General features: G+C 38.5%; 27 protein-coding genes and 1 pseudogene (1 of these 28 only partly in view). 4 read left to right on the top strand and 24 right to left on the bottom strand.

The window, feature by feature from the left end; all coding sequences use genetic code 11:
* Positions 1 to 29 precede the first annotated feature (29 nt).
* The 3 genes from ACTBZY_RS21235 to ACTBZY_RS21225 all read right to left on the bottom strand — a co-directional run bounded on the left by ACTBZY_RS21235 (position 30) and on the right by ACTBZY_RS21225 (position 3,687).
* Complete coding sequence (locus ACTBZY_RS21235) at positions 30 to 746, bottom strand: DUF2071 domain-containing protein (RefSeq protein ID WP_463048396.1); 717 nt, start codon at positions 744 to 746, stop codon at positions 30 to 32.
* Between the two features lie 295 nt (positions 747 to 1,041).
* Positions 1,042 to 1,788 carry a DUF6250 domain-containing protein gene (locus ACTBZY_RS21230; protein ID WP_463048394.1) on the bottom strand — a complete coding sequence of 249 codons (747 nt, stop codon included), beginning with the start codon at positions 1,786 to 1,788 and terminating at the stop codon, positions 1,042 to 1,044.
* Positions 1,789 to 2,151: 363 nt separating this feature from the next.
* Complete coding sequence (locus ACTBZY_RS21225) at positions 2,152 to 3,687, bottom strand: sialate O-acetylesterase (protein ID WP_463048393.1); 1,536 nt, start codon at positions 3,685 to 3,687, stop codon at positions 2,152 to 2,154.
* A gap of 66 nt (positions 3,688 to 3,753) precedes the next feature.
* On the opposite strand from ACTBZY_RS21225, the gene ACTBZY_RS21220 reads away from it, so the two are divergent.
* On the top strand, positions 3,754 to 3,885 hold the full coding sequence (locus tag ACTBZY_RS21220; RefSeq protein ID WP_463048398.1) for a hypothetical protein: 132 nt from the start codon (positions 3,754 to 3,756) through the stop codon (positions 3,883 to 3,885).
* 7 nt (positions 3,886 to 3,892) lie between these two features.
* On the opposite strand, the gene ACTBZY_RS21215 is transcribed toward ACTBZY_RS21220, so the two are convergent.
* The 20 genes and pseudogenes from ACTBZY_RS21215 to ACTBZY_RS21120 all read right to left on the bottom strand — a co-directional run bounded on the left by ACTBZY_RS21215 (position 3,893) and on the right by ACTBZY_RS21120 (position 40,108).
* Positions 3,893 to 5,362, bottom strand: coding sequence for a sulfatase-like hydrolase/transferase (locus ACTBZY_RS21215; RefSeq protein WP_463048392.1), 1,470 nt, complete (start codon positions 5,360 to 5,362; stop codon positions 3,893 to 3,895).
* A gap of 42 nt (positions 5,363 to 5,404) precedes the next feature.
* A complete protein-coding gene (locus ACTBZY_RS21210; RefSeq protein WP_463048391.1) occupies positions 5,405 to 7,630 on the bottom strand; it encodes a DUF7133 domain-containing protein in 2,226 nt (741 codons plus the stop codon).
* 9 nt (positions 7,631 to 7,639) lie between these two features.
* Positions 7,640 to 9,487: an arylsulfatase gene (locus ACTBZY_RS21205; protein WP_463048390.1), complete on the bottom strand. Its 1,848-nt coding sequence runs from the start codon at positions 9,485 to 9,487 to the stop codon at positions 7,640 to 7,642.
* A gap of 29 nt (positions 9,488 to 9,516) precedes the next feature.
* Positions 9,517 to 11,649: a right-handed parallel beta-helix repeat-containing protein gene (locus ACTBZY_RS21200; RefSeq protein ID WP_463048389.1), complete on the bottom strand. Its 2,133-nt coding sequence runs from the start codon at positions 11,647 to 11,649 to the stop codon at positions 9,517 to 9,519.
* 11 nt (positions 11,650 to 11,660) lie between these two features.
* Entirely contained in the window at positions 11,661 to 12,350 is a 690-nt protein-coding gene (locus ACTBZY_RS21195; RefSeq protein ID WP_463048388.1) for an SGNH/GDSL hydrolase family protein, read from the bottom strand.
* 8 nt (positions 12,351 to 12,358) lie between these two features.
* Positions 12,359 to 14,041 carry an FAD-dependent oxidoreductase gene (locus tag ACTBZY_RS21190; protein ID WP_463048387.1) on the bottom strand — a complete coding sequence of 561 codons (1,683 nt, stop codon included), beginning with the start codon at positions 14,039 to 14,041 and terminating at the stop codon, positions 12,359 to 12,361.
* 15 nt (positions 14,042 to 14,056) lie between these two features.
* On the bottom strand, positions 14,057 to 16,351 hold the full coding sequence (locus ACTBZY_RS21185) for a heparinase II/III family protein (RefSeq protein ID WP_463048386.1): 2,295 nt from the start codon (positions 16,349 to 16,351) through the stop codon (positions 14,057 to 14,059).
* 198 nt (positions 16,352 to 16,549) lie between these two features.
* Complete coding sequence (locus tag ACTBZY_RS21180) at positions 16,550 to 18,196, bottom strand: glycoside hydrolase family 172 protein (protein ID WP_463048385.1); 1,647 nt, start codon at positions 18,194 to 18,196, stop codon at positions 16,550 to 16,552.
* Between the two features lie 387 nt (positions 18,197 to 18,583).
* On the bottom strand, positions 18,584 to 21,085 hold the full coding sequence (locus ACTBZY_RS21175) for a glycoside hydrolase family 95 protein (RefSeq protein WP_463048384.1): 2,502 nt from the start codon (positions 21,083 to 21,085) through the stop codon (positions 18,584 to 18,586).
* 2 nt (positions 21,086 to 21,087) lie between these two features.
* Entirely contained in the window at positions 21,088 to 23,838 is a 2,751-nt protein-coding gene (locus ACTBZY_RS21170) for a chitobiase/beta-hexosaminidase C-terminal domain-containing protein (RefSeq protein WP_463048383.1), read from the bottom strand.
* Positions 23,839 to 23,906: 68 nt separating this feature from the next.
* Positions 23,907 to 24,146: pseudogene (locus tag ACTBZY_RS21165) on the bottom strand (3-keto-alpha-glucoside-1,2-lyase-like domain-containing protein); the annotation flags it as partial.
* Positions 24,147 to 24,178: 32 nt separating this feature from the next.
* Complete coding sequence (locus ACTBZY_RS21160; protein ID WP_463048382.1) at positions 24,179 to 24,727, bottom strand: 3-keto-disaccharide hydrolase; 549 nt, start codon at positions 24,725 to 24,727, stop codon at positions 24,179 to 24,181.
* Between the two features lie 272 nt (positions 24,728 to 24,999).
* Complete coding sequence (locus tag ACTBZY_RS21155) at positions 25,000 to 26,355, bottom strand: alpha-L-fucosidase (protein WP_463048381.1); 1,356 nt, start codon at positions 26,353 to 26,355, stop codon at positions 25,000 to 25,002.
* Positions 26,356 to 26,359: 4 nt separating this feature from the next.
* On the bottom strand, positions 26,360 to 28,723 hold the full coding sequence (locus ACTBZY_RS21150) for a right-handed parallel beta-helix repeat-containing protein (protein WP_463048380.1): 2,364 nt from the start codon (positions 28,721 to 28,723) through the stop codon (positions 26,360 to 26,362).
* 4 nt (positions 28,724 to 28,727) lie between these two features.
* Complete coding sequence (locus ACTBZY_RS21145; RefSeq protein ID WP_463048379.1) at positions 28,728 to 29,579, bottom strand: alpha/beta hydrolase; 852 nt, start codon at positions 29,577 to 29,579, stop codon at positions 28,728 to 28,730.
* Position 29,580: 1 nt separating this feature from the next.
* Positions 29,581 to 32,364: a heparinase II/III domain-containing protein gene (locus ACTBZY_RS21140; RefSeq protein ID WP_463048378.1), complete on the bottom strand. Its 2,784-nt coding sequence runs from the start codon at positions 32,362 to 32,364 to the stop codon at positions 29,581 to 29,583.
* 31 nt (positions 32,365 to 32,395) lie between these two features.
* A complete protein-coding gene (locus tag ACTBZY_RS21135) occupies positions 32,396 to 34,393 on the bottom strand; it encodes a glycoside hydrolase family 97 protein (protein ID WP_463048377.1) in 1,998 nt (665 codons plus the stop codon).
* 3 nt (positions 34,394 to 34,396) lie between these two features.
* A complete protein-coding gene (locus ACTBZY_RS21130; RefSeq protein ID WP_463048376.1) occupies positions 34,397 to 37,204 on the bottom strand; it encodes a heparinase II/III domain-containing protein in 2,808 nt (935 codons plus the stop codon).
* 3 nt (positions 37,205 to 37,207) lie between these two features.
* The gene (locus ACTBZY_RS21125; RefSeq protein WP_463048375.1) at positions 37,208 to 38,683 is read right to left on the bottom strand and encodes a sulfatase-like hydrolase/transferase; all 1,476 of its coding nucleotides are present in this window, start codon (positions 38,681 to 38,683) and stop codon (positions 37,208 to 37,210) included.
* 99 nt (positions 38,684 to 38,782) lie between these two features.
* Positions 38,783 to 40,108 (bottom strand): sugar porter family MFS transporter, encoded by a 1,326-nt coding sequence (locus ACTBZY_RS21120; protein WP_463048374.1) that lies wholly within the window; start codon positions 40,106 to 40,108, stop codon positions 38,783 to 38,785.
* Positions 40,109 to 40,595: 487 nt separating this feature from the next.
* Between ACTBZY_RS21120 and ACTBZY_RS21115 the strand changes: the two genes are divergently transcribed.
* From ACTBZY_RS21115 to ACTBZY_RS21105, 3 genes are read left to right on the top strand one after another with little or no spacing between them, the layout of a single operon-like run.
* Positions 40,596 to 42,485 (top strand): glycoside hydrolase family 97 protein, encoded by a 1,890-nt coding sequence (locus tag ACTBZY_RS21115; RefSeq protein WP_463048373.1) that lies wholly within the window; start codon positions 40,596 to 40,598, stop codon positions 42,483 to 42,485.
* A 16-nt stretch (positions 42,486 to 42,501) separates the two neighbouring features.
* The gene (locus ACTBZY_RS21110) at positions 42,502 to 43,512 is read left to right on the top strand and encodes a family 43 glycosylhydrolase (RefSeq protein WP_463048372.1); all 1,011 of its coding nucleotides are present in this window, start codon (positions 42,502 to 42,504) and stop codon (positions 43,510 to 43,512) included.
* Positions 43,513 to 43,517: 5 nt separating this feature from the next.
* Positions 43,518 to 44,909, top strand: coding sequence for a sulfatase (locus ACTBZY_RS21105; RefSeq protein WP_463048371.1), 1,392 nt, complete (start codon positions 43,518 to 43,520; stop codon positions 44,907 to 44,909).
* A 22-nt stretch (positions 44,910 to 44,931) separates the two neighbouring features.
* Here the strand turns inward: ACTBZY_RS21105 and ACTBZY_RS21100 are convergent, their stop codons facing one another.
* Positions 44,932 to 47,159, bottom strand: partial view of a hybrid sensor histidine kinase/response regulator transcription factor gene (locus ACTBZY_RS21100; RefSeq protein ID WP_463048370.1) — the 3' portion only. It continues 1,966 nt past the right edge of the window; only the last 2,228 of its 4,194 coding nucleotides appear in the window; its start codon lies beyond the right edge, outside the window; the stop codon is at positions 44,932 to 44,934.

Below are 47,159 nucleotides of genomic sequence, written 5' to 3'. Positions count from 1 at the left end.
ATGTTCTATTGATGGGTCGGGCTACTCGACTAGGGGATTTTTATTCTTTTTAATCCAATCCATTCATGGATAATGTTCTTCATTAATATGGCATTATCAAATTTTACCGAACCACGAGGAAATATAGTTTCGTCTTCAAAGAAACTTGATTGAACTGATTCTACTTCTAAAAGTGACACTTTCCAATTTTCAGCTTTTAGTTCAAGACCGTCAAAATTATTTTTGTCAGGAGAATAACCAACTGAACCTTGTTCGAAAAAATCAGAAACACAATCTAAATTATCAAACACGCTATCATTATTCCAATTTCCTGATTCTTTTGCTTTAATTGACAATGAAGTGTTATCATCACTTACAAAGCTCACTTCATAAGTTCCATGATTTTCATTTACCGAGAATTTAGCTAAATGATGAACTCCTGGGAAAATTGTTCCGCCTGCAAATGAATTAAGTTTTGAAGAAGTGTCTCTTCTTGGAATGTAAACACCTTCTTTAAGTTCCCCATTTTCTTGCCATTCAACTGCAATTCGATGTGCTCCATTTTCAGAAGAAATTCCGATTTGTTTAGGTAGTCCTTTCGGTCGTATTTCTTTAAGTCTTATTAAACAAATACCTGCAATTCCTTTTCCCTTTACCAGCTTTGGTTTGAAAGGTTTCGGTAAATAATTTTCCAAAATCTCTTGGTCAATTTGATAGTTGATAAGAATTCTACGGTCTATTATTCCTTTTATTTTAGGTATTTTCATTTGTTCTAATTGGCACTAACAAGGTTCTATGTACATCCCTTTTTGGTCGGAATTGCACAATTGCATATACTCGCCTGTTACTGTTAATAAAAGTAGTAAAAATACCTAGCCCAAATGTTTTTGATTCTTGTAAATTGATGTGTTGCTACGTGGGTATAGACTTCGACAATGAATAATCAAGCACAGCTAAGGCGTCTATTGCAAGAAAAAAAGGCCACAATGCTAGTGATCAGTAAAACGCCCTCTTTAATGCGGCTAAATAATAGTAGGTGTTAAGTTTACAGATAAACACTTATTATTCTGTTTCAATCTTATAGACCTTGAAATTGTCAACCGTCATGTGATTTTTTACAGTTCTAAATCCGAAATACCCTGACGTATAAGGCTTGTCGTCGGTGAAGTCCACAAACAGGACATCGTCTTTATAGTATTGGACTGTGTTGTTCTTAGCTATAATCTTTATGTGGTAGGTTTTGTTTGGTTCTAGCATGTATTTGGCATCTTTCAAATCATGTTCAGGTAGGAGAGGCCTTTCGCCATTTCCTATGTACCTTCTAAACCTTGTGGTGCCGTTGTCGTTTCCTCCTACACCCATGTAGTATAATTTCAGCGAGTCATAATTTGAGAACTTGCCACCACGCTTTTCTGAGGCTGCAAACAGGTTTTCTGGATTCTCTGGGTCTTGTGCCATCCAAAAACAATTGAGGTCTGAAACACGGTCGTTTGCACCTCCGTTCTGAATGATGAAAACGTCGTATTCAATGCTAATAGCCCCTTCTAGCTTTTTGTTAAGCCATACTGTACAGCCAGACACATCATCTATTTCTAGTTTACTTTTATTAACCACGGTATTGCCTTTGGGCATTTGCTCTACTTTCCAATTGTCTAATTCTTTGTCAAAATCATCTTCAAAAATCAATTTACTGGTATACGTTTTATCTTTGATTTTGATTTTTTTTGTATTGACATTACACGAAGTTAGCAGGGAAGTGAATGAAAAAATGCATATAGAGAGCGTAAAAATCAGATGTCTATTTTTCATGATTTGTGATTAATTGGTTTGTTATTAATGGAATTTACTGGCGTCTGATTAAATTCTTAACTTAGTGAAAAGTGGCCTTTAATTGTCTCAATAGCCACTTTTTCTGAATTTTAAAAAAATGTCCCCAACCTTTTCTCGGCTCACTTTCCAGTGGGGAGTTCATTTTTTTTCGAAAAAAAACGAACCAAAAAAAACGGCACGGCAGCGGCCGACCGCCTGTAAACACACACATCCCAAATTCTAATAACCAATTACTAATAAAATAACCTTCTGATTTCAGAATTTAGTCTGTGCTCAAACAGTACAGGGCGATATAAGGAATTCATGCTGTTATTTTTTTTCTCGGATGCTAGTAGTTGAAGTTTATGGTTCGGTAGAAAAAACAGCTGCGGGCAAGCCTTCTTTGTTATAAAGGTTTGCTCCTTCGGGGTTGCCAGACCATGCGTATCTAACATTTATTGGCCTTAGGACATTGGCATTCCATACTTCAATTTTGTTGAAAGCATTTATTTTTGCCTCAGCTGATTTCCAAACACCATCTACACCTGCAATCTCGAACCATTTTAAAGACTCGTTTACGGGGATGGCTTCGTCCATCAAATTTTTGTTGCCAATCATTAATCCAGAACCCACCTCCATAAATTCTATCTCAATTTTGTTACCATCAATGGTCTTAGTTTTATACAAAGGATCACTTACAGCACCTACTTCGATATTATAATCTTGTTGGAGAGCCCAAAGAGCTAGTCGCTTTCCAGCATCCATTTTATTGTGTGGGTGTATGTCGCGTGCTTCGCCAATATCATACAGTACAGCCATGCCTGTGTTTGGAAGCTTTAAAGTTCTACGTAATTTGTCATTGACGGTAGCCCAGCCTTTGTCGGCGGTGTCATTTCCGCGTTTACAAGCCGCCAGCTGTGCCCAGTAAAATGGGAAGTCGCCCTGATTCCAATCTGCTCGCCAACTATTTATCATGGTGGTAAACATGGTTTCATATTCGTTTGGCATATTTACCGCATTACTTTCGCCTTGGTACCAAATAGCTCCTTTTATGGCATAGGGTATAACGGCATTTAGCATGCCATTATACAGTGTGGCTGGCACTTGCATATCTTTAAGCGGATGAACTTTAGCTTTTTTATTATCTGTTGGTGTCTCCCAATTTGCTATACTTTCTTCTGTTTCTTTTCTACTGGCCAAGAAATATTCTCTTAGGTTTTGGTCAGCCAAAAAGGCTTCTTCCGAAATCCAAGGTTGGATTCTTGTTCCTCCCCATGAGCATTCCACCAATCCAATGGGCACGTTGAGCTGTTGTCTTAATTCTTTTGCAAAGAAGTAGCCTGTGGCAGATATTTTTTTGACGTCTTCACCTTTGGCACTTACCCATTTACCACTAAAATCGGTTTGTTTTTCATATACGGAAGTGTTTTGAAGAACTTCAATGTGCCGAAGTTGGTTGTCGTTTGCTTGTGCAACTTCATTTCTTACGTATTCAACTAAGGGTTGGTGTTTTGGGTCCTTAGCATTGTTTAAAAACTTTTCAAGGGCAAAATCCATGTTAGATTGTCCAGTGCAAAGCCAAACTTCTCCAGACAAAACATCATCAATTAATAGCCTATTCTTTCCCGAAACGGTAATCTGGTAGGGGCCACCTGCTTTGGGTGTTTTTAAAGTCAATTTCCATGCTCCGTTTTTGTCGGCTACGGTACTTGATTTCTTTCCCCAGCTACCTTTTACGGTAACCTTTTCACCTGCATCTGCCCAACCCCAAATTGGAATTTTGGTTTCTCGCTGAATCACCATGTGGTCTGCGAAAAGAGCGTTCAACTTAACATCCGCAAAAACAAATTGGGGATAAAGGAATAAGACTAGAAGGACTAATTGTAAGTGTTTTTTCATGAATTTAAGGTTGAACCCGCTTTATACATTAAAAAATCTCTCGATAGCTATCGGGACCGTAACTAAATTGCTTCAAATCAGTTTGTAAGCTCATTTAAACTCAATCACCAGAGCGGTGCTATGCTAATCTCGTTTATATGTCTGATTTATTACACTTTAGCTACTCATTACAATTCTCCAATGCATAAACCGGTTTGAATTTATATTATTTAGTTTGGTTCCAGAGTCTGTATGGGTCGTCATGTTGCTCCATTTGTTCCAGTAGCAAAGCCTCCATTTCTGCTAGTTTTACAGCGTATTTTGGGTTCTCCGCTAAGTCAGTTTCCATTTCACCTGATTTATGGTGTTCTGGTAAATACTCATTTGGATTTTTGGCAAGGTTGAACAGCTGTGTTTCTCTTACAGCTCCATCCATTACATCATATTTTATGAGTTTCCAGTCTCCTTTTTTGACGGTACGCATACCAGGTTTGGTACCTCCAGCATAAACGCCATACATCACATCTCTAATCACTGATTTTTCACCTTTCAGTACGGGTAAAAAGCTTTTTCCTTCTACTGTTTCTGGAATTTCTATGCCAGCCAGTTCACATAAAGTTGGGAGTAAGTCTAACTGATAAATATTGCCTTCGGCACGTTTATTAGCCGCTAAGCCAGGTCCTTTAATGATAAAAGGAACACGCCAAGTGTGCTCATAGAGGTTTTGTTTTCCTTGTAGGCCATGTCGTCCTATGGCCATACCATGGTCAGAAGTATAAATGATGTAGGTATTATCTAATTCGCCCAGTTCTTCTAGTTTTTTGAGTACTTTACCTAACTGAATGTCAATATTTTCAGAGCAAGCATATTCTCTACCGAGTTCATTTCTAATGGTATTTTCATCTCTGTTTTTCCATACACCACTTACACGCTCTTCATCTCTTAATTCTGGATGTCCATGAAAGAAAGGGTGGGCTTCTAGATAATTGTCTTGTAAAACTGGTTGCTTAGGATTGGCTAATGGAAGGCTGTTTTCGTCTTTATGATTTACTGCTCCATATTTTTCTAATAATTCGGGTGTGCCATCTCTAGTATCGTGAGGGTGCGAGAATCCTAAGTAAACAAAAAACGGGTCTTCCTCTTTTGTGGCTTTTCTATCATCCAAATATGCTAATACTTGTTTGGAGTGCCATGCACTACCACTTTCTTCCGTTCCGCCTCTTTTGGTAGCATCGTGTACTACGGTAAACTGTTTGTTGGCACCTGGGTATGAGTTTCCGCTTTTACAGGTTCTCATGGTTTTGTAGCCAGCTCTATTAAAAACGGCTCCTATGGTTTGCTCATCTAAAAAGTGAGGCCCTGTTTGTTTTTGAAACTCAGCACTGGGAGGTAAATGCCATAGTGTTCTACCAGACATCGTCATATGTCTAGAAGGTGTACATACAGCCCCGTTCATAGAACCCATGTGCCTTGCAGACTCTATCACAATACCTTCTTTAGCTAACTGGCTAATATTGGGCGTTTCTAAAATTGAGTTTGGGTCATAGGTTTGTAAATCAAACGGCGATTGGTCATCAGCCAATACAAAAAGGAAATTTGGTCGCTTTTGCTCTTTTGACCCTTTATTTTTGTTTATGCTTGTAAAACAAAAAAATAGGGATCCAAAAATTAAAAGTACTATGGCGGAGTTTTTCATTTTGTAAACTTTTCTTTAATAGGTTATTATGGTACTTGTGGGCTATTTTAACAATTCTTCTAAGGTCCAGTAGTCTTCTCTATCGCCAGTTTCTGCTCTTGCTTCTCTTACTATATTTCTATGAACGCCGTCTTCATTGTTCATGGCTCTTACATAAGTCAATACATCCGCAATCCAATCGTCACTATTGCTTTTTAAAGGCATCATAATACCGTATTCTTTTCCTCCTATCGGGCCAATGAGTCCATTTAAGACTATTTTACTTAGTATTTTTTTATCCCCAATCACGCGTTCACTTCCAATAAGTGATGGAGCTATAAGGGAGCCGTCTTCTGTGGCAATACCTATTAGGGTTGGTCCATGGCAGGTAATACATAGCTGCTTATAAGAGTCGTAACCTCTTAAAATACTTTGCTTTTCACCCAGACTCCTATCGGCAATTTGCTCTTTTAATTTTGCCAAAGCGGAATCATCTTTTTTAAGGCTTTCTGTTACAGCGTGTGATACTATTTCGTTTTCATAATACATATCTGCTATTTTATTCAGCAAGTCAGTAGCTTTTTGGTCTTTACTATACCTCAAACTTAAGGCAAGTTGATTGACCACTTCAATATTCGAATCTTTCAATAAGCTGCTTAGGCTAGAAATGATATTTACATCTCCATTTCTTAAGAAGTTCTCACTTAATCTGATGGCGGTAATGCGTACCCTTGGGTCTGAATCTTTTAATTTTTTGGTAATTAGTTCTTTGTCAATCACGCCCATGCCCTCTAGTGTCCACAGTGCGAGCACTCTTTCTATTCCAAAGTCTTTGTCACGGTTAAACAATTTATCCAAAAACGACATATTGCTGTCAGCTATATGCTTCAATTCCTCCACAGCAGACTTGTCGTCCATTAATATCAATAGCTTTTGAGCAGTGTTACGATACCAACCATTTGGGTGGCCCAAATATGGAATTAATTCAGATGCTGATTTACTTAAAAGCTTAGGTTGAGCATCTGGGGTAATGTCTTCATGCACAATCCTGTAAATCCTTCCTCTTCCAATGTTCTTATCCAGTTCTTTTCTAATAATCACAGGTCTTAGCGAACTTCCTTCTCTCGTCCAATTGCTCTCTTGGATAATTCCTCTGTACATATCTACGATGTACAAAGCACCGTCAGGGCCCGTTTTAGCCTGCACAGGTCTGAAGTTAAGGTCAGTAGATGCCATGAATTCAGTTTTATCATAGGCGTTATAAAGTACTTTTTTACCATTTTCGGTTTTTACTTTTGCCCTTCTTATTAGTCGACCCACAGGTTCAGGAATAAACAAATCGCCGTAGGTAGAAGGAGGGAGTTTATGCCCAAGAAAAATCTCTTGACCTGCTACGCCTGTGAAATGGTTTAGCGTGTTGTCTTCTCTAAGCCTTTTTGGGCCACCCTGTACATCTGGAGTGCCCACAATAGGCCAAGGCTCTATAAAACCTTTTGACAATCTACCTTCAGGGTCATAATTGCCGTAGGCAGGAGGTTGTTGAAATCCATAAGCTGGGTTTTCGCTACCTGCTGAAGAGTAATAATTAATCCCCATTTCGTCTTGTGTAAGTCCCCACTGGCCACTCGGCATGTTTTCAAGGGTGTCTACTTGTATGCCTCCGGCCTGAAATTTAAAACGCATGGGATTATAGGTGGTATAAACCCAGTTGTCCAAGTTCCAAACTAATCCGCTTTGCTGATGTTCTAAATTTCCTCCTCTACGGTTTGGGTTATAATAAACACGTTCTTTTTTGTCGGCTACGCCGTCATTATCAGTGTCTTTATAACTCCATAAATCGTAAGAATAAGTTTCGTTTACAATCAGCTCATCTTTGAGCGGCAAGATCATTCTCGGCAGCATCAGGCTGTCTATGAACACGGTGCTTTTATCCATTTTGCCATCACCATCCGTATCTATTAGCAGCTTTATTTTACTGATGGCATTATCGGTACCTGAGCCATCCACATCTTGCATGTAGGTGTTCATTTCTGCCACATACATTCTTCCGTCGCCATCCCAAGCTATGGCCACAGGTTCATTTACCATGGGTTCGCTAGCTACCAACTCTACTTTGTATCCCGCGGGCAAATGGAAAGTTTTCATGCTTTCTTCAGGAGAAAGAAAAGTGGATGGTGCTTCCTGAATTATTTCAGGTTTCTGGTATATTTTGTCAGCATATAAATGCTTTATACAACCACTTAGGGCTAAAATTCCTAGGAGGAATACGTAATTTTTTTTCAGTTTCATTTAATGCTCTTATAATTTTTCGATTATCACAAAATAGGCTCCTAATTCTTCCTTATCCGCTAAGGTAAACCAGGTCTTAAGCTGTGTTTCACCTTTTTCTAATTCGACTTCAAATTCGACATATTCAGAATTGGAATCAACTTCTTTAGACAAAGCGAGCTCTTGTATCGCTATTCTGGCTGCTGTAATGTTTAAAGCTTTTCCTTTCTTACTTGCACTTACGCTAGTTCCCTCCTTGGCAGGGCGTATTGGAGCCTCTGCATTAAGAGCCAATTTAGTTTCCACTGGCCAGCGGCGTAGCTTCACAGAATATTTCCCTTTTTCTGCTACCTTAAGTAGCCAATAGCCATTGTCTTTGTATCCTGTTCTAATGTGCCTTTGATGCCAAGGGCTAGCTACTTGGTCTGTATGCCAATCGTGTGAATAGAGCTTAACAGGGTTTTCGGCCTCATGGCCAATATAAATGTAAGGTTGGTCTTTATAACTTGGTGATATTTCAGCCCACCAATCATCATAAGCCTTTTTTAGCTCATCCATTTTTTCAGGGTGTTGCTCCGCAATATTAGATCGCTGCTCTGGGTCTGAACTTAAGTCATATAATTCTTCTCCATTAATTAATCGCCAATTTGACTGCATTAAAGCAGTTCTCCTCCAAGGTTCTGGAATTTCAATTCGCTGGGAATTAGTAATAACTATTCTGTCTTCAAAACCTTCTTTATTGCCTGCCATTAAAGGTGTTAAACTTTTTCCGTCAAATTTTAACTCAGGACTAGCGTCTAAGTTACACAGGTCAATCAAAGTAGGAAGGATATCATAGTGAGCGGTTAACTCGTCAATGTCTTTTCCGGTAGAAATACCGCCATCTTTCCAGTGAATAAATAGCGGAACACGGTGTCCGCCTTCATACATACTAGCCTTCACACCACGCATTCCTGCGTTGTTTCCTTTGCCTATAAAACCGTCTAACCGATCTTCTCCTTTGGCCATTTTGGCTCCGGCAGCAGTACCATTATCGGTAGTGAAAATGATGATGGTATTATCCATAAGTTCAATGGCTTTTAGATATTCAACCAACTTACCAATGTTCTCATCGACGTTTGCTAGTAGGCCATAAAATGCCGCATTGGGGATGTTCTCATTGTCTTTATATGGGTCAGAGTATTTGTCATCTACAAAATATGGCGAGTGAGCAGCATTGGTAGATAAATAACAAAAGAAAGGTTTGTCTTTATTTTCGCCGATATACTTCTTCGCATTTTCAAACCAAATGTCTGTGCAAAAACCATCGAACTTTTCAAGCTTTCCGTTATGCATATAGGTGTCGTCAAAATAGTCATTATCCCAATAATCCATGGTTTGCTCTATACCGCCGCCGCCATGTACCAATACCTCATCAAAACCTTTGTCTTCTGGCCTGAAAGGGTAATTGTCTCCTAAATGCCATTTGCCGAAAATACCTGTGCTGTATCCATTCTCTTTAAAAATTTGTGCCATGGTGGTCTCTCTTTCTAAAATCAGAGAACGGCCATTTACGGTGTGCCAAACCCCAGCTCTATTAGAATGATGCCCCGTCATTATTGCGGCACGCGTAGGAGCACAGGTAGGCGAAACGTGGTACTGCGTAAACCTCGCACTGTTGTCATGGAGGTAATCCATATTGGGTGTTTTGATATACTCATTTCCTAAACTGGCAATGTCGCCATAACCTTGGTCGTCTACCATGATGAGGATAACGTTGGGCTTTTTATCATTCGCTCCTTGCGATGTGCAGGAAATGAATAAGAATATGGACAAAAGCAAAGAAATGTATTTTGTTAGATTTAAGACCTTGTGTTCCTTTTTTAGATTTATTCTCATGTGTTTGTTTAAAGTTTTTTTTTAGAAATCTACTCACGTGGTCCGGCCTGATTCAATGGGAAGGGCTTAAAGCCTATTTGTAAAGCAGGACTATCTTTAGGTAAATTAAAATTACCATTTATTGGGTCTATAAAGCCTGGGTCAGCGATGATTGAATTCTTGTCATTGCCAAGCGTCTGCCAATCAGCCCAACTCATGACGGATTCCTTTGGTTCGTAAATTCTGCTTGGGAAACGGTTTTGCCCACCTAGCACCTTACCTGTTGTAGACCAAACCAAATTACTGTCGGCAATAAAACCACCTTTTTGTTCCACATTGTACTCATAACCGCCAGCGTAGATTGGCGTACCATCACTAAGTAAAATGTTGTTTTTCAATATAAAAGCAGTGTGCGGTTGCATCTTTGCCATCATCACAACGCTGGCATCTGCAAAAGCAAAAATATTATTTCTAATTAGATTATTTTTTCCATAATGCTGATTAAAGGCGGCGTGGCGACAACGATAAACAAGATTATTTTCTATCAATATATTGGTGCTACCCTCGTCACAATAAATGGCCCAGCCTCCATATTTTCCAGCCCAAATATCATGGAATTCATTATTCCGAATGACAGTTCCTGTTTGATTTCCTAAGCTATAAATACCTGCTAAATCACTAAGAACAGAACCGTCGCCATTTTTTAGCTTACCTATATGATGGATATGATTATACTCAAAAGTATTGTTTGTTGCTAATGCAGGGCCATATCCCCAAGTCCAGCCGGTGGAAATAGCAGAGTAATAAAAATTATAGATTTCGTTGTGATGTATTTGGTTGTTTGGGCTCTGGCCAATCCAAATGCCTACCGCACAATGAAAATATTTTCCACCATCATAAATTCTACAATCCGCTATTTCAATATTACTGGTGGCATCTGATGGCCTTTCTAATACTGGAGGAAACTCGCCTCCAATACCTTCAGGTTCTACCTTACCTTTAGGTCGGATTTTAGGGCCAATAAGAATACCGCCAGCACCCAAATCGTGAATGTCACATCGTAAGATGCGATTGTCTGTACATCCTAATGACATTTCGAGACCGTAGTTACCAATTGCCGTAATTTCACATGCCTCAAAAAGGCAATCTTTAGCACCTGTAAGAAAAAGTGCCCCTTCCATTTGAATGTCTGCTTGGCCATAACCAGATTCTTCATTATCTCTAGGCAAAATCCATGTAGTGTGGCTAAATGTTATTCCTTTAAAATGAATGTTTTTAACAAGTTCATTATGAGCGGCATCTCCCTCTAAACAAAGTACATTTACCAAAGATGGTATTGTTGCTACCACATCGGTCTCTCCTTCTAGTGGAAAATAATACAGTTTTTTAGCTTGCCTATCTAGATACCACTCACCAGGTTTATCTAACATCATACGACCACCCTCTAGATAGTAATCATCATCAGCTTCAATAGCTCTACCACTTTTTTTTGTGGAGACAATCTTTTTGTTTTGGCTGTCAATACTGTCTATAGGCATATGATACTCCAACCATTTATTAAACACCACAGCTACGCCGTCATCTGCATCTTTCAGATAATGTTCATCCGCTTGACGATATGCAAAATCATAAGCACTATTTCGTCTTACTTCTTTGGTGTCTTCGCCTTGTGACATTGGCACTTTTAAATAACCACTGTTAGGTGTTCTTGCTTGAATTGCACGATGACTGTTTACCCATAACTGTTCAAAGGGAACATAACCTTCAAGGTTTGACAAGTCTGAAACTAACACCTTATAATCGTTTAGTTTGGTTTCTGTCCATTGACTAACTTTCAAGCCACCACTAATTATTGGCTTTTCGTTTTTGTAAGCACTGTACGTAATTGGGAATTCCTCCGTTCCAGAATCTTCAGCTGCCAACACAAAGGGCTTTGAAAGCTGATAAGTTCCACCTTGCAGATATACTGTAACAGCTTTGTCTAGCTTTTTGCTTTGCTTGAGTTCTCTTATGGCATTTCGTGCTTTTTCTAAGGTAGCAAAGGAACTTTTAACACTTTTCCCATTCTGTGTATCACTACCATCTGGAGAAACGTAGAACGCTATTTCATTTTTTGATGCCGTATCGGAACATGATACTGAAACAAATAGCATGCTTACCAAAAAGAGTAATTTTAATTTCATGGGTCTTGTATTTAATTCATCTCTATTTTGGATTCTAATACTTGTGGGTAGGTAGCTCCACCTCCTCTGGTTATGGAGTCTCCAAAGCATATTATTTTCTGGTTAGGCTTTAAAAAGTCATTTTCTTTTAAAAAGTAAAAGACAGTTTCACCTATGAAATGATACCCTAGAGTGGTAGGGTGTACACCATCATGAACACCACTATTTTTTTGATTTCTAAAGAATAAATCTTCGTTGTGTTTGGGTAAGTCCATGTCTGTGAAAACTTGATAGAGGTCAATGAATTTCAAATTATGGTCACCGGCCATTTGGGCAACTATGTTCCTAGCCGAATCAAGTTTAACGTTAGGTGCTGCGTCAAATAACTTCCTGTCGTGCCTTTCAAATAAATAGGTAGAATCTACAGGAGGGGAGGACATCAAAACCATGCTGCTACCTTTTTCTGTTATGGCTTTTACTATTTGCTCTAAATTCTGCTGATACTGCTGATAACTTATCATCTTTTTAGAGTTGAGCAAATCATTAGTACCCACCATCAAAATAACTAAATCTGGTTTTTTGCTTAGTACGTCATTCTCTAAACGAGCTAATAAATTATCGGTGTTATTTCCACCTACTCCAGCATTGATTAGCTGAGATTGGGCATTTTGATAGCTTCCGAAAAGAAGCAGTACGAAAAAGCATTTTATCAAATTTGACATGAGAATGACTATTTTACGAATTTCAAAACTTGCTTGTCTTTAATTAGCTCTTTTTTCAGTGTCTCATAATTGACATCATGAATACCCGAATCAGCATCAATGGCCAAGGCGGCTAATGTACCAGCACTTTGCCCTAGAATCATAAATACAGGTTCCATTCTGATGGAGCCGAAGGCTATATGAGAACTAGACACTGCCAATGGAACTAGCAAGTTTTTACATTCTTCTTTTTTTGGAAGTATGGTACCTAAATGAATCTGATATGGTTCTTCCGCATCTACCCCTAAATCTCCTTCGTTTTGTGCATAACCATCTTCCGTAATATAACGTTGTACATTATGAGAATCCATGGTGTATGAACCCATTCCTATCGGCTGACTCACTTTGCTTCTTCCTAAAATTTCGTTTTCAGTCATCACAAATTCCCCAATCATTCGCCTGGCTTCTCTTACATATATTTGGTAAGGCCAGTGACCATTGTCTACAAATTCATCTTTTGACAGTCCCCATTTGTTAATGTTGTCTCTATGTCTCTGTGGTACGCTTTCATCATGCCCCCAAAAATATAGTAAGCCTTTATGGTAGTTGATGTGCTCTTTAAGAATCTCTTTACGCTTTTCATAAGAGGCCTCTGGGTACTCGTAATTCATACCGATGGCATCAGAACTAAAAGGTCCCACATTATTTACATCTCTTTTCATGTTTGGAATTTTTCCTCCACCAAACATAGAATATCTGCCCGATTGAAATACCCTTCTTAGTAACTCGTATTCTGCAGGGTCATAGTTTTCAGGTTTTTCAAATGGCACTACATTGTCTTCGGCATTTGTGGTGCATAGTCTATAGTTATAGGCCTGCACTTTTTTGTCTCCTTGGCCTTGCTCCCCTGGAGGTTCTGTAGAGATTCTTGGTAAAACACCACTTGATGGGTCGCCTGGTATGATATATGGGCTTATTTTTCTGTCAGCAAAGTTGTGACTGTGGTGAAATATTTCTTTTTGAACACCATTCCATTCTTCGTTGTAAACACTGTTCGCCTCGCGACCTACATGATATTTTACGCCTGCAGCTGCCATCAAATCTCCTTCATAAGTACCGTCAATGAAAACTTTTCCTGTGTACTTTGTTCCATCTAACATGGTGATAGACACGATTTTGCCATTTTTCATCTCCACGCCGTTTTCACGGTCTAGCCATTTATCTCTTAAAATCTTGATGTCATGCTTCTTGACCATCTCTTCAAAGATTTTTTCTGCCACATGTGGCTCAAAAGTCCACATAGTTTTAAGGCTGTCGTCAATGGCTGTGGTGCCTTGCCCTACATTTCCATATTCATTTCTTGGTTGCCAGTTCCATGCTTCTTCATCTTGATAGTGCTCATAAACGCTTTGGTAAAACTCTAGAGAAATACCACCGATTACACTTTTATTACCTAAATCAGTAAAGCCAAGTCCGCTGGCTGACAAACCACCAATGTGCTTTTCTGGACATACTATTAAAACAGTTTTATTCATCCGCTTTAATTGCACTGCAGTGGTAATGGCTGCCGATGTTCCGCCATAAATAATCACGTCAGCATCATGCTTTTTGATGGGTTCAGAGCCAAAACATATTGATTGAACCAGGCTAAAAACTAAAGCTAATAGGAGTACGGATTGAAATTTTCTTATTTCTAATGGTAGGGCTTTCATTGTTTGTTTCTAGGGTTATTTATTATCTCTTATCTGAAATCGTATTGTGTTTTTTGACGCATCGTAACTTACGGTTTTTGCATTTTCATTGAGCGTGATGCTTTTGACTTTCTCTGCATTATAAAGGTTAATAGTAGCATTGGGCTGACCGTCAAACGTTATTTTCGGATTCTTTCCAAAATCTTCTACAAGTGTGTAATGTTTTGATAGCGAATGCAATAAAGTCTGAGAGTCTCTTCTCAAATAACTACCATGGCCAATGAATACTTCGTTGATATTATTGATATCAGTTTTGTCAGCGTTTTCGTCAAATTTTAGCACCGTTAGGTAGGCATCTGTATCCCAACCTTCTATACTAATCTGGCTATTGCGGTGTTTTAGGCGTCCGTCAGCTAGCAGGTTGAAGTATACCACAGTGGTTTCTCCTTTTTGGGTAATAGATACTTTTAAATAGTTTTTGCCGTAGTCACGCGTAATAATTGGCAGCTCGTTTTCATTTTCTAAAATGATGGCAGAAACAAATTTGGTACGAGCCGTTTTTTCAAAATGACTGATGGACCAATAAGGCTTGCTATTTTCAGGTTTATGGTCTTCATAGCCCATCTTTTCCGTTAGTCGCATGTTTTCAGGGAAGTCATGAGGACGCTCGCCACCCGGAGGGAAAGTCTCAGGAAATAGGGGACGTACTCTTATTTTGGCGTTTTCTTCTTGGATTTTTAAATCAATACCGCCTTTTAAGTTTGACTCACCGTTATAGTGCAATAGCCACTCAAATTGACCTGGCTCATAAGCCAATAAATCATCAATAACTAAAATGACATCACCTACCCAAATAAAGCTACGGTAGTTTCTAGCCAGAATATGGGAGTACGGACCTGTGGCATTAGCCAATAAGAATTTAAAGTCTTTTCCTTCAATGAGGTTATGAAGTGAGCCCGAATTAACACTTCCAAAATAGGGGTCATTTCTGTTTTGGGCTTTACCATCAAAAAAGACCACATTATGAGCTTCGCTTTGACAGTAATACACGGTATAAAGCGGACTCAAATAGCTGGCACTTCCTGGGTCCATGATGAGGTTTTTGCCATTATGAAATAAAATGTAGGAACCTGCATCGGCATGAGCGTGATTCCATGTAAAGCCTGATTTGACGGCTAACATGGTCTTATTATCATCCCAAGAATTTCTCATGGTAGCCCAGCCCATTTCTTCATAAAGGTGTGATTTACGGCTACTCGGTTCATAAGAATCACTCAGGCTTGGTAGATTGGGCATTAGTGCTAATGCCTCTGCAGATTTCCAATATTTAGATTCCTCGTTTTTTACTTGGTTTAAATACCAAGCGTACTGCTCTTTTTCAAAGCCGGCAGACCATAGAAGCTTGATTATTCGTTCGCCTGTGGCATGTACATTAGCATCCCCGAAGTTTACGGCTAAATCATTTTCGCCGTTGGTATAATAGGTGGTGTTGATGAAAAAATCCCCCAAATTATCTAGAATGGGGGATTGGTAGTATGTGGCTTCTGGCCACACGTTTTTATAGGCAGAGAGAAATAATAAGTATTGCGAAGCGGCATATTCCGCATAATTAAGACTTTCGTAAAAGCCACCGTCTTTGTCAAATGTTGGGGGTTTGTTTTGGAGAACGCTACCTGTGAAACTCATCCACTCCTGAGTATATCCTTCTGTTTCTTTAGCCCAGTTGATAGCTTCTGGTATTTCGTCTCTTACTGCTAAAGATGCAAAGCCAGACATGTATACACAGGCACTCCACCAGTTATGCCCCATGGTGTCAAAAGTGTGCATGTTTTTGTCAGGGTCTAACCAGTCTTCTTTTGCAGGTATTATGCCCAAGTCCACTATGCGTTGTGCTAGTTCTTTTCGCTCATTTTTTGTGAGAAAATCATAAATGCTATCAAATCCCATGGCTATGTCATAGCTGGTGTGTGAAGTTCCCAAACCTGCTTGCCATGGCGGGTCTCTTTGAAGCAATGTTCTACCTTCCCAAGTATTTTTAGAAGCATAGTCAAATAGAAGTTCTTTTAACCTGTAGGCAAACTTTTCTTCACCAGTTAGCCTATAAGCCAAACCTAACAAAAGACCATCTGAAGACCGGAGCTTTTTTTTCTCCAGTAATTCTAGGGCATGCTGATGCTGGTTCTCCCAGTTCTTTTTTACAGATTCGTTATTTTTTATTTGCTCTTTTAAGCGAGCTATATTTTCATCCGTATAGATTAGATATTTCCTGTTTTGGGCATTAGCCGAAAGCACAAAACCACAAAACAAAAGGAGTAATAAGCTTCTTAGCATAATTATAGATTAGGGTGTCATAATTCAAAAAGCAGAGCGTTTCTCCACTTTTTGCTGTATGCAATATTATCCCTTTTCTAGCCGCCAGCGTATTACTCATGTTTCATGAACTATAAATTATGGTTTATTTAAGTGAATTATTGCTTATTTAGCCATAGAAATCATTGGCAATGTTCAAAAAACGATTTTAGGTGGGCATTATTTGTTAGAGGGGAAGCCCTCTGGTAGCGGAGGTATGTTTAGTGCTTCTTTTTCATCTGGGATTCTGTTAGATGTGGTTTGCCTATCACCATACCAATACATGCCAACGCCATAACCCATTTCACAATCGGTCCAGCTCCAAACTTCCATGTCCAACTGTAATGAGGTGCCAAATGGCATAACATCCAAAGCACGTGTTCTGGTTTCAGTGCTATAACCTGATGTGTTTTTTTCTTTAGTCTGTTTGCGATTTAGTTTATTGTAAACATAACTGCGGGGCTGAGCATGGAAAGGGTGTTCATAAAAATCGCTGCTTCTTCCTCCCCAAGAATATGCGTAATAATCTTCTGTTCCTGTTCCAAAAATAGAAGGGAAACCTTCTCCATCTACCCATATTTTTTCATCGCCTTCTCCCCACCATTTTGCTACGGGATTCATTACGGTTAGGGCATCTCCTACGTAAACACCTCTACCCTTTAACGATATATAATTCCAGTCTGAAAACGGTCTGGTGGGTACAGGGTATTGTCCTCGCCATGCGGCATTGAAATACATGCTTTCGCTATCCCATTTCCAGTGGCCAATGTTTGCTTTTAAATCAAAGTTTATTGGTTCTTCGCCTAAATTAACAAGCGTGATTTTTCCAGATTTTTGGTAAGGCATCACCCACCTGCATGTCATGGTTCCATCTTCGCTCACAGATGTGTACCATCCTTGAAAAGGGTTTAGCCCTATTCCAGTTCCGAAGAAATCGCCTATTGGAGACCAAACTGTTTGTTCTCCGTCAAACTCTATTTTCAAAACTATGCTACGTGTTACCTCTGGGTTTTGATAATTGTCTAGCTTTAAACTAAGTTCTCTTATCGCTGCATTCCCTTTAGGTAAATTTATAGTTTTTTTTTGTTTTGAAGCTAGGTCGGCATTTAGGGAAATTAAATTCCCTTTTTCAGCACTTTGAGGGTTTAAAAGTTCTTGTCCCACTTTCTTAGTCAAACTCATGTTGGCATGGAAATCCTCTATTGTAAACGTTTTTACTTTGGTTTCTTCGTCGTAGGCTCTGTAAGTAAACTGATAAAAGAAAGGTCTGGCATCAGTGGTTATTTTGCAGCTTTTGGCAAAGGGAATAGGGAAAAAAGAAACAGACGAACGCAAAGATTGATGAGCTAAAGGATAGGGAATAAGTCCCGTGCCGTCAAGCAAGCCTAGCATATTACCTTCCATAACAGGCTCTGGGTTTCCGTCTAAGTAAATTTTGATTTGAATATCGGTGTTGGGTTGGTCAGGACTTAAAAAAGGCATCCATGAACGGACAATTGCTCCTGGGCCTTCGTGGTCCATTAATACCCATTCTTTTTGGCCATTATTTTCTTCTATTCTAATGAAATTATGGTCTTCGTCTTTGCTGTTGTAATCTTTATTAATAAACCAGCCAACTGTATCCGCAGGTGTCGTGGAGGCTCTGTTATAACTACTTTCCTGCTTTAACCTAAAATTGGTAGCAGGAAAACGAGCTATGGCATCTCTATTTACCATGTCGTTTAATAAGGATTTTATGGAAACAGTGCTGTTGTCTTGGGCAAATACTCTAGTGGTAACTGTCAATAAGATAAAACAAAGAAGTGTTTTAATGGGTAATGTATTCATTTTACTGATTTTGTGTTTTTACTAAATCTATTTACTGTTGTCCGAGTAAATTTAAAAATGTTTTAAAAGTGTTCAATGAAAGCCTTTAAGGCCACTTTTGATTCAATCTCAAAATCGATCCCTACCTTTTTTCTCGGCTCACTTTCCAGTGGGGAGGCTTGCAGCCCGCATTCATTTTTTTTCGAAAAAAAACGAACGGCAGCGGCCGACCGTCAAAAAAAACTGCACGGCAGCGGCCGACCGTCTGTAAACTCGCACATTCAAAAATTCTTATAACGATAAGTATCTGATTTTATCATTGCTAGAGAATTTTGCTTGTGCTCAAACAGTACAGGCTGATATAAGGAATTCATTTTATTTATTTTTCTCAGTGGCTAATAAAATCTATTACTTACCAATTAAAATAATTTCCTCTCCAGGCTCGGTATTGATATCATATAAAAAGAAGGTTTTTAAAGACAATTCTTTTAGCGTAGCCGATTCTGAAACCAAAGGCTTTTTGATTTCTGGTAGCTGATAAAAAGGGTTTGAGTTTTTAGCTTCTGCTATACTCATGCTACTTCCTGTGTCGAGGGTCAACTCGCTGTAAGAACGAATACGACAATTACCCCCTAGTTTTGATTTGATAATGACTTTGCTCAGTTTTCCATTTTCCCATTCCATGGAGCTTATTTCAAAACCACCTCTTGCACGAAGTCCTTTAACGTTTCCTTTTTGCCATGCATCAGGCAAAGCCGGAATCAAATGAATGGCTCCGTCGTGACTTTGGAGTAGCATTTCAGTTAAGCCTGAGGTAAATCCGAAATTTCCGTCAATTTGAAACGGGGGATGAGCATCTAGCATGTTTGCATAAGTTCCTCCACCTTTTGGAGAGTCTGGGCGACCAACTAATTTGATTTGCTCCTGCATTAATTTATAGGCATGATTTCCGTCTAGCAGACGAGCCCATAAATTGATTTTCCAGTTCATTGACCATCCTGTAGATGGGTCACCTCTTTGAATTAAAGTGTTTTCAGCTCCTTGGAACAATTCTGGATAATTGTAAGGCGATATTAGATTAGAAGGGTAGAGGCCATACAAATGAGATACATGACGGTGTTTATCTTCAGGGTCATCCAAATCTTGCATCCATTCTTGCAGCTGATTGTATTGACCTACCTGCATAGGCGGCAATTTTAATAAAGCTGCTTCCATCTTTGTTACCAAATCAGCGTCTTGGTTAAGGAGTTTGGCAGCACTAATGGTTTTGCTAAGCATATCAAATACCAGCTGATTATCCATGGTAGTTCCTGCTGCTATGAATACATTCTTTTTGCGATTTTTAGGTCCATGCTCAGGAGAAATGGAAGGAGAAACTACTAACCAACCATTTTTAGGCTCAGGTGTTAAAACGCTCAAACAAAATTCCGCAGCTCCTTTCATGGCAGGATAAACAGATTTCAAGTAATTCAAATCACCACTAAACATGTACTTATCCCAAAGGTGCTGGCTGAGCCAAGTTCCTCCTGTTGGCCACATGCCCCATGTAGCACCATCTACTGGTCCGGCTATTCTCCACAAGTCTGTATTATGATGCGTTACCCAACCATCGGCATCATACATCACTTTTGCTGTCTCTTTACCTGCTTCTGACAAGTCTTTTACCAATTCTATTAATGGATCATGCATTTCGGATAAATTAGTGACCTCGGCAGGCCAATAGTTCATCTCCGTATTTATATTGACCGTATAGGCACTTTTCCATGGCGGCACTAGTTGATTATTCCAAACTCCTTGCAAATTGGAGGCTTGTCCACCAGGTTGAGAAGAAGATATTAAAAGATATCTACCATATTGAAAATATAAGGCAGTTAAGGCTGGGTCATCACTTTTACTAAAGTCTTTAATTCTGACATCTGTAGTTTTTTGAGCGGACTCTGTGCTACCCAAATCTATGGAAACTCTATTGAAATAACTTTGATAAAGGCTAGAATGGTCCTTTAATAAATCATCATAAGCCTTCTTTTCAGCTTTAGCGATATACTGCTTAGCCAAGGCATGAGGGTTGGCACTGATGTCTTTATAATTCACAAAGTTAGTGGCTACAGAAATATAGAGCGTTACACTACTGGCATCTGATACTACTAATAGACTGTCAGATGAAGAGACTTTTCCTCCATCAGGTACAATTTTCACTCTGGAATCAAACTCCACTTCTCCTTTTATGGGTGGAGTACCTTCTTTTAATCGTCTGTTTTTGTTATCACTGCCGTAACCTGTCATTACCATAGTATTATCGTTTTCGGCAAACAGAGAAACTTTAGCAGGCTCTGGGCGGTCCATACTGGCAGTGAAATTGATTTTTCCCTTTTGGTCAGCTGTCAATCTCATGACAATCACTTGGTCTGAAAAAGAGGTAAATATTTCACGTTTGTATTTAACCCCATCAGCGGTGTAAGTGGTGGTGTTTAGTGCTTTTTCAATGTCTAATTCTCTGTTGTATTCAGAATAGTTACCATGATTGGCAAAGTTTAGTCGTAGATTTCCCACCGTTTCATAAGGCATTCCATGAGACGTTTTGGAAATGAAATCTTTATTGGCAATAGCGTGGGCTTCGCTATATTTTTCTTCAAAAATCAGTTTCCTAATGTTAGAAAGAGCCCCCTTAGCGGCAGGATTGTCGTTTCTGTGAGGCCCGCCAGCCCATAGTGTACTTTCGTTTAACTGAATGTTTTCAAACTCAGGGTTTCCGAAAACCATGGCCCCTAAACGTCCGTTTCCCAATGGAAGTGCTTCATTCCAGTCTGCAGCTGGAGCATCATACCATAGCTTTAAACTTTTATGAGTAGTAGTTCCACAAGAGTTTAGAAAAACAGATGCAACTAGAGCTATTAGGTATTTGAATTTCATATTTAAAAATTGACTTTAAATTTCTTCTGTTTATAATCTCTGGCAGCTGTAACACTCACGGTTTTGCCTTTATACTTTTCAAGTGATTTATTCAAATCACTTATGTATTGAATGGTTTCTCCATTTATTTCTTGAATTACCCAATCTTTATCCAAGCCAGCGTCTAACCACATTTTCCCTTTCTTTGCATCTATAGATATTATGTAACAGCCATAGTCATATCCTCCAGTGGCGTCTATAAGGTCAGGGTCTTCTGCAATGTTTATTAATACGGCACCTGCTAGTTCTGCCTCAAGTGCTTTTTTAGTATTTTCTTCTTTATCGCCTAAGTATGTTCCAGCTATTAGCGTATTATACCAACTTGGGTAGGATACTTCTTTTACTTTGGTGAAAGTGGCTTCTGATATGAACCCTACGGGGAGTCCATCAGCAGTAAATGTTTGAGCTTTAAGAATGGCTGATTCTTTTAATGGCATAGCTGTGGTATATTTTAGGCTGTTCACTGTTGGCACGGAGCCATCTAAAGTATAATAAATTTGCTTACCATTTTCTGCACGGATATCAGCTTCTAAACTGACTAAGGTTTCTTCGGAGAAATCGCCGCCATAAGGAGTAATACGGGTCATTTGATGCCCAAACTTATCCATAGGGAAGTTTTCAAAGCCAAGTTTTAAGGCAGGAGAGTTATCTTTTACCTGAAAGTTTCCTTCTTGTGGATTGATGAATAGTGGGTTGGCAGCTGTGGCGTTTAAATCGTAACCTTTCTTTTGCCAGTCATTAAAGTTGACACCTGTTGTTACTTCAAAATTTTCCGGATAATTAATGTTCCAATAGAGATTATTGTCATAATGTTTACTCCACGGTCTGTCGGTAGGTAAGGCCACATCTCGTATGAAGTTTTTGGTAGGTTCTTCTTTTCCTGGAATGGCTCCAGAAATCACAAAAATGTTTTTATAAATCTCGTCTTCAGAGTCTTTTGGCCAAACGTGCCAGCCAAGCGGAACCGCACTTACGGTGATGTTATTAAACACTTTACGGGCCATGCCATCTCTTAATTTGATGGTGGAACCAAGGTTTAGATTGTTGTAAATTTCAAAGTAACTAGAGCCATCATCCAAATCTATGGTCCAGTTTCCTGCACTAATAGATTTTCTATAATTGGCAATTCGGTTGTTTCTTATAATGACATTGTCAATGGCATCTAGTTTGGTCAATTCTTTTAAGAAATGGTCATCCAAACCTCTTGAGCCTCGCCATTGACGTTCGCGTCCCCAAGAGTTAAAAGGGCCATGTTCGCCTGTCTCTCTCACGGTTTCCCAAATGTCATTGAATTCTATGATGTGTCCGCCCCAAGTACCGTCGTTTATACAAATGCCTGCTCTGGGACAGTTGTAAATGGTATTATGAGATGCCGTTATTTTATGGCTCATAGAAATAAATACACCCGCTACTTGCTTTCCGTAATCTCCAAAATCGTGCATGATGCTGTTTTCTACGGTACAGTTTTGAGGGTAATCTGGTGATTTTGGGCCTGGTTTTAAATCCATTCCCTTATACATTTCTTCCCAGTTTTTGCCCAAGATTTCTTTATCGTCCCAGGTTTGATAAAAGCGTACGGCGGATGGTAAACCCACAAAAGCCACGGCACTTTCACCCGTATGTACAAAGCGACACGAAGATACTTTGTTATGACGATTGTATGAACTCATAAAAACGCCATTGCCACCTAGGTATTCAAAATTACAATTTGTGACTTGGCAATTTTCAGCTCCTTCCATAAATACTGCTCCACCACGATGTATAGCCCAATCACCACGAGCCATTGGCTCATAAGTATCCATAAAGACACTTAGTGATTGGGTAAATGTGAATCCATTAAAAGTGATGTGTTTAACGGGCTTTTCTGAACTTCCTTTTAATTGGATCAGGTCTTTTAAAACTGGGACTTCTACCAGAGCGTTGTTCAAATCAGTTCCTTTCTCAGGATAATAGTAAAGCAGGTTTGTTTCTTTATCAAAGAACCACTCTCTGGCCACATCTAACTCTTCAAAAATGTTATCAATGAAAAACCAAGAAGCCTTAGTTCCTTTGCCACCAATTCCGTGTGAACGCTGCAATTGCCATCCGCCCTCATTAAGATAAACTTTCTGTTCGTCTTTATTTACACTATTTATCTTGTATTGCATGTTTCCCCAGTTATGGCTTTGGAAGGCATGCACAATACCGGTTTCTGGATTCTTCCAGTCTTTATTTGTAAACGTATCTGGATTATAAGAAAACCATTCGTCATAGCGGCGGTCTGTTCCACCCGAAACTTGATGGTAACCTTTGCCACCACGCAAGGGGTTCTCATAATCATAGTTTGGAAAACGTGCTCTGACTTGTCGCGTACTATTAATAAATAATTGGTCAAAGTTTAGACCAGAGGGCAATTGTGCTACAAGAATGCCATTTTTATATGGTTTCCAATTAAGGTTTTCCAGTTTCTTTGAACCTTTTATAATCACTTTTGCACCCGGTATGGTAGTAAATGTGACTGGGAATTCTTCAGTACCTGAATACGCTGAACTTAAGGTAATAGTTTTATCAAGGTAGTATGTACCCTCATTGAACCAGACAGTTATTTTTTCTTGCCCTGCCAATTTTTCTACCTCCTTGATTGCCCTTTCAAAAGTATGGAAGGGGCTCTTTTTTGTTCCTTTGTTTAAGTCGTTTCCACTTTTTGCAACATAAAAGTCATGTGCTTGACTCAAATGTGTTAAGCACAAAAGAGTAAAAAGAAGTAATGTTTTATTTAATCGGGTCATGCTTAGTAAACGTGTTATTTTTTTAAGAAGACTTCTGCTGGTATTACCTTATTAAATTCCTTGATTTTAATATCACGATAGAAAATCTCTGCTGTTTCAGACTGGAATCCTATGATTCCTTCTCCAGGAGTAAGGTTAAATGCCATATTTACGACTTCTCCATTTAATTTATGAATGGTGTACTGGTCGCCCATAACAATGATTTCGCAATGATTCCATTTATCGTTTAGGGCCTTGTAATTCTCTGTAGGTTTAGCAAAGTGGTACCATTCCTTTTTGTTTTTTTCTAGCTGCCCTCCATCATCTGGGTGTAAATATGATTTACCGTCTGCTGTAGTGTACCAGTCATAATCTGCTCCAGGGGACGTATGAAGTCGCCCGTGTAGTTTTTATCTATAAGATGATCATAACGAATTTGATATTCTATGCCTACAGGCCAGACGGCATCATCAATGACGTGATAGTAAACACCTGCATCGTACTGCCATCTGTCAAAATTGTTGGTTATTTTACTTCCCCACTTGTATTCAAATCTCAGTATGTACTTACTATATTTCTTTTTGGTATAAAAAAGACCATGTGTAGCGTTTTCTCCAGTGTTAAGATTTAGGCTGTCTGGCATGTGCTTAAAAACGTGTACTATGCCATCTTCAATCGCATATACTTCCTTTGCCATTTCTTCATCTCCATTTCGGAGCTTCAGATACCAACCATCAAAGTTTTTTTCATTAAAGATTTGGACAAAGCCTTTTTCTGATTTTTGCTTTTTTTGTGCGGTAACGGCTATGGGTAGTATTACTATCCATAGAAGAATAGCTAGGTTTATTTTTTTCATTTTTTACTAATGCGTATTCTGCATTTAAATTGAAATAATGCTTTTCTTTTAATCGATACCTCAAAATTAGGTTAAGCCATAAAGTATCTCAGATGCATTGTTATGGTTGATTGATTTTGAAAATTCTTGAGAATTTTATTTATCCTTTTTACCAGCAAGAGCTTGTTCTTTCTAGCGATTAGGCTATTGACACATAACAAGAGGCGAGCCCTCTCCATAGGCAAGAGGGTCGCTTTGTTCATTTTTGTCAATTCATGAATTGTTGCAGAAGTTTACTTCGATGCTAATTCTAACTTTAAGACGGTCACATTTGGGGCTAAAGCTTCTTTAGGCACAGAAACTAAAATTCCTTTAGGAGTAAGCTCTGTTTTTAAATTGGATTTTTTCCCTGTTAAAAGGCTAGCCTTCTTTATTTTGATGTCTTTGTTAAGTAGAATTTTCCCGTTTTCAGGTAAATCAAAAACGTGAGCATAAATCACATCACCTTTTTTGGTGTAACGACCCCATTCTGGTCGCTCATAAGGACTTGCCGATGCACCGTAAAGTGATTCGCCGTTTGTGTCGGTCCAATCTCCCATATCGCTCAGTCTTCTGATACTTTCAGAAGGGAATCTCCCGTAGCCATCTGGTCCAATGTTTAATAAGAAGTTACCGCCTTTAGAAACAATGTCTACTAGTTTTTGAATAAGGTCTTGACTACTTTTCCATTTGTGGTCGGATGGTTTGTAGCCCCATGAGCCATTCATTGTCATGCACGCTTCCCAGTCTGAATCTATTCCTGTGTCTGGTATTTCTTGTTCTGGTGTACCAAAGTCACCTGCAAAATCACCTTCCGTATCCATGCCTGCCATACCGTTACGACCTTTGTCTACTCTATTGTTGATAATGGTGTTTGGCTGAATCTCACGAATAAAATCATAAAACTCTTTGCCCATTTCAGTGGTATAATCGGCAATCCAATCGCCATCAAACCAAACTACTCCTATGTCGCCATAGTTTGTCAAAAGTTCTTTTACCTGAGGTTTCAGATAGTTTTGGTAATACTCAGGAAATTCTGGATTAACCACTGTTTGGTCTTTCTGTCCGGCATTATAGTTTGGAAACAAATTTCCTTGAGCTTGTGGATGATGCCAGTCCACAATAGAATGGTAGAAACAGAATACAATATCTGCTTTCTTACAAGCATCTGATAATTCTTTGATGATATCACGCTTAAACGGCGATGAATCCATGATGTCATAGTCTGAGACCTTAGAATCCCATAGTCCGAAACCATCATGGTGTTTAGACGTGATGACAATATATTTCATACCCGCATCTTTCGCCATGGCTACCCATTCGTCGGCATCAAATAATTCTGGATTAAACATTCTAGGAAATTTCTCATATTCCTCAATGGTATAATCAAGCTTGTCCATGGCCCACTCAGCTCCACCACCAGCTATTTTTTCACCTCGTTCTCCGCCAATAATGGAATAAGCACCCCAGTGAATGAACATTCCGAATTTGGCATCTCGCCACCAAGCCATACGCTCGTCGTCGTTCAGTTTGGCACTACTTTGTGCAAATCCAACATTGGTGCTAAAAACAACCAGTAGGAGAAGTGCTAATTTCTGTAAGTATTTCATTTTCTTATTTAGTATTAATAGTTATTTTCTTTTCTGATTGATTACGCATGATTAATAAGTCCAAATTGTTTGTTTCGTTGTCTAAACTAATTTGGAAAAAGTCTTTGACGGTTTTGACTTTCTTGCCTGCAGCTTCTAGGATAACATCACCTTTTTTCAGGCCATTGTTTTTTGCGGCTGGGCTGTCTTTTCGAACATTGACAAGTATTACACCTTCCGCTGTGCTTAAACCATAGGCTGATTGTTCTTGCTCTGATTCAACACTTTTTATTTCGTTTCCAAGCCATGCCACTTTTAAGGCGGCATTTTTTATGTTTTCAGCTTGGTCTTCACGTTCGATTCCTTCAGGAGTTTTTGCAATGGCTTTTAGTGCTGGTTTTTGCACCCCAAACTGATGCATAGGAAAGTTCTTGAAGCCTATTTTTAAGGCAGGAGAATTGGCAGCTACAGAAAAATCTAAGTTTCCGGGGTCTTTGAACAGAGGGTCTCCAAAAATGCTGTGCTCATCTCTGTCATAAAGTTGAGATTTCATTAGAGCCAATTCATTTGGGAATAAGTTATAATCCAGTTCTTTTCCCCAGCCAGATAGTCTTATGTCTTTGTAGTCACCTACTATATTATGCTTGAAAACGTCTTCACTGTTTTCAAACCAAACATGTGGATGCAAGGAATTATCAACTATAATGTTGTTTTCTACCACTCTATTGAATCCCTCACGGAGTTTTAAACCATTGTGAAGCAGGAGATTGTTGTAAATATGGTAGTTGGAAGAACCATCATCTAAATCAATATCCCAACCATGGTCGCACCTGAAACGGTTGTTTCTGATAATGGTGGTTTTTATGGCATCCCACTTATACATAGTAGGATTAGCAGTAGTAATGCTATCCATCGTATTTCTATTAGGATGCCAAAAACGGTCTCTACCCCACGAGTTAAAAGAACCATGGTCACTGGTTTCTAAAACGGTGTTAAAAACGTCATTGAATTCCAAGATATGGCCACCCCAGGTACCTTCACCAATGTTTATGCCCGCTCTAGGTACATCGTAAATGCTGTTATGTCTAACCGTGATGTCCATCGCCATAGAAATTTGAACACCTGCAGTTTGTTTCTCTATTCTGCCGATTCTGTAAATGAGATTATCTTCTACCAAGCAGTTTCTTGGGTATAACTCGTTTTGTGGTCCTGAAACGGTGTCCATCTCATCAAGTGGTACAAATTCACTATAATTAAACGAAGGCGACCTAACCGCCGATGGGTCGCCAATAAACGATATGGCACTGGCACCACATTCATGAATATGATTACCTCTAATTACCAAGCCGTCATTATATTTGCTGGCCATGATAACGTTACCACCTAGATTGACAAATTCGGTATTTTCAATCTTACAGTTTTCGGTACCTTCCAGAAATAGTACGCTGCCTCTATAAATGGTCCAATCACTTCTTAAAAGAGGTTCAAAATCCTCCATGAAAGTTCGTTTGGTGTTTTCAAAGGTCATGCCGCTAATACTCACATCTTTTACCGGATTTTCTAGTGTACCCACTATTTGAATTAAGTCTTTTAGCTGTGAGACTTCAATTTGGGCTGCCTTTAAATCTATGTTTTCTTGTGGCCAGTAATAAAGCTTATGCTCTAATTTGTCCAAATACCATTCGCCGACGCTATCAAGTTCTTCAAATACGTTTTCAACCATCCTGAATTCCTCATGGGGTTTAGAGTATCTGTTATTTTGTTGGCCGCCTTCTAAAATTGCAGTACCGTCTTTGTTTATGCCCGTAATCTTAAAATGGAAACCACCCCATTTGCCCTTATGCAGAGCACTAAAGAAAGCTCCTTCCGGTTTTTTCCAAGATGCCAATCGTTCCTTAGAAATGGCATCTTCGGTATATCCTTGCCAATAAGCCGCACTTTCGTCATAGTTTGGATACCGAGCCAAAATTTGAGCTTTGTCATTAACCACCAATTGGTCAAAATCTAGACTTTCAGGTACAGACGTCACATAGATGTTATCTGTATGTTTTTGCCAGTTGCCTGTCAAAACTGTTGAACCTTTTATTTTAACATCTGAAGCACTTGATCCTTTGATGGTTAGTCCGCTTAGTGCAGCAGGAATTATGATGGGATGAGTCAAATAATAGTCTCCTTTTGAAATGGTAATACTAATGTCAGCGTCAGGTTTGTTCGCCCTTATTTCATTGGCTTTTTTTACGGCACTTTCCAATCCTTCGAAGGGTTGTTTTTTTGAGCCAGTATTTGTTATTTTTCCGTTTTTAGCGACAAATAGATTTATACTGTTTTTTTGAGCAGTACATGGCACGGTCAAGCCTATTACCAAGAAAATTAAAACTAGGTTTTTCATATAATTATAGCGTCGCTTTTCCTTTTAAGATACCAAGAGATTGTAAAAAAACATCGGCTTCATGCGTTGTTTCTATGTAGCATCTGTCATTTTCCTGTTTTCCTTTATTGAAAAATCCATGAGGCTGGTCTTTGTAAATAAACACATCGCACCTGCTTCCTACCGCTTCCATTTTCGCTTTGAATTCATAAGCAGTGTTTACAGGGATTAATTTATCCTTGTCGCCTAAGAAGAAAATGGCTGGTGGAGCTCCTTTTGTGATATTATGCATAGGTGATATCTCTAAATAGCGTTCGCCCATTCTTTTATGTTCAAAACCCGTAGGACCATTGTCAATTACAGCATTATATAAAATGGAAGCACTGGCTTTGGAGCTGACAGATAAATCATCGGTGTCTTCATTTACACCAGGGAGCATGCTCACAGCAGCAGCTAAATGCCCACCTGCAGATCCGCCTGCAGCTACCATTTTCTTGCCATTTATGCCATATTTTTTGGCATTGCTTCTTAAGAACCGCATGGCAGATTTTGCATCTTTTACAGATTCATAGGGCGTAGTTTTATGCCTCGATTTTACGCGATAATCTACCAGTGCAGAAAGGACTCCTCTGGTGGCAAAATACTTAGCTTGGTCTTCAAACTGTAGAATAGTTCCGCCGTTCCAACCGCCTCCAAAAAAGAATACGATGATAGGGTATTTCTTGTTTTTTTGATAATTGTCAGGATAAATCAACCTTAGCTTTAAAGTATCTCGGTCTACTATTTTATAGGTGATATCATTGGCTGATTTATCTTGTCCAAAGAGATTACTCATGAAGAGCAATGCAGCTAGAAATAATGTGATTTTCTTAGTCATATTAGTATGTTATTTCAATCTTTTCGTACGCTTTTTCTATCTTAAAGACTACTTGCTTATCGTCATTTCTATTGGTAGTTCCTTTTCTTGTTTTTATCAGCTTATCTGCATCATCATAAAATTTGATGAAAGCCTCACTGCCTTTGGCTAAAGGCATGTTAATGGTAATAGGCTTATCGGTAGAAACTGAAAAGCCGCCTTCTTTGCTTTCTAAGGTAAGTGTAAAGGGCTCACCAGAGGAGACAATATCCCAACCCATGTTTTCATATTTCTCCATTCCTGAGAGAAATAGGAAATCTAATTTATTATCAATGTTTGATTGACGAGTGATTGAAAATAGACCTCTTTGGAAAAACGATCTTTCGGCAGCTACAGCATTTTCTGATGCATTTATTACTAATCTATCTACCGTTTTCTTATCGTTTAGCAATACATCAATTATTTGTGTGTTTGGGTATTTAGCTAGGGAAGAATAGCTAACATTTTCAATTGGGTTATCGCCGTTTTCAAAGTATGGATTAAACACTACCGCAAATGGATTTGACCAAGCAGCCTCATCTCTTTTTAGAATTAAAGTTGGCAGTGGTTCGTCTACAATTTCTGCCGGAGCAGTACCAGCACTAAGTGCATTTGATTTAGGGGAATTGACATCATATACCGTTTGGTTTGGACTGCCTTTGACCCATAGTCTCATCAAATTGTCTGGACTTTCATTGCTTTTTAAGCGAAAGAGTGCCTGAACATCTTCTGAGTAAGCTATCTTTTTCTTATCTGTGAAATAGTCATATCCTGTTAAATCGCCTTTTTTAGAACTTAAATCATCCGTTGTTGTCAAATTTAGAGGCTGGCTTTTTGAGTTAAATACTTCAAGCGATTGGCCGAGGTTATGATAGATGTATTCATGTTTTTGGGTGCCATCGTTTTGTTTCTTTGAACGAAATACATCGACAATATAGGGTTTCGCAGAATTGGACTTGATAATGGCGGTAAATCGCTGTTGGTCAGAAACAGTTTCTGGCTCAAAGAAAGAAACCTTGGAAAAGGTCAATTTATCAAAAGAAGGCGTTTCTCCTACTTGTGGATAGAAATTATCCAAGGTAAAAGGGTTATAAGTACGCATGGCAGCATAGTCAGACTTGCCATCTACCACCACGGTATTGTGAGCTGGAAACCTAGCATAAAAATCTCTATGATCTTCATGCCAATAACTTGGACCTTTGCCTAAGTCTGGTCCTAAAGCGTAATTATTAGCAAATAGCTCTAAAGAAATGCCATTGGCGTGAGCGTGATTACCAAAGGAGCCAACGGTCGATATCATGACTGCATCATCTCCCAAGCCCATCCTTTGGTTAAACATGCTGACATTTGGAGCATAAAAAGTAGGCGAGGTTAAGCTTGGTAACTCCTTCTTAGAAGAAGGCTTTAGCTCATCCACATAAAAGAATAGCTGGAAGTAATCTTTTGCTTCTCGAGTATATAATTTATCAGAAATCATTTGGTCCAATAAACTAGATATCAATGCCTCTTTCTCCGTACCATTATACTTTTGATAATTTGCTATTAGTAGCTCAAAGTTTTCAGGAGGAAGTATTTTATGATTAGCGTCTCCAAAACCTAGGGTATAGCCAGAGGGGAATAAATATTGAAATGAGGCCAATGCTGCCTTTTCAATGATAGGATAATTTAGGAATTCGTTTTGATTGGTGGCATTGTCTAGCAGTGTCATTATTCTCAAAAGCGTAGTAATTACATGAACAGAGTAGGAGGGTGATTCTGGCCAAATGCCAGTTTCGAAATCATACACCAATAGGGATTCTTTTATAGAGAGTTGTCTATCAGTGGAGGTAGTAAAAGTGTGATCTAAGAAATATTCTCTTCCTTTTCCATTTTTATAGTTTTTATTGCTCTCTAAAACCAAACCGATGTAAGTCAAAAAGCGAGCTTGGAAGAGATTCCAGTTATTGTCAGGTATTCCTTTTGTAATAATTTGGTCACCCCATTTTTGAAAAACTGCAATGGAATTATCCAGGTTGGTATTTTTGCTGATCAAGTAATCATGCATAAAATCATAGGTGGTAACTAATGAGACCACTATGCCTTCGTGTATGACTTCAAAAGTAGCAAGCCCTGAGATGTCATTTTGAGTAGAGTTTTCTAAGTCTATAGGAGCATCTCTGTAATGCATGCCATCCATGTAGGTTAGGAAAATTGGGGCTGCCAAGGCTGCATATTTTTGTTCCTTAGTTAGCCAATACAAGAAAGCGGCATCTTCAGCGATTTCCATAATCTGCTCATTGATTTTTTCAATGGCAAAGCCAGCTTTTGAAGGGTGAACCCATTCCTGCTTTTTAGTTTTTTTATGTTCTAGATACAAGCCTCTCGGGTCATCTAAATAAGGGATAACATCGGCTAGTTTTGGTCGATTATAATCGGTAGCCCAGTCTCTTGTGCCTGAGTACCTTACTGTAGGTACTGGTGCCGAGCCTTCAGAATGGGAAAAATTACCACCTTTTAAATAGACTTTGTCATGTTTGGTTTTCCAGTTCATTTGTAATCTAGAAACCAACCATTGTGGGTCTTTTTCTATTAAACCTAGGTATTTCTCTAGGTTCTCTTTTTTCTTTTTTACCAATTCATTTTTCCATTCAACCTGCTCTAATGTTTTAAGAAAATGGGCCTTAGAAGCATTATTGATATAAATTCTAGGGTGCTCGGTGCTTTGTGCTATTGATGCAGATACATTAAATAGCAAACTTAAAGTGATTAATAAATACCTTTTTGACATGTTATACTTTTCTAAGGTTTGGTGTTGATTGTTATTTAATAACTATTTGGTCTATTTGAATGGCAAAACCATTATTACTACGCACGACCAATTCTAGTTTTGAGTCGGCTGTGACTTTTAACTCTTCAATTTTTACATGGGTTCGGGTGTTTACTGCTGGGTCATCTGTGTAAATTGTTGCAGTATATTTCTGGCCTTTCTCCAGAAAGGAGAAATCTAAAGTTACTTTACGCTCTTCTGTACCATTAATACCACCAACAAACCATTGCCTGCCCTTTTTTCTTGCTATCACGCCTATAGCTCCTATTTCTCCAATAAGTACCTTTGTCTCATCCCAAGTAGTGGGCACAGCATCAAAAAAAGCTAATTCTGGTTCGACACCGATATGTCTACTGTCTCCCCATAAACCATCTGTTTTTTCAGGCGAATCTAAAGGCTTGTCGTACCAGTATAAAAACTGTAAGGGGCTAAATAAACAGACGGTTTTAGCTAATTGTGAGGCTCTAGAGCCCATTTTGTCTACTCTATTGTTGTAATAGCAAACGGTGTTATCAGCGGCACCAGCAAGCATCCGAGTAAACATGGAGATTAATGTGTGTTCATTAGTTACACTAGTTTCATCACCCGCTATTCCTTCTTGGGTAAGTAAATTAGGGTACGTTCGTGAAAAACCTGTAGGCCTGTATTCGTCATGAACGTCCACTATCATTTCATATTCAGCGGCTTTTTTTATGGCTTCATGTAACCAGCTTGTGGCGTTTTGGTCGCCTATTCTTACAAACCCAAACTTTATTCCTGAAACACCCCATTTTTTAAAAAGTGGTAAGACTTCATCCAACTGTTTTTCAAGTGCTCTCCGATTCACATACAGAATTACTTTTATGTCTTTGCTATCTGCATATTTACAGATAGATTCAATGTCAAAAGGTCCTTTAGTTCGTTTTGGGTCTGGCGTAATGGTGGTAGCATCTGAGTTGTCATACATTTCATTTCCGTACCAGCCAGCATCAAACAATACATATTGCATATTATGCTCTGCTACAAAATTTATAGCGGCATAACCACCTTCTGTAGTCAGCGTTGTTTCTCTTAAAACTTTCCCCGGAGTAATCCATGACTCATCTTTGATTTTAGAAGGGTCGTTTAAGTTTTGAATGACGTAATTATTTTCTAAAAGTTCGCCTTCAGTTTGAGCTATCATAATTACTCGCCATGGAGACTGGAAGGGTAGTTGCTTATAGACTTTAGCCCCTTTTTTTAAATTCTCTGATATTATGGCACCTGTTATGGTGTCTTGTTTTTGTGTTTCCATTTCCCCATCAAGAGTAGACAAAATACTAAAGGCGGAGGTGTTTCCTTTGGTGTAACTAAGCCGAGCATAATTTATAAGTTTAGCTTCTGCTAATGCCACTTTTAGTTTTTCACCCATATCTATTAAAAGTGGTCGCTCACAGCCTTCTTCTAGCTGGCTTAAAGGTATTTTTTTGTATTCCCCTTGTGCTGTCAGGACTCCTTTTTCACGTTTGGGTGTAGACCAAACTGGATAGTCTTCTTTGAAATTATAGGAGATTTTTTCTTCAAGTCCGATTTCTGAAACACCAGTTTGCTCTGGAATCTCATAGGAGAATGCTATCCCTTCATTATAAGCTCTGCAAATAAGGTTTACATGAGCTTTTCCTTTTTTTAGATAAACCTTTATTTGATTATAGTTGTCGGGAATGGTATTCAATTCAGCGAAAGTAGAACTCCACTCTTGGCGAATAGAAACCTTTTCTGTTTTAAGAATAGAAAGCTTCCCCTTGAAGTCTAACTCTTTCGAAATTAGGGTTAAATCGGATGGTAAGACAAGTTCTTGTTTATTATTTAAGATAGAAAAGTGGATGTTATTTTCATCTTTTAAGCTTATTAGCTTAAAAGTTTTACTACCGTCAGGAGAGCTTACTTGAATGTAATCCGGCCTTTGTATTCCTGAAACCAATGACAGAAATAGGCTAATACCAAGACCATATATTTTTAATAAATTACTCATTCTTTAATCTTTTATTGATTCTAAGGTAATGGTTTGATATTCTGTCGCTGGTACTTTGAAAGAGATATAAGCTTTTCCGTCTATTATGGCTCTGCTTCCGTTTAGTGGTTTCATGCCAATATTTAATAATGGTTTTCCTTCCGATAGGATATCAGGGAAGGTTAGTAGAATGGCTTCATCGCAGCTGAGCATCATTTCATTTCCAAAAACGAAAGCTGCGGAGCCTGATTTCTTTCCAAGAATTTCTATAGAATAGCCGTCTTTTGAAATTCTTTTTCCTGCTCCTAGAAAGAGGGTAGTAGTTGAATTTTCTGTACTGGACAGAGCGTAGGTTCCTTCAAAAGAGATTCCATCATGACTATAAATGTCATGTTTATCAGAGGAGAAAACATAATCCGTTCTATGGTCTAAACTTTCTATTTTTAAACCAACAAAAGAGCTCTCATTATTACCCGATTTAAAGTTTTCAACGCTTCTTATTGTTGCCGGCTCATTTTCAGAAGATGGCTCGTAAACTGTTACAAAGGGCTTAGTCCATGCTTCTCCGTATTGCCTGACGATGGTGGTTAGAAGTGGGTCTTTAACTATTTCATCAGGAATTACATTATGTCTAAATGCCTCCGATGGTGGGGTTGATACTTTAAATATTTCTCGGTTCTGATTTCCTTGAACCCACATATTCATCTTGACTTGTTCTTGTCCGCTTAGGTTAAGGCTATAGGTAGCTTTGAATGGCTTGTCAAATGCAGTAGAGCGTTCTTCATTTAGATAATCGTATGCTTTGATGTTACCTTCCTTAGACGTGAGTTTTGAACTACTTTCTAAAACTATACTTTGATTATCAATAGTGGTGAATTCTAGTTCTTGTCCAAGATTATGATAAAAATAATCGTGGTATTTATCAGCACCTTCTTTCTGTCTCGACCTAAAAATGTCAATGTAATAACCAGTGCTTTCGCCAGTTCTCACAATACTCATAACACGATTTTGGTCAGCATTGGTACTGGGTTCATGAAAATACAGATCAGAGAAGTTAATATTGGGATAAAAGCCCGTCTTTCTTTCAGAGGAAGGGTATAAGGAGTTGACTTCAAATGCATAATAACTCCGCATCTTATTATATTCCGATTTCCCATTAACAGACACGGTATTATGTGCTGGGAATTGAGAATAGTATTCTCTATAATCCGATTGGAAATAACTAGAACCTCTTCCGCCTTCTGGACCTAAGATGAATCCTTTGCCATAAAGCTCCATGGCTATGCCATTTGAATGTGCGTGGTTGCCTAGTGAACCAACTTGTGAAACCATTAAACCATGTTTTTTGTCAAAGCCATTTCGCATGGCTATCCAACTTACGTTTGGAGCATAAAATGAACTTGTGATATAATCTTCGGGCTTTGCGGGTAAAATGTTAGCATCTAATGCTACTTTGGAATCATACAAAAACTCGTTAAAGGCATTTTTGCTTTTACCATGTTCTTGGCTCTTACCTTCAAGCATATAAATAAGAGAAGTGAATTCATCTTCCTGCTCACGGTTTTTAAATTGCTGGGCATTGCTCACTAAGTCTAAAAAGGCTTCGGTTTCCAGTGGTCCATAATGTGAGTCGCCAAAGGCAACAATCGATTTATTTGGGTACAAATACTGCGGCATTATCGCGACTGCTTTGGGCAAAATGGGCATGTAAGGTAATATGTTTATTGACAATGCCTCTTGAATTGTTCTTGCCAAATGTGTATAGCCTTTAGCCACACTGATAGCATAACCAGCACTCTCATTCCAAATGCCATTTTCTTGGTCGTAACCAGAAGCCAAAACGTCTTTAACAGACCATTGTCTGGCTTCGGTTTCATTAAAAACCCGATTCAGATAATATTGACATCCTTTACCATCAGAATAAGCACTGTTATCATCAAGAACCAAGGCTAATTGAATCACAAAATTGGCCTGGTGTAGGTTCCAGTTATTATCTGGAACACCATTTTTTATGATAATTTCGGCTAGCTTTTTTAGGGAAGAAGTGTAAACAGGAATTTGCTCTTTTTTGTTTTTTTGAAGGTAATCGTAAAGGAAATCATAGGTTTCAGCCAATTCGTCCACGATATTTTCCTTAATCACTTGAAAAGAGGTGATGCCTATAATGTTTTGGATATTACTTTTTTGTAGATCTATAGGTTCATTTCTATAATACAAACCTTGCATATAAACATCAAAAAGATGTGTGGCTAATTTGGCATAAGCTTCATCACCTTCAATAAAATAGACCAATGCGGCATCACGAGCTATACCCAGAATATTCTCATTGGTATTTTCAATAATGCGGCCTGTTTTTGACGGAGGTATCCAGTCCCATTTGCCTGTTTCTTTATGTTGAACATACATACCTCGCTCATCTTCCAGATAAGGCTGTGTTTCTTCTAATGAAGGCGTTTTATAGTCTGTCACATAGTCTCGCTGCCCTGTAAATCGGACAGTTGGGACTGGTGCATAGCCTGTGGCGTGCGAATAAAACGCTCCATCTACATAAACCTCCTTAGCATGAGTTTTCCAATGCATCTGCATACGAGATGATAGCCATTCTGGGTCGGTTTTATATTGGATGACGTATTTAGAGATTTTACTTTTTATACCTTCGTAAGATTCTTTAATCTCAGAAGAGCTTTCTAATTGTTTACGAATATCCGCTTTGTTCCGTTTTGATGAAATTAACCTCGGGTGATTCCGCCCAATGCTCTCTGGAAAAATAAACTGAGCCTTTGAGGTTTGCTTTAAAAACAAACTTAAACATACAAGTAGTAGTAATCTCATTTTTTATTCCGTTTCACGTACCCAAACATGGCTTCCAGCCAACAAGTCTTTGTATTCGGCTTCAAATTCCTTTTTAATTTTTTTGAAAACTTTAGGCTCTTTGCTTGACAAATCTTCAGATTCTGCAAAATCACTTTTTAAATTAAACAGTACAAAATCTGTTAACAGGGCAGCTTTGACAAAGTCAATGTTGCCATCATATAAGTTGTGGATATGAGGTAACTCCTCATTTTTCGCGACCAAACGAGCCATAATTTTATAGTCGCCACTTCGCATGGCTACTCTATGTTCGTTTATGGCGTCATAGAATGCCCATATCAAAGGTTTACTTCTCTTAAATTTGCCTTTATCCAAAAGCGACTTAAATGACTCCCCGTCTAATTTATTTTCAGGCAATTTGGCTCCTGCCAATTCACAAAATGTAGGTAAGAAGTCTAAAGAAGAAACTACGGCATCTGAAGTGCCGGTATAAGTTTCTTTGCCAATCCACTTCATTACTGCAGGCACTCTAATGCCAGCTTCGCTGGTCCATAGTTTTCGGCCTTTAAGACCAGCAGTAATTCCGTAATTCTTTTTTGCACCTGGGTATCTGTGCAAAGTTTCTGGCCCATTATCAGAACTGAAGACTATTAAGGTATTGTCAATGTTGTTTTTTTCTAGATAAGCAAGCAAACGGCCAACAGCAATATCTACATTCTCTACATTGGCAAAATATTCTGCCTCTTCTCTAATGTCGGTGTATTGAAGGTATTTTTGAACCAAGTTTTCAGGCGACATTACTGGCTCATGTGGTTCATGAAAGGCCACTTCTAAGAAAAAAGGATTGTTGTTCTCTTTCTTTTCTAGCCAATCTATGGCCTCATCAACTATTATTTGGCTACTAAATCCTATTATCTCACCGACCTCTTCTCCATTTCGTACAAAGTTTTTAGGGTTTTTATGGCTCGGACCGGCATTATTATGTGTTGCCATCCAATGGTCAAAACCAAAATGGTCAGGTTTTGGCTGGGCATCCGAATTGAACTTTGAGCTTCCGTGCCATTTACCGACCAAACAAGTGGCATATCCTACTGTTTTGAGCAAAGCTGGTATGGTTTGCTCATGGGCTTGCAAGTGCACCAGATCTCTGATATCCTCACTTTTGTTTGGTGCTGGAATAAAGTCATAAATGCCTGCACGGTTTGGGCTTCTTCCTGTCAATAAACCAACACGAGAAGGAGAGCACACGGGTGCTGCGGAATAGAAATTAGTAAGCTTTATTCCTGTAGCTCCAAGTTTATCTAGGTTTGGGGTTTCTATAAAAGGATGTCCGAATGAGGATAAATCACCATAGCCCAAATCATCGCAAAGCAATACTATAATATTAGGTTTCTTGGCAGCCGAGTGTGGCTCTTCTGATAAGGTAGTTTCTGTTGAATTAAATGAGAAACTAATAAGAATACCTATGAATAAAAAATATTTAATTACGCTTATGTTCATTTTTCTATAATTGTTAATAGGGTTAAAAAGTAACAAATAAATATCGGTTGGCTCACAATGGAATTTCCTTTGTATACCTCTTATGAATCATAACTGCCCCTATTTCTTTAAAATAATGACTTCTAACTCTTCCAAGGTTTTCCCTTTGGTTTCTGGCATCATAAAAGCTACAAAAATCAATTGCAAAACCATAGTACCCGCAAAAACTAAGAAAACGACACCGGCACCAATGTTAGGATGATTGAATAAATAGGGTATTGAAGAAGGTATTATGGCAGCCAAAATCCAGTGTGTGGAACTTCCAAACGCTTGTCCAGAAGCTCTTAGGTGGTTCGGGAAAATCTCAGATATAAATACCCAAATTACGGCTCCTTGACCTACGGCATGTGCGGCAATAAACAAAAACAAGAAAATTGGCACTGCCATGCCTGTCCAGCCCAAGAAGAACGCAGCTGAAACAAGGCTTAAGGATATAATGTATCCTGCAGAACCGATATACATGAGCGTCTTTCTGCCGAGTTTATCAATTAGAAATACGCCTAAAAGGGTAAAAATCAAGTTTGTGATACCAATTCCTACGCTGCTTAAAAGTGCAGTGCTTTCACCTAAGCCTGCTTCTTCAAAAATCCGTGGAGCATAATATAGAAAGGCATTTATTCCAGATAACTGATTGAAAAAAGCAATGAGAAAAGCCAAGGTCAATGGAAACCTATATTTCTTTAAGAAAATGTTTTCTGTGTGATCACTTTTATCCGAATGAGCATTTAACTCTTTCACGAGCAGATCTATGTCCGCATCGGGTTCTATGAGTTTTAAAACTTCTCTTGCTTCAGCTTCTCTACCTTTTGACAATAACCATCTTGGGCTTTTGGGTACCTTCAGTGTAAAAAGTACATATAATAGGGCAGGAATGGCTTCAACACCCAGCATCCATCGCCAAGCATTTTCACCCAAATTGCTTAAGAGGTAGTTCGACAAAAAAGCAATCATGATTCCGAATACGATGTTGAATTGATACATGGCCACCAAACGTCCTCTATTTTTTGCAGGGGCTATTTCAGAAATATAAGCTGGTGCCGCAATGGTGGAAGCACCTACACCCAAACCACCAATAAAACGGGCAAAGGCAAATACGTAAGGGTCATTTGCGAATGCGGAGGCGATAGCGGAAACTGCAAATAAAATTCCGATGACAATGAGGGTGTTTTTACGACCATATTTGTTGGTCGGAAAGCCACCAAAAATGGCTCCAACCACAGTTCCCCAAAGTGCCATTCCCATAACTACCCATCCATGAAAAGAATCCGAAGATTGCCATAAGGTTTGTAGTTTTTTGTCGGCTCCAGAAATAACGACGACGTCAAATCCGAATAAGAACCCTGCTAGGGCGGCAGTAATTGACCACAGTAAAATTTTTCTATTCATTTTATACTTTTAGGGTTACGAGCATTAGTAAATACTCGTTTTGTCTCGATTCAATATTTCAATTCTTTTTTTGACTTGTTTTAAATAGCCCATTTGTAACGCAAAAAACTAGTGTTTTCTGTGAAATTTTGAGGCTATTCATTCGACTTCAACCTTGAAAATATTTTACGATATTTTGAAATATTTATATTGTTACAATATTAAAAACAATTGCTTTTGAGCAGTATAAAACATGATTCAAAGCGTATAAAATATAGTTCTTTTAAGGGTAAAGACTTATAGAACACTAGTTTTAGTAGATTAATATGCATGAATTGATAGTGTCAATCGGCTTGGATTGTAAGCTTAAAGCTCCTTTTTATGAAAAATGAGCATGAAATGATTAATATGACATCATAATTTAAATGGGTTAAGGTCATTGTTTGTTAATCTTGTGATGTAATTAAACAATCCTATCGATACGATGATAATAAGCGTTAAAAGCATCATGATTTCATTTCTTTTCTTAAGCCTAAAATCAGTAGCATTTTCATATGACACAGGTATAACTACAAAGAATTTAAAGTCGCCAGATGGTAAAATATTGGTTAGCATTGATAATCAGTCGAGCGGGTTTTATTACGCGATAAATGTGAACGGGAAATCGATGGTTTCGAAATCTGAAATGTCAATTTTCCCAGATACGGAGGTCAAGATTTTAGAGACTTCTGAGGCAAGGGTGCATGAAAATTGGCGTCCAGTCTGGGGTCAGTTTAGCGAAATTGAAAATAATTATCATGAATTAGAAGTTTCACTGCTTTGTGAAAAAATACCCGTTAAACTTTACATTAGAGTGTATAATGGTGGCGTGGCATTTCGGTATATCGTTGAGGATATTGCATATAGTTTAAAGCCACAGTTTTTTATGGAATATGGATTGTCTAAAACGAGCCATCTTTATTCACCTGCAGGAGAGCGTAAACCCATAGGTCCCATTGGTCTATCTACCTCGCCAGATTCCTTAAGCAAAGCAAAGTTATTGATGCCATTGCTGGTTGAGGCTAAAAATGAATATTTTATTGCTTTGCTTGAGTCGGACTTGGCAAGTGCTCCAGGCTTTAACGTGATTGATTTTAAATTTGATAAACGGAGAGATAAGCTAATCGGGAAGAATGATTTTGTCGAGCAAGAGGGTAGTTTAGTCACTCCCTGGAGACTTATTTTGATGGAGAAAAATATAGGCGACTTAGTGACCAATACCATACCCCTTAATGTGGCCGCAGCAAATAAAATTGAAGACCCTTCTTGGATTAAACCTGGTAAAACGCTTTGGGACTGGCGAGTACATGGCTACAAAACGGCTGACGGTTTTACGTATGGTATAAACAATGCCAGCTATTATCGATTCATTGATTTTGCGGCTAAAAATAAAATCGAGTATTTCTTAATAGACGATTCTTGGTACACAGATGTCAAGAAAGGGCATATAGAAATGTCTGATAAACTGGATTTGGAAAAAGTGTCTGCATATGCGAAAGAGAAAGGTGTTTCTTTGATTTTGTATTACGATAGGCACAAGGGCATATATGGTGATGAGGAGCTTTTTCCATACTATAGATCGCTAGGAATGAGTGGTATTAAATATGGCTTTATGGGAAAGAATGTATCGTTTTCAAGAGAAGCTATTCGTTTAAGTGCTGAAAGTAAAATGCTTATAGATTTTCATGATAATCCGGTACCCTTTACAGGTATGACCAGAACTTACCCTAATGCTATTTCCAGAGAGTATTGTCATGCACAGCAAGACTCAAGACGTGCTTTTACGCCTGAAGCATTTATCAGAATGGCCCTAATCAATGCTTTGCAAGGCCCATTAGATATGAATAATGGCATTTTTGATATAAGGGGAGTGAATGCTGGTAAAAGAGAGAAAGGCCCTAAGGAATTAAATTCTCTGATTACTACCGTTACTGCCGAAGTGGCCCGAACATTAATTATTTTTAGTGGCCTTGTTTGTATTCCTGATGCTCCAGAGGCCTACACCGAAAAGTTAGATTTATTCGAGTTTATTCAAAAAATGCCAGTAGGACAATGGGATGAGAGTAAAGTCATGCATGCTAAAATGGACGAATATATATCAACAGCCAGAAGGCATGGAGACGAATGGTTTATTGGCTCGGTGCATAGTAAAGGAGGAGGTTTAGATTTAAATCTGGACTTTTTAAAGGATGGGCAAGATTACTTGGTCACTTATTATGAAGACACCGAAAAAACAGACAGTAGGACAAATCCAGAGGCGTATCAAATACGAAAGGGGACTGTTAAAAAAGGAGATGTCATTCATACAAAAATGGTAGCTGGTGGAGGACACTGCATGTGGATTAGACCAAGTAATTAGTATTAAAATCTAAAGAATGAAAGGAATAAGATTATTGGCCCTATTGTTTGGCATTTTCGGCATAAGCGAAAGTGCGAATGCTCAAGAAGGCAGACCGACAACACCAAAAACGAAAAGCACCAATCTGAAATTTCAGTACGTAGAAATAAGTGGTATTGGCAGTGATTTACGCTACAACCGAAGAGATAACAGCGACATTATAAAAGTTGGCGATACCTATTATATTTGGTACACACGTATGGATAGTCCAGTAACTTCTGGCTATTGGGGTACCATTTGGTATGCGACCTCTTCAGACGAAGGTTTCATTTGGGAAGAACAAGGTATGGCACTGAATGTTGGAGAAAAAGGTGCCTTTGATAGTCATTCTGTTTTTACCCCGAATGTTTTGGAGCAAAATGGCAAATATTATTTGTATTACACTGCTGTAAAACCTACCGAAGGAAATGTCAATAATGAATTTGAAGCGAATTCAAACAATGACTTCACAGCCATAGGTTTGGCTGTTTCTGATAACCCAAATGGTCCTTTTATTCGAGCAAAGCAAAATCCAGTTTTAACTATTTCTGATACAGCAGCAGATTTTGACAGTTATAGGGTGGACGATGCTAGTTTATTGGTTCGCGACGGTAAAATATGGATGTATTACAAAGGCAGGTCTGCCAGTCATGGAGAAAAAGGGCCTGGACTAACACAGATGGGTGTAGCCTTGGCAGTCAAACCAGAAGGTCCGTTTAATAAAAATCCCAAACCCGTTTTAGACAAAAGCCATGAAGTCCTTATTTGGAGTCAAGACGCAGGCGTGCTATCCTTGGCTTCTTTTAGTCAGCGTATTTATTTAGCTGCCGATGGATTTAGTTTTAAGCCTCTTTTTAATAATCTGGTGGACATTCCTAAAGCACCTGGTTTATATCGGCCAAGTCTAACAGATAGTTCTAAAAGTGATGATTTTGGTAATTGGGGAATTGCCATGGTTCAAAAAAACAAACAGACTTATTTAATCCGATTTGAAATGAAAAATGAGTAGTGTCTATGAAAAATATTAAAACAAGTTTAACCGCTTTTCTACTCATATTTATCTTGTTTTCTTTTAAGGGAGAATTTAGAAATCAAGTGGAGGAAAAAAAGCCCAATATTGTCCTTATCGTAGTAGACGATTTGGGATATTCTGATTTGGGTTATAGGAAGGAAAAGAAAGGAATTCAAACACCTAATATCGACATGTTGGTAAATAATGGAATGATGTTTACAGACGCTTATGCGGCTGCACCCGTGTGCTCTCCTACGCGTGCCAGTCTTATGACAGGAAAATCACCAGCGGCTTTAAAGCTAACCTGCCATATTCCTGGGGTTACAATGGAAAAGTATTTGACCAATTCAAACAAAGGAAATAAGTTAAAGGAGGCTTATTTTATGGACCATTTACCTCATGAAGAGATTACCATTGCCGAAGCTTTGAAAAATCAAGGATATACCACAGGCTATATTGGCAAATGGCATTTAGGGGGTGACGGCTCTATTTATACCCAAGATGGCATCGTAAATCAGGAGTACTTGCCAAATGCTCAAGGGTTTGATGTTAATATAGGCGGCTGTGCTTACGGTCAGCCTTTTAGTTATTTTTCTCCATATAAAAATGGCACTATAAAAGATGGTCCAGAAGGCGAATACCTTACCGACCGATTAGGTGAGGAATCGATGACTTTCATGGAAGAAAATAAAAATAAGCCCTTCTTTTTGAATTTTTCAACCTACACTGTTCATACCCCTTTGGCAGCTCCAAAAGAAAGCCTAGAGAAATATGGAGGCAATAAGTATTTCGCAATGATAGAAAAGCTTGACCAAAATGTTGGGAAGCTAATGGACAAATTAAAGGAGCTAAATCTGCTTGAAAACACGATTGTTATTTTCTATTCTGACAATGGTGGTCTTTGGGGAAATACTCCGCTAAAAGGATTGAAAGGTACCCTTCATGAAGGAGGAATCCGTGTTCCAATGATTGTCAATTGGGCTGGGAAAGTGAAAGCATCTACGATCAGTGATACCCCTGTTACGAGTGTCGATTTTTTTCCTACCATCCTGGAGTTAGCCGGAGGTTCACCTTCAGATTATGCTCACTTAGAGGGACAAAGTCTGTTGCCCTTATTTTACGGCCAAAATACATTTCCGGAAAGGTCACTTTATTGGCACTTTCCACACCATAGAAAAGAGGGACTCTCCATGGGAGCTGCCATTAGAAAGGGTAAATGGAAATACATATACCAATTTGAAACCGAAGAAGCGTTTATTTACGACTTAGAAAATGACCTAGGAGAACAGACAAATTTAGTACTAGAATATCCTGCGAAGGTGAAAGAACTATCTTCTGAATTAAAACAGTGGCAAAAGAAAGTTAATGCACAGATGCCAGAATTGAATAATTAGAAAATCGGCTTCTGAGCGAATTTTAAGACGCCGTTTTGGCCCCTTTTTCTGCCTGTTCTATGTACTGACTAGGCGTAAGTTTAAATAACTCACGGAAGGTTTTACTAAAGTATGCCGTTGAGTTAAACCCTGCCATGTAGGTGATTTCTTTGATGGAATACTCATTTTTTAGCAATAAATCAGAGGCGTATCGAAGGCGGATCGTTCTGATAAAATAGCTCGGGTTATTTCCGGTAAGTGCATTTATTTTTCTGTAAAATTGAGAACGCCCCAAATGCATATCTTTCAACAGATCCTCTTGTTTAAAATCAAGGTCACTAATGTTTTTCATAACTATCCGTGTTGCCTTATCTAAAAAGGCCTCGTCTAAATTATTAGTGGTGACCTCTCTGGAAGGGAAAACGCCTCCTATTTCAGAGAATCGCTCTCGCAATCTATTTTTTGCAACCAATAAATTATTTATTCGCGATCTCAAAACATTTATCGAGAAGGGTTTTGAAAGGTAACCGTCGGCTCCATTTTCATAACCTTCAATGCGATCTTCTTCTAATGTTCTGGCTGTTAATAATATGATTGGAATGTGAGATGTCTCTAAATCAGTTTTCATCAATTTACACATCTCAAAACCATCCATTTTAGGCATCATGACATCCGAGATGACTACATCTGGGTGATATTTTTCAATCATTTTCAAGCCTTCTTCGCCATTGACAGCCTCCCTAATTCTGTAAGAACCTTTTAAGTCATTCGTCAAATGTACCCTAAGCTCTTTATTGTCTTCCACGATGAGGACAATCGGTAAATTTTTATCGCTTATTAGTTTCGTATTCGGGTCATCGCTGTTGTCAGACGTGGTGTCGTTTGATATTAACATATCATACTCTACGGCTCTCATAGAATTTATGAGATACTCATTTTTGATATTTTCTACTGTTTTTGGTTTGGATTTAACATCTAAAGGAAGTTTTACAGTAAATTTTGTGCCTTTTTTATGTTTGCTGTCTATGGATATTTCGCCACCATGAAGTTCTACTAATCCCTTTGTGAAATTTAGTCCAATACCCGTTCCTGATTTTGTTTTGTCGATACTATAAAAACGTGAAAATATGTTTTTCTGCTGGTCTATGTCCAATCCAATACCAGTGTCTTCCACAGTTAATAGGATGTAATCTGACATTTCTTTCTTTTTAAAAGAAGGAAATTTAGAAGTACGATTTGGAAGCTTATGCTTTTCTACAGATACCGAAATTGTACCTTCACTGTTAGTGAATTTTATCGCATTTGAAATTAAATTCGTAATGATTTTTTCTACTTTATCAAAGTCAAAAAGGCAGTTGATACTCGCTGGATTACTTTTAAATGTATAGTGGATGTCTTTTTTTAATGCTAAGTCTTTAAACAGTGAAAATATATCCTGACTAAACTTCACGATATCTCCTTTTTCTAATTGCATGGGAGACATGCCTACATCCATTTTTCTGTAATCCAATAATTGATTAACTAAGTGCATTAACCGTCTGGCACTTCTTTGTATAGAGGTTGCGGAGGCTTTTATAGCTTGGGGGTCGTTACCAAAATTAGATAATATTTTATTTACAGGATTTAAAATAAGGGTTAGTGGCGTTCTAAACTCGTGAGATACATTCACAAAAAACTCAAGTTGTTTTTGGTCTAATTCACGCTGCTGGCCTTCTCTTACTTTAAGTGTATAGTAGTGCATTATCGCCCACAATAGGAGTGAACCTATAATAGCATAAAACAGATAAGCCCACCAAGTTCGCCAGATTGGCGGAGTGATTTCAATATTTAGATAGGCGGTTTCGGCCGATTCCCAGTCTCCTGTGGTCGTGGCTTTTACTTCAAAAGTATAATCCCCAAATTCTAAATTAGAAAGATTGACAACTCTGTTGGAACCCAAATTTATAAATTCATTATCCAGCCCTTTCATTCTATAGGCATACTTGACTTGCTCAGAGTTATCAAAATGTAGGGCCACAAATTCTAAGGAAATGTAATTTTCATTATAGTTTAGGGTAAGGTCTTTAGTTTTCGATATTCCTTTATTTAAAAGGATACGACCATTTATAGTATCACCAGCAGAAACGGTTTTATTATTTAGTTTAAATTTTGTTATCTGCGGGTATACCGTGTCCGTGGTCGAAGTTTTAATGTCGTTGGGATGGAAAATATTAAATCCATTTATACCTCCAATGATGATACGTCCATCGCTAGTTTTTTCAATAGATTTGC

This window comes from Arcticibacterium sp. (genome assembly GCF_055134445.1).
The sequence above is the reverse complement of the archived record's forward strand: the minus strand, read 5'-3'. Positions and strand labels throughout refer to the sequence as shown.

What these genes read in the sequence shown, in the direction of transcription:
- ACTBZY_RS21235 (WP_463048396.1), bottom strand. Translation starts at nt 746, where the DNA reads ATGAAAATACCTAAAATAAAAGGAATAATAGACCGTAGAATTCTTATC.
- ACTBZY_RS21230 (WP_463048394.1), bottom strand. Translation starts at nt 1,788, where the DNA reads ATGAAAAATAGACATCTGATTTTTACGCTCTCTATATGCATTTTTTCA.
- ACTBZY_RS21225 (WP_463048393.1), bottom strand. Translation starts at nt 3,687, where the DNA reads ATGAAAAAACACTTACAATTAGTCCTTCTAGTCTTATTCCTTTATCCC.
- ACTBZY_RS21215 (WP_463048392.1), bottom strand. Translation starts at nt 5,362, where the DNA reads ATGAAAAACTCCGCCATAGTACTTTTAATTTTTGGATCCCTATTTTTT.
- ACTBZY_RS21210 (WP_463048391.1), bottom strand. Translation starts at nt 7,630, where the DNA reads ATGAAACTGAAAAAAAATTACGTATTCCTCCTAGGAATTTTAGCCCTA.
- ACTBZY_RS21205 (WP_463048390.1), bottom strand. Translation starts at nt 9,487, where the DNA reads ATGAGAATAAATCTAAAAAAGGAACACAAGGTCTTAAATCTAACAAAA.
- ACTBZY_RS21200 (WP_463048389.1), bottom strand. Translation starts at nt 11,649, where the DNA reads ATGAAATTAAAATTACTCTTTTTGGTAAGCATGCTATTTGTTTCAGTA.
- ACTBZY_RS21195 (WP_463048388.1), bottom strand. Translation starts at nt 12,350, where the DNA reads ATGTCAAATTTGATAAAATGCTTTTTCGTACTGCTTCTTTTCGGAAGC.
- ACTBZY_RS21190 (WP_463048387.1), bottom strand. Translation starts at nt 14,041, where the DNA reads ATGAAAGCCCTACCATTAGAAATAAGAAAATTTCAATCCGTACTCCTA.
- ACTBZY_RS21185 (WP_463048386.1), bottom strand. Translation starts at nt 16,351, where the DNA reads ATGCTAAGAAGCTTATTACTCCTTTTGTTTTGTGGTTTTGTGCTTTCG.
- ACTBZY_RS21180 (WP_463048385.1), bottom strand. Translation starts at nt 18,196, where the DNA reads ATGAATACATTACCCATTAAAACACTTCTTTGTTTTATCTTATTGACA.
- ACTBZY_RS21175 (WP_463048384.1), bottom strand. Translation starts at nt 21,085, where the DNA reads ATGAAATTCAAATACCTAATAGCTCTAGTTGCATCTGTTTTTCTAAAC.
- ACTBZY_RS21160 (WP_463048382.1), bottom strand. Translation starts at nt 24,727, where the DNA reads ATGAAAAAAATAAACCTAGCTATTCTTCTATGGATAGTAATACTACCC.
- ACTBZY_RS21155 (WP_463048381.1), bottom strand. Translation starts at nt 26,355, where the DNA reads ATGAAATACTTACAGAAATTAGCACTTCTCCTACTGGTTGTTTTTAGC.
- ACTBZY_RS21150 (WP_463048380.1), bottom strand. Translation starts at nt 28,723, where the DNA reads ATGAAAAACCTAGTTTTAATTTTCTTGGTAATAGGCTTGACCGTGCCA.
- ACTBZY_RS21145 (WP_463048379.1), bottom strand. Translation starts at nt 29,579, where the DNA reads ATGACTAAGAAAATCACATTATTTCTAGCTGCATTGCTCTTCATGAGT.
- ACTBZY_RS21140 (WP_463048378.1), bottom strand. Translation starts at nt 32,364, where the DNA reads ATGTCAAAAAGGTATTTATTAATCACTTTAAGTTTGCTATTTAATGTA.
- ACTBZY_RS21135 (WP_463048377.1), bottom strand. Translation starts at nt 34,393, where the DNA reads ATGAGTAATTTATTAAAAATATATGGTCTTGGTATTAGCCTATTTCTG.
- ACTBZY_RS21130 (WP_463048376.1), bottom strand. Translation starts at nt 37,204, where the DNA reads ATGAGATTACTACTACTTGTATGTTTAAGTTTGTTTTTAAAGCAAACC.
- ACTBZY_RS21125 (WP_463048375.1), bottom strand. Translation starts at nt 38,683, where the DNA reads ATGAACATAAGCGTAATTAAATATTTTTTATTCATAGGTATTCTTATT.
- ACTBZY_RS21120 (WP_463048374.1), bottom strand. Translation starts at nt 40,108, where the DNA reads ATGAATAGAAAAATTTTACTGTGGTCAATTACTGCCGCCCTAGCAGGG.
- ACTBZY_RS21115 (WP_463048373.1), top strand. Translation starts at nt 40,596, where the DNA reads ATGATTTCATTTCTTTTCTTAAGCCTAAAATCAGTAGCATTTTCATAT.
- ACTBZY_RS21110 (WP_463048372.1), top strand. Translation starts at nt 42,502, where the DNA reads ATGAAAGGAATAAGATTATTGGCCCTATTGTTTGGCATTTTCGGCATA.
- ACTBZY_RS21105 (WP_463048371.1), top strand. Translation starts at nt 43,518, where the DNA reads ATGAAAAATATTAAAACAAGTTTAACCGCTTTTCTACTCATATTTATC.